The 57,671-nt window shown below is 70.6% G+C and carries 49 protein-coding genes (2 of these 49 only partly in view); 27 read left to right on the forward strand and 22 right to left on the reverse strand.

Annotation, left to right across the window (positions count from 1 at the left end):
• The 4 genes from rpsK to rplQ form a co-directional block, all read left to right on the forward strand.
• A protein-coding gene (gene rpsK, locus NR112_RS13085) for a 30S ribosomal protein S11 (protein WP_020143208.1) crosses the window boundary here: on the forward strand, positions 1-137 show its end. Its footprint begins 259 nt before the window's first position; the window shows 137 of its 396 coding nt (coding positions 260-396); the start codon falls outside the window, past its left edge; the stop codon is at positions 135-137.
• Positions 138-168: 31 nt separating this feature from the next.
• Positions 169-777, forward strand: a complete 609-nt coding sequence (gene rpsD, locus NR112_RS13090) for a 30S ribosomal protein S4 (RefSeq protein ID WP_020143207.1) — start codon at positions 169-171, stop codon at positions 775-777.
• A 164-nt stretch (positions 778-941) separates the two neighbouring features.
• Positions 942-1,973: a DNA-directed RNA polymerase subunit alpha gene (locus tag NR112_RS13095; RefSeq protein ID WP_020143206.1), complete on the forward strand. Its 1,032-nt coding sequence runs from the start codon at positions 942-944 to the stop codon at positions 1,971-1,973.
• 72 nt (positions 1,974-2,045) lie between these two features.
• Complete coding sequence (rplQ, locus tag NR112_RS13100; protein WP_256794737.1) at positions 2,046-2,744, forward strand: 50S ribosomal protein L17; 699 nt, start codon at positions 2,046-2,048, stop codon at positions 2,742-2,744.
• An 81-nt stretch (positions 2,745-2,825) separates the two neighbouring features.
• Here the strand turns inward: rplQ and NR112_RS13105 are convergent, their stop codons facing one another.
• Positions 2,826-3,371: a hypothetical protein gene (locus tag NR112_RS13105; RefSeq protein ID WP_256794738.1), complete on the reverse strand. Its 546-nt coding sequence runs from the start codon at positions 3,369-3,371 to the stop codon at positions 2,826-2,828.
• 129 nt (positions 3,372-3,500) lie between these two features.
• Between NR112_RS13105 and truA the strand changes: the two genes are divergently transcribed.
• From truA to NR112_RS13135, 6 genes are all read left to right on the forward strand, one after another.
• The gene (gene truA / locus NR112_RS13110; protein ID WP_256794739.1) at positions 3,501-4,358 is read left to right on the forward strand and encodes a tRNA pseudouridine(38-40) synthase TruA; all 858 of its coding nucleotides are present in this window, start codon (positions 3,501-3,503) and stop codon (positions 4,356-4,358) included.
• A gap of 62 nt (positions 4,359-4,420) precedes the next feature.
• A complete protein-coding gene (locus NR112_RS13115; RefSeq protein ID WP_256794740.1) occupies positions 4,421-5,029 on the forward strand; it encodes a hypothetical protein in 609 nt (202 codons plus the stop codon).
• 4 nt (positions 5,030-5,033) lie between these two features.
• Positions 5,034-5,672, forward strand: coding sequence for a hypothetical protein (locus NR112_RS13120; protein WP_256794741.1), 639 nt, complete (start codon positions 5,034-5,036; stop codon positions 5,670-5,672).
• Between the two features lie 65 nt (positions 5,673-5,737).
• Positions 5,738-7,420 (forward strand): ABC-F family ATP-binding cassette domain-containing protein, encoded by a 1,683-nt coding sequence (locus tag NR112_RS13125; protein ID WP_256794742.1) that lies wholly within the window; start codon positions 5,738-5,740, stop codon positions 7,418-7,420.
• A gap of 77 nt (positions 7,421-7,497) precedes the next feature.
• A complete protein-coding gene (locus NR112_RS13130; protein ID WP_256794743.1) occupies positions 7,498-8,547 on the forward strand; it encodes a nitronate monooxygenase in 1,050 nt (349 codons plus the stop codon).
• Between the two features lie 110 nt (positions 8,548-8,657).
• On the forward strand, positions 8,658-9,188 hold the full coding sequence (locus tag NR112_RS13135) for a YbaK/EbsC family protein (protein ID WP_256794744.1): 531 nt from the start codon (positions 8,658-8,660) through the stop codon (positions 9,186-9,188).
• An 8-nt stretch (positions 9,189-9,196) separates the two neighbouring features.
• On the opposite strand, the gene NR112_RS13140 is transcribed toward NR112_RS13135, so the two are convergent.
• Positions 9,197-9,478 (reverse strand): WhiB family transcriptional regulator, encoded by a 282-nt coding sequence (locus NR112_RS13140; RefSeq protein WP_020143197.1) that lies wholly within the window; start codon positions 9,476-9,478, stop codon positions 9,197-9,199.
• Between the two features lie 184 nt (positions 9,479-9,662).
• Between NR112_RS13140 and NR112_RS13145 the strand changes: the two genes are divergently transcribed.
• Both NR112_RS13145 and pulA read left to right on the forward strand, forming a co-directional pair.
• On the forward strand, positions 9,663-10,751 hold the full coding sequence (locus NR112_RS13145) for a MerR family transcriptional regulator (protein WP_256794745.1): 1,089 nt from the start codon (positions 9,663-9,665) through the stop codon (positions 10,749-10,751).
• A gap of 159 nt (positions 10,752-10,910) precedes the next feature.
• Entirely contained in the window at positions 10,911-16,703 is a 5,793-nt protein-coding gene (gene pulA / locus NR112_RS13150; RefSeq protein ID WP_256794746.1) for a pullulanase-type alpha-1,6-glucosidase, read from the forward strand.
• A 106-nt stretch (positions 16,704-16,809) separates the two neighbouring features.
• Here the strand turns inward: pulA and NR112_RS13155 are convergent, their stop codons facing one another.
• Entirely contained in the window at positions 16,810-20,088 is a 3,279-nt protein-coding gene (locus tag NR112_RS13155; protein WP_256794747.1) for a LamG-like jellyroll fold domain-containing protein, read from the reverse strand.
• A 258-nt stretch (positions 20,089-20,346) separates the two neighbouring features.
• Between NR112_RS13155 and NR112_RS13160 the strand changes: the two genes are divergently transcribed.
• Positions 20,347-21,288, forward strand: coding sequence for an aldo/keto reductase (locus NR112_RS13160; RefSeq protein WP_256794788.1), 942 nt, complete (start codon positions 20,347-20,349; stop codon positions 21,286-21,288).
• Positions 21,289-21,349: 61 nt separating this feature from the next.
• On the opposite strand, the gene NR112_RS13165 is transcribed toward NR112_RS13160, so the two are convergent.
• Both NR112_RS13165 and NR112_RS13170 read right to left on the reverse strand, forming a co-directional pair.
• Entirely contained in the window at positions 21,350-22,663 is a 1,314-nt protein-coding gene (locus tag NR112_RS13165; RefSeq protein WP_256794748.1) for an MFS transporter, read from the reverse strand.
• Positions 22,664-22,668: 5 nt separating this feature from the next.
• Positions 22,669-23,301, reverse strand: a complete 633-nt coding sequence (locus tag NR112_RS13170) for a helix-turn-helix domain-containing protein (protein ID WP_256794749.1) — start codon at positions 23,299-23,301, stop codon at positions 22,669-22,671.
• A gap of 264 nt (positions 23,302-23,565) precedes the next feature.
• Here NR112_RS13170 and rplM point away from each other — a divergent pair, with 264 nt between their 5' ends.
• The 3 genes from rplM (at position 23,566) to NR112_RS13185 (ending at position 27,146) form a co-directional block, all read left to right on the forward strand.
• Positions 23,566-24,009: a 50S ribosomal protein L13 gene (gene rplM, locus NR112_RS13175; protein ID WP_020143191.1), complete on the forward strand. Its 444-nt coding sequence runs from the start codon at positions 23,566-23,568 to the stop codon at positions 24,007-24,009.
• A gap of 34 nt (positions 24,010-24,043) precedes the next feature.
• Positions 24,044-24,547 (forward strand): 30S ribosomal protein S9, encoded by a 504-nt coding sequence (rpsI, locus tag NR112_RS13180; protein WP_256794750.1) that lies wholly within the window; start codon positions 24,044-24,046, stop codon positions 24,545-24,547.
• Between the two features lie 214 nt (positions 24,548-24,761).
• Positions 24,762-27,146: a hypothetical protein gene (locus NR112_RS13185; RefSeq protein WP_256794751.1), complete on the forward strand. Its 2,385-nt coding sequence runs from the start codon at positions 24,762-24,764 to the stop codon at positions 27,144-27,146.
• A gap of 78 nt (positions 27,147-27,224) precedes the next feature.
• On the opposite strand, the gene NR112_RS13190 is transcribed toward NR112_RS13185, so the two are convergent.
• On the reverse strand, positions 27,225-28,397 hold the full coding sequence (locus NR112_RS13190) for a hypothetical protein (RefSeq protein ID WP_256794752.1): 1,173 nt from the start codon (positions 28,395-28,397) through the stop codon (positions 27,225-27,227).
• 258 nt (positions 28,398-28,655) lie between these two features.
• On the opposite strand from NR112_RS13190, the gene glmM reads away from it, so the two are divergent.
• The 3 genes from glmM (at position 28,656) to NR112_RS13205 (ending at position 33,342) form a co-directional block, all read left to right on the forward strand.
• Positions 28,656-30,002, forward strand: a complete 1,347-nt coding sequence (gene glmM / locus NR112_RS13195; RefSeq protein ID WP_256794753.1) for a phosphoglucosamine mutase — start codon at positions 28,656-28,658, stop codon at positions 30,000-30,002.
• A 79-nt stretch (positions 30,003-30,081) separates the two neighbouring features.
• Entirely contained in the window at positions 30,082-32,133 is a 2,052-nt protein-coding gene (locus NR112_RS13200; protein WP_256794754.1) for a M3 family metallopeptidase, read from the forward strand.
• A gap of 39 nt (positions 32,134-32,172) precedes the next feature.
• Positions 32,173-33,342 (forward strand): low temperature requirement protein A, encoded by a 1,170-nt coding sequence (locus NR112_RS13205; protein ID WP_256794755.1) that lies wholly within the window; start codon positions 32,173-32,175, stop codon positions 33,340-33,342.
• A gap of 19 nt (positions 33,343-33,361) precedes the next feature.
• On the opposite strand, the gene NR112_RS13210 is transcribed toward NR112_RS13205, so the two are convergent.
• From NR112_RS13210 to glpX, 8 genes are all read right to left on the reverse strand, one after another.
• Positions 33,362-33,877: a carbonic anhydrase gene (locus tag NR112_RS13210; RefSeq protein WP_256794756.1), complete on the reverse strand. Its 516-nt coding sequence runs from the start codon at positions 33,875-33,877 to the stop codon at positions 33,362-33,364.
• Positions 33,878-33,891: 14 nt separating this feature from the next.
• A complete protein-coding gene (locus NR112_RS13215; protein ID WP_256794757.1) occupies positions 33,892-35,604 on the reverse strand; it encodes a fumarate hydratase in 1,713 nt (570 codons plus the stop codon).
• 143 nt (positions 35,605-35,747) lie between these two features.
• Complete coding sequence (locus NR112_RS13220; RefSeq protein ID WP_256794758.1) at positions 35,748-36,611, reverse strand: carbohydrate ABC transporter permease; 864 nt, start codon at positions 36,609-36,611, stop codon at positions 35,748-35,750.
• A complete protein-coding gene (locus NR112_RS13225; RefSeq protein WP_256794759.1) occupies positions 36,608-37,765 on the reverse strand; it encodes a carbohydrate ABC transporter permease in 1,158 nt (385 codons plus the stop codon). The genes NR112_RS13220 and NR112_RS13225 overlap by 4 nt, the downstream gene beginning before the upstream one ends.
• Positions 37,762-39,123, reverse strand: a complete 1,362-nt coding sequence (locus NR112_RS13230; protein WP_256794760.1) for an ABC transporter substrate-binding protein — start codon at positions 39,121-39,123, stop codon at positions 37,762-37,764. Before NR112_RS13230 ends, NR112_RS13225 begins: the two co-directional genes overlap by 4 nt.
• A 241-nt stretch (positions 39,124-39,364) precedes the next feature.
• Positions 39,365-41,092 (reverse strand): substrate-binding and VWA domain-containing protein, encoded by a 1,728-nt coding sequence (locus NR112_RS13235; RefSeq protein WP_256794761.1) that lies wholly within the window; start codon positions 41,090-41,092, stop codon positions 39,365-39,367.
• A 127-nt stretch (positions 41,093-41,219) separates the two neighbouring features.
• Positions 41,220-42,167, reverse strand: a complete 948-nt coding sequence (locus NR112_RS13240) for a carbohydrate kinase (RefSeq protein ID WP_256794762.1) — start codon at positions 42,165-42,167, stop codon at positions 41,220-41,222.
• Positions 42,168-42,178: 11 nt separating this feature from the next.
• Positions 42,179-43,171 carry a class II fructose-bisphosphatase gene (gene glpX / locus NR112_RS13245; RefSeq protein ID WP_256794763.1) on the reverse strand — a complete coding sequence of 331 codons (993 nt, stop codon included), beginning with the start codon at positions 43,169-43,171 and terminating at the stop codon, positions 42,179-42,181.
• 96 nt (positions 43,172-43,267) lie between these two features.
• On the opposite strand from glpX, the gene NR112_RS13250 reads away from it, so the two are divergent.
• Positions 43,268-43,945, forward strand: a complete 678-nt coding sequence (locus NR112_RS13250) for a DUF4245 domain-containing protein (protein WP_256794764.1) — start codon at positions 43,268-43,270, stop codon at positions 43,943-43,945.
• Positions 43,946-44,008: 63 nt separating this feature from the next.
• Here the strand turns inward: NR112_RS13250 and NR112_RS13255 are convergent, their stop codons facing one another.
• Positions 44,009-44,299, reverse strand: coding sequence for an exodeoxyribonuclease VII small subunit (locus NR112_RS13255; protein WP_256794765.1), 291 nt, complete (start codon positions 44,297-44,299; stop codon positions 44,009-44,011).
• Positions 44,300-44,309: 10 nt separating this feature from the next.
• A complete protein-coding gene (xseA, locus tag NR112_RS13260) occupies positions 44,310-45,698 on the reverse strand; it encodes an exodeoxyribonuclease VII large subunit (RefSeq protein WP_256794789.1) in 1,389 nt (462 codons plus the stop codon).
• Positions 45,699-45,910: 212 nt separating this feature from the next.
• On the opposite strand from xseA, the gene NR112_RS13265 reads away from it, so the two are divergent.
• Entirely contained in the window at positions 45,911-46,945 is a 1,035-nt protein-coding gene (locus NR112_RS13265; RefSeq protein WP_256794766.1) for a 4-hydroxy-3-methylbut-2-enyl diphosphate reductase, read from the forward strand.
• 31 nt (positions 46,946-46,976) lie between these two features.
• Here NR112_RS13265 and NR112_RS13270 read toward each other — a convergent pair whose 3' ends face one another.
• Positions 46,977-48,683 (reverse strand): substrate-binding domain-containing protein, encoded by a 1,707-nt coding sequence (locus tag NR112_RS13270; protein ID WP_256794767.1) that lies wholly within the window; start codon positions 48,681-48,683, stop codon positions 46,977-46,979.
• A gap of 182 nt (positions 48,684-48,865) precedes the next feature.
• Complete coding sequence (locus NR112_RS13275) at positions 48,866-50,125, reverse strand: DNA recombination protein RmuC (RefSeq protein WP_256794768.1); 1,260 nt, start codon at positions 50,123-50,125, stop codon at positions 48,866-48,868.
• Positions 50,126-50,266: 141 nt separating this feature from the next.
• On the opposite strand from NR112_RS13275, the gene NR112_RS13280 reads away from it, so the two are divergent.
• The 3 genes from NR112_RS13280 (at position 50,267) to ychF (ending at position 52,804) form a co-directional block, all read left to right on the forward strand.
• Positions 50,267-51,115: a thioesterase family protein gene (locus NR112_RS13280; RefSeq protein WP_256794769.1), complete on the forward strand. Its 849-nt coding sequence runs from the start codon at positions 50,267-50,269 to the stop codon at positions 51,113-51,115.
• Complete coding sequence (locus tag NR112_RS13285; protein WP_256794770.1) at positions 51,112-51,651, forward strand: histidine phosphatase family protein; 540 nt, start codon at positions 51,112-51,114, stop codon at positions 51,649-51,651. The genes NR112_RS13280 and NR112_RS13285 overlap by 4 nt, the downstream gene beginning before the upstream one ends.
• 67 nt (positions 51,652-51,718) lie before the next feature.
• Positions 51,719-52,804, forward strand: coding sequence for a redox-regulated ATPase YchF (ychF, locus tag NR112_RS13290; RefSeq protein WP_256794771.1), 1,086 nt, complete (start codon positions 51,719-51,721; stop codon positions 52,802-52,804).
• A gap of 20 nt (positions 52,805-52,824) precedes the next feature.
• On the opposite strand, the gene NR112_RS13295 is transcribed toward ychF, so the two are convergent.
• Positions 52,825-53,943, reverse strand: coding sequence for a site-specific integrase (locus NR112_RS13295; protein ID WP_256794772.1), 1,119 nt, complete (start codon positions 53,941-53,943; stop codon positions 52,825-52,827).
• 231 nt (positions 53,944-54,174) lie between these two features.
• On the opposite strand from NR112_RS13295, the gene NR112_RS13300 reads away from it, so the two are divergent.
• From NR112_RS13300 to NR112_RS13310, 3 genes are all read left to right on the forward strand, one after another.
• A complete protein-coding gene (locus tag NR112_RS13300; protein ID WP_256794773.1) occupies positions 54,175-54,483 on the forward strand; it encodes an AlpA family transcriptional regulator in 309 nt (102 codons plus the stop codon).
• A 682-nt stretch (positions 54,484-55,165) separates the two neighbouring features.
• Positions 55,166-55,423 carry a type II toxin-antitoxin system Phd/YefM family antitoxin gene (locus NR112_RS13305; protein WP_256794774.1) on the forward strand — a complete coding sequence of 86 codons (258 nt, stop codon included), beginning with the start codon at positions 55,166-55,168 and terminating at the stop codon, positions 55,421-55,423.
• Position 55,424: 1 nt separating this feature from the next.
• On the forward strand, positions 55,425-55,682 hold the full coding sequence (locus NR112_RS13310; RefSeq protein WP_256794775.1) for a Txe/YoeB family addiction module toxin: 258 nt from the start codon (positions 55,425-55,427) through the stop codon (positions 55,680-55,682).
• 247 nt (positions 55,683-55,929) lie between these two features.
• On the opposite strand, the gene NR112_RS13315 is transcribed toward NR112_RS13310, so the two are convergent.
• The 3 genes from NR112_RS13315 to NR112_RS23200 form a co-directional block, all read right to left on the reverse strand.
• Complete coding sequence (locus NR112_RS13315) at positions 55,930-56,622, reverse strand: hypothetical protein (RefSeq protein ID WP_256794776.1); 693 nt, start codon at positions 56,620-56,622, stop codon at positions 55,930-55,932.
• A gap of 46 nt (positions 56,623-56,668) precedes the next feature.
• Positions 56,669-56,908: a hypothetical protein gene (locus NR112_RS13320; RefSeq protein WP_256794777.1), complete on the reverse strand. Its 240-nt coding sequence runs from the start codon at positions 56,906-56,908 to the stop codon at positions 56,669-56,671.
• 473 nt (positions 56,909-57,381) lie between these two features.
• Positions 57,382-57,671 carry the 3' portion of an RNA polymerase sigma factor gene (locus tag NR112_RS23200; RefSeq protein WP_374512368.1) on the reverse strand. 232 nt of this gene lie beyond the right edge of the window, so only the last 290 of its 522 coding nucleotides appear in the window; its start codon lies off the right edge, out of view; its stop codon occupies positions 57,382-57,384.

Raw genomic sequence — 57,671 nt, forward strand, 5'->3', positions numbered from 1 at the left:
TCGTCAAGGGCCCGGGTTCGGGCCGCGAGACGGCGATCCGCTCGCTCACCGCCACCGGCCTCGAGGTCGGCGCGATCAGCGACGTCACGCCCACGCCGCACAACGGTGTCCGCCCGCCCAAGCGCCGTCGCGTCTGATCCGGCCTGAGCGAGAGAGAGAACTAGAAACATGGCTCGTTACACCGGCCCGATCACCAAGAAGTCCCGCCGCCTCAAGATGGACCTCGTCGGCGGCGACAAGAACTTCGAGCTCCGTCCCTTCCCGCCCGGCCAGCACGGCCGTCGCCGGATCCAGGAGAAGGAGTACCTCACCCAGCTCCAGGAGAAGCAGCGCGCCCGCTTCCAGTACGGCGTCATGGAGAAGCAGTTCGTCCGCTACTACAAGGAAGCGGCGAAGCGCCCCGGCAAGACCGGCGAGAACCTTCTCCAGATCCTCGAGTCGCGTCTGGACAACGTGGTCTACCGCGCGGGCCTGGCCCGCACGCGTCGCCACGCCCGCCAGCTCGTGACGCACGGTCACTTCGAGGTCAACGGCGTGCGCGTCGACGTCCCGAGCTACCGCGTCGAGCAGTACGACATCATCACGGTCCGCAAGCAGTCGGTCGAGACCTTCCCGTTCGAGCTGGCTCGCCAGACGTTCGGCGAGCGTCCCGTCCCGGCCTGGATGCAGGTCGTCGACGGCTCGCTGCAGATCCTCATCCACCAGCTCCCGGTGCGCGCGCAGATCGACTCGCAGCTCACCGAGCAGCTGATCGTCGAGCTCTACTCGAAGAACTGACACCAGCCCCACGTCCGTATGCCGCTGGGCCCGCCCAGCGGCATACGGAGGGGGTCCTGCCTGGGGTCGCGCTCGCAGACAGAGCCGAGCCGGCCCGCCCGGATCACGACCGGGCAGTTTCACGAGGCGTCATATGGCGGTCGCCCGTGGGAAGGAAATGAACAGTGCTCATCGCACAGCGTCCCGTGCTCTCCGAAGAGGTCGTGGTCGAGAACCGCAGCCGCTTCACCATCGAGCCGCTCGAGCCCGGCTTCGGCTACACGCTCGGCAACTCCCTCCGTCGCACCCTGCTCTCGAGCATCCCGGGCGCGGCGGTCACCTCCATCCGCATCGACGGCGTGCTCCACGAGTTCACGACCGTTCCGGGCGTGAAGGAGGACGTCACCGAGATGATCCTCAACATCAAGGGCCTCGTCGTCTCCTCGGAGCACGACGAGCCGGTCGTCATGTACCTGCGCAAGCAGGGCCCGGGTGCGGTCACCGCTGCCGACATCACGCCTCCGGCTGGTGTCGAGGTGCACAACCCCGACCTGCACATCGCGACGCTCAACGACAAGGGCAAGCTCGAGATGGAGCTGACCGTGGAGCGTGGCCGTGGCTACGTCTCGGCGCAGCAGAACAAGTCCGGTGACCAGGAGATCGGCCGCATCCCGGTCGACTCGATCTACAGCCCGGTGCTCACCGTGACCTACAAGGTCGAGGCGACCCGTGTCGAGCAGCGCACCGACTTCGACAAGCTCATCGTCGACGTCGAGACGAAGAACTCGATGACCCCGCGTGACGCCATGGCCTCGGCCGGCAAGACGCTGGTCGAGCTGTTCGGTCTGGCTCGCGAGCTCAACGTCGAGGCCGAGGGCATCGACATGGGCCCGTCGCCGACGGACGCCGCGCTCGCCGCTGACCTCGCCCTGCCGATCGAGGACCTCGACCTCACCGTTCGTTCCTACAACTGCCTCAAGCGCGAGGGCATCCACACCGTGGGTGAGCTCGTGGGCCGCAGCGAGGCCGACCTGCTCGACATCCGCAACTTCGGTGCGAAGTCGATCGACGAGGTCAAGGCCAAGCTCGTCGGCATGGGTCTGGCCCTCAAGGACAGCCCGCCCGGGTTCGACCCGTCTGCCCTCGTCGACGGCTACGGCGAGGACGACTACAGCGACGACGACGACCAGTCGTTCGTCGAGGACGAGCGTCTCTGACCAACCGCTTCTTGACCGAGCCCTCGGCGAACTGCTCGAGAACGGCCTGGTCGGACTTCTAGGAGAAACGAAATGCCCACCCCCACCAAGGGTCCCCGCGTCGGTGGCGGCCCCGCCCACGAGCGGCTGATCCTGGCCAACCTCGCGACGTCGCTCTTCGAGCACGACAAGATCACGACGACCGCGGCCAAGGCCAAGCGTCTGCGCCCGCTCGCCGAGCGTCTCATCACGTTCGCCAAGCGCGGCGACCTGCACGCCCGTCGCCGCGTCCTCACGGTCGTGCGTGACAAGGGTGTCGTCCACCGCCTGTTCGCCGAGATCGCCCCTGACATGGCGGCCCGCGACGGTGGCTACACCCGCATCACGAAGATCGCCGCCCGCAAGGGCGACAACGCCCCCATGGTCGTCATCGAGCTCGTCCGCGAGCCGCTGTCGGCCAAGAAGGCGACGGTCAAGGAGGCCGAGTCCGCCACGAAGCGCGCTGCGAAGCAGAGCGAGTCGAAGCAGGCCGCTGCCGAGACGAAGGCCGCTGAGGACGCCGAGAAGGCCGAGGCCACCGAGGCTGCTGTCGAGCTGCCGAAGGGCGCCGTCGCCGCGAACGAGGACGGCTCGTCGCCCGAGAACGGCTACACCGTCAAGGGCAACGCCGACTCCGGCAAGTACCACGAGCCCGACGGCCAGTGGTACGACCAGACGATCGCCGAGTTCTGGTTCACGTCGGCCGAGGACGCCGAGGCCGCCGGCTTCACGAAGGCTGGCTCCGGCTCCTGAGCCACCCGCGCCACCGAGAGTGACCTCGAGCTCCGGCGCGACGAGTCGGGCCCCGTACCACTGGTGCGGGGCCCTTCCCGTTCACCACCGGTGGGCGACGTCGACGACGAGACGGCGGCCACCGTCGGCGTCCGCCAGGACGAAGGCGCGCATCGGCAGCCGCGCCTGCACGCCGAGCCCGTAGTCGGTGTACCCCTCGAAGCTGCCGATGCCCTTGAGCTGCCGGAAGGTGTTCCAGCCCGAGAAGGTCGTCGTGGTCCGGCCGAGAACCGACGGCGCATCGATGGTGACCTGGATCCTCGCGCCACCGGTCACGGCGACGGGAAGGCCGCTGCCCGGCGCGGTGACGGCGCTGACGTAGCGGACGGTGTAGCCGAGGCTGCCCCGGCCCCGGGCGAGGTCGATGACCAGTCGGTCGTAGCAGGCGTGCCGACCGGCCCGGACCCCCGTGACGGCGCCGCTCCAGAGCTGGGCGGGGCTCGTCGCCTTCGCCCCGGATCCCCACGTGACGCCGCAGGACGGCGCGGTCGACGCCGTGGCCGGTGTGAGGGTGCCGGCGGACGCGACCGGCGCGGTGAGTGCGGCCGCGCACGCGGCGACGAGGAGGCGGCGGGTGACGGTGTGCATGGAGGTTCCCCCTTCTGGCGGGTCCGGACCGGGTCGTCCGGTGTCCCACTCATAGGACGTGCACGACCCGTCCCTGGTTGACGGGCGCGCGTCACGGACGCCCCTCGGATCCCGTTAGGCTCGGGCGCCATGAGCGAGTCGAGCGGGTCCACGCTGCGCGTGCGCCTCGACCTGGCCTACGACGGGACGGCCTTCTCGGGGTGGGCCGCCCAGCCGGCGCTGCGCACGGTCCAGGGTGAGCTGACCGCCGCCCTGTCCACGGTGCTGCGCAGCCCGGAGCCCGTCCGGGTCACCGTGGCCGGCCGCACCGATGCCGGCGTCCACGCGCGCGGTCAGGTCGCCCACGTGGACCTCGACGCCCGGGCGTGGGCCGGCCTGCCGGGGCGCTCCGACCGGGAGCCGGGGGCGGCCCTCGTCAGTCGACTCGGTGGCCTGCTGGGCCCGGACGTCGTCGTGCGCCGTGCGGCGGTGGCCCCCGTCGGCTTCGACGCACGCTTCTCGGCCGTCGAACGCCGCTACCTCTACCGCCTTGCCGACCTCGACGCAGACCGCGACCCGCTCCGGCGCCACGACACGGTCTGGTGGCGCCGGCCCCTCGACGTCGCGGCCATGGACGACGCGTCGCGCTCGCTCGTCGGACTGCGCGACTTCGCGGCGTTCTGCAAGCAGCGGGAGGGTGCGACGACCGTGCGCACCCTGCTCGACTTCTCATGGGTCCGTCTCCCCGACGGCGTGCTCGCCGCCACGGTGCGAGCCGACGCCTTCTGCCACTCGATGGTGCGGTCGCTCGTCGGTGCCGTCGTGCCCGTCGGCGAGGGCCGTCGGCCTGCGGACTGGCCGCGGGCGCTCCGGGACCGGGCCGAGCGCACCGCAGGGATCCACGTCATGCCGCCGCACGGCCTCAGCCTCGAGGAGGTCGTCTACCCGGACGACGACGACCTCGCCGCGCGGGCCGCGGCCACGCGGGCGCGCCGTTCTCCCGCCTGAGCGGTGTCTCAGGCCCGAGACCGGATCGGCGGCCACCGGGCACCTGTGGTTGGATCGTCCGCATGAAGGCCCGCCCGACCCGTGTCGTCTCGGTGGGCGTCCTCACCTGCGCCCTGGTGCTCACGGGCTGCTCCAAGGACACCACCGCGTCGCCGTCGGAGCGCAGCCCCGCCTCGACGTCGGGTACGCCGTCCACGACGACGGGCTCGGTCACGACGTCAGCGGGCGACGAGCTCCGGGGCCGCTCGGGTGCCTTCACCGTCGTGCCTCCGGAGGGGTGGACCGAGGCGACCGACAAGGCCACCGGCGTGGCCGACATCGACCTCGTGCTCCTCTCGTCCAAGAAGGTCGGTGCCTTCGCCAACAACCTCGTGGTCACCTCGACCGCCGGCGACCAGTCGGTCCTCGACGACGAGCTGGCCAAGGGGCGTCAGCAGCTCGGAGCCGCGGGACGCACCGTGTCGTCGGCCCCCGACAGGAGCGTGTCGGGCTCCACGGCCGTCGGCTTCACGACGACCTTCGAGCAGCAGGGCATCAAGGTACTCGCCCGCTCCTACGGCGTCGCGCGCGCAGGCCGCATCTACCTGCTCACTCTCAGCTCCTCCCAGGCCGATGCGACGCACGCGATGGCCGAGTTCGACGAGCTCCTCTCGACCTGGGCGTGGACGTAGCCCCATGGCGTCTCGAGTGAGGAGGTCGGCGGCACTCCTCCCGGCGATCGCCCTGGTCGTGGCCCCGGGCGTCGCCGGGTGCTCCGCCGACCCCGCCCCGGTGGCGCCGACCCCGACCGACGTCGGCGTCGTCCACCTGCCGACGTCCGCGGCGCCGACGATCGACAGCGGTGGCCACCGCATCGAACCGCTCCCGGCCGCGGTCGGCCCCGTGGCGATGACCGAGGACCGTGTCCGCGGCGTCGACTACAGCTACCTCCAGCCCGTCGGGTGGAGCCGGGCCGAGCGCGACCTCGACCCGTCCCCGGACACCCTCGTGCAGCCCGACGACGACGGCGTGCCGGCGTTCATCGCGGTCGAGCGCCCGATCAAGGTCGGCTCGCACTCGCTGGCCGAGGTCGTCGACGGGATCCGTCGGGGCTTCGAAGCCAAGGGCCTGACTCCGATGGCTGCGCCCGAGCGCGAGATCGCCGGCTACCGGGCGATGGGCATCGTCGTGGACCAGTCGGAGCAGGTGCGCCACCTCTACTACGTCGTCGCCTACACCGAGCAGGCCTTCGCGATCCGGCTCACCTACGACCCTGCCCACCCGGAGGCGCTCGACGTCTACCGCGCCGTGCTCGACTCCTGGGCGTGGGGGTGACACGTGCGCGACCGGATGCTTAACCGCGTGACGCGGCCCCACGGCATACGTCAGGCTTGACCCTCGTGGGCCATGTCGACGTCAACTCCGTCTCGTTCAGCCTGCCTGACGGCAGGCCGCTGCTCAACGACGTCTCCGTGCGGGTCGGGGAGGGGGCCAAGGTCGCGCTCATCGGCCCCAACGGGACCGGGAAGACGACGCTGACGCGGATCATCGCGGGCGACATCGCGGCCCATGAGGGCGCGGTCACGCGCTCGGGCGGCCTGGGGGTCATGCGCCAGTTCATCGGTAAGGTCCGCGACGACACGACGGTGCGCGACCTGCTCGTCTCGGTGGCACCCGAGCGCATCCGCGCCGCCGCCGAGGAGATCGACCGCAGCGAGCTGCTCATGATGGAGCGCGACTCCGAGGACGACCAGATGGCCTATGCCCACGCGCTCGTCGAGTGGGGCGAGGCCGGTGGCTACGAGCAGGAGACGCTCTGGGACCAGTGCACCGTCGCGGCCCTCGGCATCCCCTACGAGCAGGCGCAGTGGCGCACGGTCACGACGCTCTCCGGCGGTGAGCAGAAGCGGCTCGTGCTCGAGGCGCTCCTGCGCGGGCCCGAGGAGGTGCTGCTCCTCGACGAGCCGGACAACTACCTCGACGTGCCGACGAAGCGCTGGCTCGAGGAGGCCCTCGTCGCCTCGCCGAAGACGGTGCTCTTCATCAGCCACGACCGCGAGCTGCTCGACCGGGTCGCCACCCGCGTCGCGACTCTCGAGCCCGGTGCCGCGGGAGCCACGCTCTGGGTGCACCCCGGCCGCTTCGCGACGTATGCCCAGGCCCGCACCGACCGCAACGACCGCCTCGAGGAGCTCCGCCGCCGCTGGGACGAGGAGCACGTCAAGCTCAAGACCCTCGTGCAGACGCTCAAGGTCAAGGCCAAGTTCAACGACGGCATGGCGTCGCGCTACCAGGCCGCGCAGACCCGCCTCGCGAAGTTCGAGCAGGCCGGCCCGCCCGAGGAGACGCCGATGACGCAGTCGGTCAAGATGCGCCTCACCGGAGGCCGCACGGCCAAGCGGGCCATCGTCGCGACGGGGCTCGAGCTGACCGGTCTGATGAAGCCCTTCGACCTCGAGGTCTGGTACGGCGAGCGCGTCGCGATCCTCGGCAGCAACGGCTCGGGCAAGTCCCACTTCCTGCGGCTGCTCGCGTGCGGCGGCACCGATCCCGAGCGCGAGCACCAGCCCGTCGGCGACGTGCGACCGGTGCCCGTCGAACATTCCGGCGTCGTGCGGCTGGGGTCGCGCGTGCGTCCGGGATGGTTCGCCCAGACGCACGAGCACCCCTCGCTCATGGGGCGCACGCTGCTCGAGATCCTGCACCGGGGCGACGAGCACCGCGAGGGTCGCCCGCGCGAGCAGGCCGCCCGGGCGCTCGACCGCTACGAGCTGGCGCGCTCCGGCGAGCAGAAGTTCGAGTCGCTGTCAGGCGGGCAGCAGGCCCGGTTCCAGATCCTGCTGCTCGAGCTCTCGGGAGCGACGATGCTGCTGCTGGACGAGCCGACCGACAACCTCGACCTCCAGTCGGCCGAGGCGCTCGAGGAGGGGCTCGACCGCTTCGAGGGCACGGTCGTGGCCGTCACCCACGACCGGTGGTTCGCGCGCGGCTTCGACCGCTTCCTCGTCTTCGGTGCCGACGGCCGCGTCTACGAGTCGACCGAGCCGGTGTGGGACGAGGGGCGGGTCGTCCGGCCGCGGTGACCACGCCCACTCCCACACTCGCGGCGCCGGCCGCACGGCCCGGTGCCCCGGGCGGGCGGGCGGAGTAGCGTCGGGGCATGCTGCTGCGAACGCTCGAGACCGGTGTCGTCGGCGCCCCGATGGCGGGAGGTCCGACCACTCCCGAGCTCGTCGCCGCGGTCGGCGAGGCCGGTGGTCTGGGCTTCCTCGCCGCGGGCTACCTCACGGCACCTCAGCTCGCGTCGGCGATCGCCGAGGTGTGGGACGCGAGCTCGCGCCCCTTCGGCGTCAACCTCTTCGTGCCAGCCCAGGCGAACGCGTATGCCGTCGGGCGGGGCGAGCTGACCGGCGTCGAGCGCGCGGACGCGGTGGCCGCCTACCGCGAGTCGCTCGGCGACGACGCGCGGTCCGTCGGCGTGGAGCCCGGTGAGCCGAGACCCGGCGACGACGACGACTGGGAACGCAAGCTCGACCTCGTCGTGCGGGAGCGAGTTCCCTTGGTGTCCTTCACGTTCGGGCTGCCGAGCACGGCGGTGCTCGGTGAGCTGCGCCGCGCCGGCATCGAGACCGTCGCCACGGTCACCGACGTCGACGAGGTGGCAGCGGCCCTCAGTGCGGGCGTCGACGGGCTCTGTCTCCAAGGGCCGGAAGGCGGCGGACACCGTGGCACCCTCGACCCGGCCAAGGAGCCGTCGACCTCCGACCTGCTCGACCTCGTCGCCGTCGTGCGGTCGCAGACGGACGTGCCGATCGTCGCTGCGGGCGGGATCTCGACCCGGGAGCGAGCCGCGCAGGTGCGTGCCGCCGGGGCGGACGCCGTCCAGGTCGGGACCGCCCTGCTGCTCACCCCCGAGGCCGGGACCGGCCTCGCCTACCGCCGCGCGCTCGCCGACCCCTCGTACGAGCGCACCGCCGTGACCCGGGCCTACTCGGGTCGCCTCGCGCGCGGTCTCGAGACCGAGTTCCTGCGCCGGCACGACAGCCACGCCCCGGCCGCCTACCCCGAGGTGCACCACCTCACGGTGCCGTTGCGGCGAGCGTCAGCACGTGCGGAGCGCTCGGATCTGCTTGCGCTGTGGGCCGGTTCGGGCTGGAGGTCGGCACGGCCGGTGCCCGCTGCCACGGTGGTCGCCGAGCTCTCACACTGACACGTCGTCGGCGGCGGTGACCGCGACCTTCCGGACGGCGCTGGCGGCCGGCGGGCAGACGGCATACGGACCCCGGGGCGTCGGGCGAGCGGGCGGCATACGCTCGGGCCATGCCCAGCGCCGAAGGAAACCTGACGTGGGTGGCTGCCTCCGAGCGCCCCGACCTCCTCGCCCCGACCGTCGCGGCGGCGCTCGATCACGTGCCCGGGGTCCGGGTCGCGCCGATCGACGCGACGCTCGCCGACACCGCGGCCTTCTGCGAGGCCTACGACGTCGCGCCCGAGGCGTCGGCCAACTGCGTCGTCGTGGAGGCACGCCGCGGTGAGGAGACGACCCTCGCGGCCGTCATGGTGCTCGCGACCGACCGGGCCGACATCAACCGCGTCGTGCGCAAGCACCTCGGCGCCCGCAAGATCTCCTTCGCCGACCAGGCGAAGGCCCAGGAGCTGACCGGGATGCAGCAGGGTGGCATCACGCCCGTCGGGCTGCCGGCGGGCTGGCCGGTGCTCGTCGACGAAGCCGTCGTCGCGGCGGGCCCGGTCGTCATCGGCGCGGGCGTTCGCGGCGCCAAGCTGCTGCTCGACGGGGCCTCGCTCGCGGAGTTGCCGATGGCGCAGGTCATCGCTCTCGCCGTGCGCTGACGGCTCGGTCAGCCGGCGACGTCCCAGAGCATCTGGGCGCGCTCGGTCGGTGTCGTGCCGCCCCAGATGCCGAAGGTCTCGGGAACCCGGAGCGCGTGGTCGAGGCACCGCTCACGGACGGGGCAGGAGGCGCACACCATGCGGGCGGCCTCGGTCTGCTCGCGGCGCTCGCGCTGGTCGAGCTCCTGGTCGTCGGCGAAGAACTGCTCGACGGCCTTGGTGCGGCACCGACCCTGCTCCTGCCACTCGTACGAGGAGTAGGTGGGGCGCGGAAGGCGAGTGATCGTCATGGCTTCCTCCGTCGGTCCGGTCGAGCGATCTGATGCAGAACCTACGCAGAACTTATGCATTGCACAAGAGGTCTGCATAAGTTTATGATCCGGGTAGCCCGATCGGCGCCGGAGCGGTCCATGACGGGAATCTCGGACCGCTCCGCCCGACGCGGGCGACCAACCTGAAACGGTGAGGATCGCCATGAACCCGCAGCCAGCAGCCTCGAGGGAGCCTGGCCAGACGGAGCCCGACGACCCCGAGCCGGGGGAGCGGGCGCCCGAGCTGGGCTGGCCCGTCGGAGTCGTGTCGGAGCGACTCGCCATCGCTGCGCCGACCCTGCGGTCGTGGGACCGCCGCCACGGCGTCGGACCGAGCCTGAGGACCCGGGGCAACCACCGCCGCTACACCGAGCTCGACATCCGGCGCGTGCTGCTGATGTCCCGCCTGACCGCCCAGGGGGTGCCCGCGCAGAGTGCCGCCGACTCGGTGCTCGCGATGGACTCGGGGGCGATCGCGGAACGTCTCGACGGGGGCCACGGGTCCGCGGCCTCGGGGGAGGGAGGCGGGCTCGGGCGCGTGCCCGCTGGACCCGGTCTGAGCGGTGCCCCCCCTGCCGCTGGTGCGCCCGCGAGCGAGGTGGAGGGCGCCGAGCAGGATGCGACCGACCTCGTCGAGGCCATCGTGGGCGCGGCCCGGTCTCTCGACCCCCGCACGATGGCACTGCTCTACCGTCAGGTCCTGCGACGCCGCGACGTCGGCCGGGCCTGGGTCGAGGTCTTCGTGCCGGCACTGCGCCGCGTCGGTGACCTCTGGGAGGAGGGGCGGCTCGGGGTGCAGGCCGAGCACCTGACGAGCGAGCTCCTCCAGTCCGAGCTGCGCGCGGTGGTGCGGGCCAACCGGCTCCGGGTCGCAGGTGTGCCCGTCGTGCTCGCCAGCGCCGACGACGAGCAGCACCACCTCCCGCTGCTCGCGCTCGAGGCGGAGCTCGCGCGCCACGGGGTGGCGAGCCTCTTCCTCGGCCCGCGCGTGCCGTCCGACGCCCTCGTGTCAGCGCTGCGCGAGTCGCAGCCACGTGCGGCCTTCCTCTGGGCCTCGCTCGCGCGCCCGCAGGCCGAGCCGTTCTGGCGCGACCTCGAGGTCATCGGCTGGCCCCTCGAGGTCGTCATCGGCGGCCCCGGCTGGCCCGACGGGATCGAGGCGCCCGAGGGGCCGGTCACCGTGACGCGGGTCGCCGACTTCGGCGCGGCCGTGGCCGCCCTCGTGCGCCGCCCGGGTGCATCGATGGGCTGAGCGGCTGTCGTTCCGCGCAAGAAGCCGCAACATCCTGAGCCTGAGTGCAAGATTTTGCAGTCCAGGTCTGGCGTGGTGTCCGACTCGGGCGCTAGGTTCTCCCCGGTGGTCAAGCGTCCAGACACGGGCGTGAGCGACCCAGCCCACAAAGGAGTGCGCATGCGCCGTCGCCCGGCCCTGTCCGTCGCCAGCATCTCGGCCCTCGTCCTGGCCGGACTCGCCGTCCCGTTGGCCGGGGCACCGACCGCCCTGGCCGACGCCCCGCGCACCGCGACGGTCGTCGGGTCGTTGCAGGACGAGCTCGGCTGCAGCGCCGACTGGCAGCCCGACTGCACCGCGACCGACCTCGCGCTCGAGCCGGGCACGACGACGTATGCCGCCGAGTTCCGTCTGCCGAAGGGCAGCTACGAGCTCAAGGTGGCCATCAACCACTCGTGGGACGAGAGCTACGGCCAGGGCGGCGGCAACGTGCCGCTCGTCCTCGCCGGCCCGGCCACGCTCCGCTTCACCTACGACGACACGACGCACGCCATCGGCATCGCCCCCACCGACCTGCCCGGAGCCGCCACGAAGGCCGACACGACGCTCGCCGCGTCGTCGCTGCGCTCGCTCGCGACGAAGGAGCGCTTCTACTTCGTCATGGCCGACCGCTTCGCCAACGGCGACACGGCCAACGACCAGGGCGGCCTCACGGGTGGACCGCTCACGACCGGCTTCGACCCGACGAACGAGGGCTTCTACCACGGTGGTGACCTCAAGGGTCTGACCGGCAAGCTCGACTACATCAAGGGCCTCGGCACGACCGCGATCTGGCTCACGCCCTCCTTCAAGAACCGTCCCGTCCAGGGCAGCGGCTCCGACGCGAGCGCCGGCTACCACGGCTACTGGATCACCGACTTCACCCGGATCGACCCCCACCTGGGCTCGAACGCCGACATGAAGGCGCTCATCTCTGCCGCCCACGCGAAGGGGATGAAGGTCTACTTCGACATCATCACCAACCACACGGCCGACGTCATCTCCTACGAGGGTGGCACGTACACGTACGTCAACAAGGAGACGAGTCCCTACAAGGACGCTCGCGGCAAGGCCTTCGACGACGCTGCCGTCGCCGGCAAACCGGCCTGCGCCGGCGACACCGTGCCGGACTGCTTCCCGACGATGTCGGCCGGCACGTCCTTCCCGTACGTGCCGAAGGTCGCCGACGCCGACAAGGACGTCAAGGTCCCGGCCTGGCTCAACGACACGACGCTGTACCACAACCGTGGTGACTCGACGTATGCCGGCGAGTCCTCGACGTACGGTGACTTCTCCGGTCTCGACGACCTCTTCACCGAGAACCCCAAGGTCGTCACGGGCATGGAGGACATCTACAAGTCCTGGGTCGACTTCGGCGTCGACGGCTTCCGCATCGACACCGTCAAGCACGTCAACATGCAGTTCTGGCAGGCGTTCTCGCCGGCGATCCTGAGCCATGCCAAGGCGATCGGCAACGACGACTTCTTCATGTTCGGTGAGGTCTACGACGGCAACCCCGCCTACACGAGCCAGTTCACGACGAAGGGTGCGCTGCCGGCGACCCTCGACTTCGGCTTCCAGGGCGCGGCGCTCGGCTTCGCCCAGGGCAAGGCGACCACCGGCATCCGCGACCTCTTCGCGGGCGACGACTACTACACCGACACCGACTCCAACGCCTACGAGCTGCCGACGTTCCTCGGCAACCACGACATGGGTCGCGTCGGTGCGATGCTGCTCGCCGGCGGCGCCACGGGCGACGACCTGCTGGCCCGGGATCGGCTCGCGACGTCCCTGATGTTCCTGACCCGCGGCAACCCGGTCGTCTACTACGGCGACGAGCAGGGCTTCACCGGTCCGACGAGCGACTTCGGCGACAAGCGTGCGCGCCAGGACATGTTCGCCAGCCGCACGCCGATCTACCAGGACGACGTCGTCGTCGGGAGCAAGGACCTCGCGGGCACCGGCTCGCACTACGACACGTCCGCGCCGCTCTACCGGGAGATCAAGGCGCTCTCCGGCCTTCGCGCGGCCAACCCGGCCCTCGCGGACGGGGCGCAGGTGCACCGCTACGCCTCGGACGCCGCCGGGATCTACGCGATCAGCCGCATCGACAAGGCGGCCAAGCGCGAGTACGTCGTCGTCGCCAACAACGCCACGACCGCGAAGACCGCGACCTTCTCGACCTACTCCGCCGGCTCGAAGCTCGTGCCGATCCTCGGCGCCACCGCGGACCTGCGCGCCGCGGCCGACGGCCGCGTCACGGTGACCGTCCCGCCGCTGTCGGTGGCCGTCTACCGGGCGAACTCGACCATGGCGCAGCCGAAGTCGGCTCCCGCCATCTACCCGACGTCGCCCAGCGCCGGCGGAGTCGTGGGTGGTCGTGCCGAGATTGGCGCGGCCCTGCCCGGCAACACGTTCGCGGAGGTCTCGTTCCTGCAGCGCCCGGTGGGCACGTCCGCCTGGACGCCGTTGGGCACGGACGACAACGCGCCCTACCGCGTGTTCCACGACGTGTCCGGGCTCGCCAAGGGCACGCTCGTCGAGTACCGCATCGTGGCCAAGGACGTCGCCGGCCACGTCTCCGCCACCTCCACCTACGGTGTGGTGGGCGAGCCCGAGACGTCCGGCGGCGGTGGCGGCGGTGGCGTCGGCCCCGTCACCCAGCCCGACCACGTCAGCGTCCCCGGCAACCACAACTCCGAGATGGGCTGCCCCGGCGACTGGCAACCGGACTGCGCTCAGGCGCAGCTCGCCCTGGACGCCAAGGACGACATCTGGAAGGGCACCTTCGACTCCATCCCGGTCGGCGACTACGAGTACAAGGCCGCGATCAACAAGTCGTGGGACGAGAACTACGGCGCCGGAGCGGTCAAGGGCGGCGGCAACATCCCCTACACGGCCGCCGGCAAGCCCATCACCTTCTACTACGACCACCGCACCCACTGGGCCACGAACGACGCAACGGGCCCGATGATCACGGCCCCGGGCAGCTTCCAGAGCGAGCTCGGCTGCCCCGGAGACTGGGCGCCCGACTGCATGCGGTCGTGGCTGCAGGACCCCGACGGTGACGGCACGTACGTCTTCACCACCGACCAGATCCCCGCGGGCTCCTACGAGTTCAAGATCGCCGTGGGTCTGTCCTGGTCCGAGGCCTACCCGGCCAGCAACGTCGCCTTCTCGGTCCCGGCCGACGGTGTGCTCACCACCATCACCTACAAGGCCTCGACCCACGAGGTCACGGTCAAGACGTCCAAGGCGGGCGCTGCCCCCGACCTGACGAAGTCGAAGGCCTACGTCGTGGGTCCTGACCTCGTCGCCTGGCCGGCGTCGGCGCTGCCGGCCGGCACCGACCCCGCGACCCTCGACTGGCGCCTGCACTGGTCGGCCGACGGCGGTCTCGCCGTCGACGCAGAGGCTGTCACCGGCGGTTCCGTGGCGAGCCTGACGCGCGACCCGGCCGGGCTTCCCGCCTCGCTCCTGGCCGCCCACCCGGAGCTCAAGGGGGCCGTGGCCCTGCGTCTCGACAAGGCGACCGCCAAGCTGATGCCCGAGATCCTCAAGGGCCAGGTCGCCGTCGCGATGTACGCCTCCACGGGCCAGCTGCTCGACGCGACGGGCGCGCAGACGGCCATCGCCCTCGATGCGATCTACGCCGACCGGGCGGCCGCTCGCACCTACGGTGTGGGCTTCGCCCGCAGCCGGGCGACGTTCAGCCTGTGGGCCCCCACGGCACAGCAGGTCACCCTGCTCACCTGGCCGGCCCGCTCGGCGGACCGTCCGGTCGACACGGCCCGACGCACGCCGATGACGCGCTCGTCCGACGGAGCGTGGACCACGAGCCTCAGCACCTCGACGGCGCTCAACGCCCGTTACCTCTACGAGGTCACGGTGTGGGCTCCGACGACGGGCAAGGTCGAGACCAACGTCGTCACCGACCCGAGCTCGGTGGCGCTGACGCTGAACTCCACGCGGTCGGTCGCCGTCGACCTGACGAGCTCGGCGTTCATGCCCTCGGTGTGGAGCCGCACGCCGTCGCCGAAGCTCGCCCAGGACGTCGACTCGACGATCTACGAGCTGCACATCCGCGACTACTCCATGTCGGACGCGAAGGTCCCGGCGGCCCTGCGTGGCAGCTACCTGGCCTTCGCCGCGGACGGTGACGGCAGGGCGCACCTCAAGGCGCTCGCGAAGGCCGGTCTCAACACCGTGCACCTGCTGCCGAGCTTCGACATCGCCTCGATCGAGGAGGACAAGGCCAAGCAGCAGACGCCGCAGTGCAACCTCGCCTCCTACGCGCCCGACAGCGAGGAGCAGCAGAAGTGCGTCGGGGCGGTCGCGCCCAAGGATGCCTTCAACTGGGGCTACGACCCGTACCACTACAGCGTGCCCGAGGGCTCGTACGCGTCGAGCACCAGTGCGGCCGATGGCGGGGCCCGCGTGGCCGAGTTCCGCACGATGGTCGGGGCCCTGCACCAGGACGGCCTCCGCGTCGTGCTCGACCAGGTCTTCAACCACACGGCCCAGTCGGGCCAGGGCGACAAGTCCGTGCTCGACAAGGTCGTGCCGGGCTACTACCACCGCCTCAACGCGAGCGGTGCCGTCGAGACGTCGACGTGCTGCCAGAACGTCGCCACCGAGCACGCCATGGGCCAGAAGCTCATGGTCGACTCGGTGGTGTCCTGGGCCCGTAACTACCGGGTCGACGGGTTCCGCTTCGACCTCATGGGCCACCACAGCAAATCCAACATGCTCGCGGTCCGCTCGGCCCTCGATGCCCTGACGCTCTCGAAGGACGGCGTCGACGGGAGGTCGATCTACCTCTACGGCGAGGGCTGGAACTTCGGCGAGGTCGCCGACAACAAGCTCTTCGTCCAGGCGACGCAGGGCCAGCTGGGTGGCACGGGCATCGGCACCTTCTCCGACCGCCTGCGCGACGGGGTGCGTGGAGGAGGACCGTTCGACGAGGACCCGCGTCGACAGGGCTTCGGCTCCGGCGAGGCGACCGACCCGAACGGTGCCGCGATCAACGCCGACGCGGCCACCCGCCTCGGCAGCGACACCGACCTCGTCCAGCTCGGGCTGGCCGGCAACCTCAAGACGTTCACGTTCCGCAGCCAGAAGACGGGGACGGTCGTCAACGGCACGCAGGTCGACTACAACGGGTCGCCGGCGGGCTACGCCGACCAGCCGGACGAGGTCGTCAGCTACGTCGACGCCCACGACAACGAGACGCTCTTCGACTCGCTGACGTACAAGCTGCCGGTCGCGACGTCGATGCAGGACCGGGTTCGGATGAACACCCTGTCGCTGGCGACGACCGCCCTCGCTCAGACGCCGTCGTTCTGGCACGCCGGCGCCGACCTGCTCCGCAGCAAGTCGCTCAACCGCGACTCGTACGACAGCGGTGACTGGTTCAACCGGCTCGACTGGACCGGGGCCGACAACGGCTTCGGCCACGGTCTGCCGCCGCAGGAGCAGAACTCCGCCAAGTGGCCGTTCATGAAGCCGCTGCTCGCCGACCCGGCGCTCAAGCCGTCCGCCGCCGACGTGCGCAGCGCCGACGCGATGGCGCAGGACCTGCTGCGACTTCGCTTCAGCACCAAGCTGTTCCGTCTTGGCAACGCAGCCGCCATCAACGCCAAGGTGACCTTCCCGGTCTCTGGCACGGCCGAGGCGAAGCAGGGTGTCATCGTCATGCGGATCGACGACACGAAGGGAGTCGACGTCGATCCGGCCCTGCGCGGCGCCGTCGTCGTCTTCAACGCGACCCCCGACGCCGTATCGCAGAAGGTGCCCGGTCTCACCGGCTCGGTGTCCCTGAGCCCGGTCCAGGCCAACGGCGCCGACCGTGTCGTCAAGAGCGCGGCATACGACCCGGCGACGAGCTCGTTCTCCGTGCCGCCTCGCACCGTGGCGGTCTTCGTCCAGCCGTGACCGAAGCCGAGGCGTCCTGGAGCGGTCAGCGGGGGTCGGGCCCCGCTGACCGACGGACGTGGGCGCGTCCGGTCCCCGCGTTCAAGGTCGGGGGCAGCCCACGTGCTCAGGGAGCGGTGGCCCCGAACGACGGAACCGACACGGTGATCGGCGTGATCGTCGCCGACCCGGAGAGGAAGGCGTAGAGCCCGACCGTGCCAGGCGCCTGGAGGGCGGCCGTCGTGTCGCTCGCGACGAGGAGCCAGGCGCCGGGCTCGGGACTCCCCGTCCGCCACAGCTTGCCCTCGAGGGTCGTCGTTCCCGTCCCGGAGAGCCGAAGCCGGAGCTCGAGCGAGTCGCCGGCGGCGACGACCAGACCGGGCGCGACCGTCGATGCCAGCACCGTCTCGGCGCCGCCCACCGTGCGGACCAGGTACACGGTCGTGTCGGAGGGCCCGAGCCGGACCTTGAGGCGGTAGTCGTTGGTGCCGCTGCGGCGACCGACGAGCGAGGCGTAGAGGCCACCGCCGGTGCCGGGGTTGTTGACGGCCAAGGTGGTTCGCAGGTCGACGTCGGTCGCGGAGACCGCCGAGAGGTACGCGGACGGTCCGGACCCTGCGGCGACCCGCATCGTCCCGGCGGCGCCGTCGACGGCGAAGTTGGAGGCCGCCGTCGTCGTCGTCCACGACCCGCCCGCGTCGGCCGCGCCCCACGCGGCCGTGACGGTGCGCGAGAAGGCGTCCGCTGCGATGACCCCCGCGGCGGCGACCGAGACCGTGCGGGTCGTGCTCGCGGTGGCGCCCTGGTTGTCCGTCACGGTGAGCCCGACGACGTACGTCCCGCTCGCGGCATACGTGTGGTTGGCGGTCACGCCGGTCGCGCTCGTCCCGTCACCGAAGGTCCACGCATACGAGCTGATCGATCCGTCGGGGTCGCTCGACCCGGAGCCGTTGACCGAGGCCGTGAGTCCGCTCGTCGACGTCGTGAAGGAGGCGCTGGGAGGCTGGTTGCCCACGCCGCCGTTGCGCAAGGCGTACTGGGCCTGAACCTGGGCCGGGCTGAGCGCCACGTCGTAGACCGCGATCTCGTCGACCCAGCCGACGAAGTTGCGCGTGCTCGGCTGGTTGGTCCAACCGTCGAGAACGTCGCCGCCGAGACGCCAGTAGCCGAGGTACGCCTCTCCCGCCGTCGTGTCGGCGCGAGATCCGACCAGCGCGCCGTCGACGTAGAGCCGCATCCCGGCCGAGCTCATGCTCGCCGTGACCATGTGCCACTGGTTGTTGTTGTACGCCGCGGGACTGATGACGGTGCGCAGGCTGTTGTTCTGCGCCCGCACCCCGAAGACGATGCGTCCCGCGTTGTCCATGTAGAGGTGGCGGTCGCGGTGGGCGGAGTCCCCGTTCTGCAGGTCACCGAACCCGAGCAGTCGGCCGCCGCGAGTCGTGTTCGACCGCACCCACGTCTGGATGCTGAAGGTGTCCGGGGCCGTTTCCGAGCCGAGCGCGTAGACGCGACTGAAGTCGTTGTCCGTGAGCTGGGCCGCGCTGTCGCCGTTGACCGCTCCGCCCTGGTTCCAGGTGATGCCGGTGTCACCCCGGCCGTCGGTCACGCCGACCCGCGTCGAGGCCGCCCTGCCCGCCGCCCGGTCGTTGACCTGGAGGCCGGATGTCTCGTTCATCGGCCAGTAGATGCGTGCGCCGTTCGCCCGCACCGCGTCGGCGTAGGCCGTGGACGCGGAGAAGGACGTCGGCATCGTCACCGACGCCGAGGCGCCGAACACGGTGTTGCCGTCGGAGTCGTTCGCGACGAGCTGGTAGGAGTACGTCGCTCCCGGGGTCAGGCCGGTGTCCACGAAGCCGAGCGCCGGTCGGCTCCACCAGGTGGAACCGACGGTCGTCGTGTGGACCGGGGAGCCCTGCGCGCCGTTGCGAATGACCCTGTAGGTCAGGTTGTAGCTGTCCCTGTCGTATCCGGCCGTCCAGCTGACCCGCAGCGTCGAGGTCGAGGTCGGCACGAGCCGCGGGGTGAACGTCCCGCCGGTGAATCGCGGTCCTTCCCTGGCCGGGGCGATGGGGCGTCGCGCGAAGCGGACCAGGCCCTGCTGGCCGACGCCGTTGACGGTCGGGAACTCCCCGCCGTAGACGACGTAGTCCTCGTTGCCGGAGACGCTCCAGCCCGCCTGGTACTGACCCGTGTAGCTGCCGATCGTCATGTCCGGCAGCCAGCTGACGAGCGCGGCGCCGGGTGCCACGCCGTGCCAGTTCGGGTAGCCGAGCGAGTCGTTGAGGATCTCGCCGGTCACCGTGTCCGACCAGGCCATGGAGTGCTGGAACCTCCACTGCGGGTACTGCGGGAAGCCGCCGCCCATGGCGCCGCAGTAGTGCGGGTGGCCGGCTGTGTAGACGACCCCCGCGGACAGGAAGGTCGAGTAGATGTCACCGTGGCACGCGGTCACCCAGGCCGGGTTGGAGTTGTCGAGGGGGATCTTGAAGGAGCCCTCCAGGTTGGCGCCGTTGCCGAACGACCACGCGCTGCCGTAGACGAAGGAACCTCGCACGGTGAGGCTGCTGATGCCGGTGTCGGGTCCGGCGTTGTTCACCGGCGGGTCCCACGAGCTGTCGAGTGCGCCCGACGTGCCGTCGATCTTGGCGAGGCCGTAGGCCGACAGCCCCCCGACGTGTGTGAATGAGCCGCCCGCGTAGACCCGCGAGCCGTCGGGCGTGGCGGCGAGGGCCCACACGGCGAGGTCGGCGTTGGGGTTCCACGGCAGGAGCGCCCCGTCCGAGGCGCGGAAGGCGGCGAGGTTGTTGCGCAGGGTCGAGCCCCCGGCGACGCCCTGGAAACCTCCGCCCACGTAGACCGTGCTGTTCGTGGCCACGACGGCCCTGGCACGTGCCGTCGGTCCGAGCGGCGCGAAGGAGGTCAGCAGTGCTCCGGTCGTCGTGCTGTACGCGGCGAGGTGGGCGCGGGGGAGGCCGTTGGCCGTCGTGAAGTCGCCGACGACGTAGATGCGCGAGCCGTCGGGAGAGGCTGCGACGCCCATGACCTGCCCGTTGAGGCTCGGTGCGAAGCTGGTCACGAGGTTGCCCGTCGTGATGTCGTAGGCGAGCAGGTTGGCTCGGGGGGTGAGGTTCGTCCCGGGCGTGGCACCGGCCGGGCGCGCGTTGGCTAAGGAGCCGCCCGCATACACCGTGGTGCCGACGACGGCCTGGGACCACACGACTCCGTCGATCTGCACGGTGGGCAACCGGTCCGCCGTGACACCCGTGGCGGGGGCCGGGAGCACCGGCGCGGGGGCCGCGGTGGCATCGACGGCCGTCGCGACGAGCAGCGCTGCGGCGACGGCGAGCGAGACGAGGGCCGGGACGACCCGACCGAGACGACGATGTCGCGGGGATGAGCCCATGAGTGGCCTCCGTCCTGCCGGACGCGGACCAAGCCAACGGGCTAGGTCACGTCGACGACGGCCAACGGCTGCCACGCCGGTCGGCCGAACGGATCGAGCACGCGCCCCCCATTCCCCATCACGGACGAGTCCCCGGTCCGATCTCCTCAGACTAGACGCGATCGACGCGGGTGTCTGCGGGTTGGTCCGCTCGGTGAACCGGGCGCGACCGCGAGGCCGGGGGCGCGGGCATGCGGCTACGGTGATCGGGTGACCGACATGACCTACCGCCAGCTCGGCGACAGCGGGCTCACCGTCTCGACCGTCGGCATCGGCTGCAACAACTTCGGCCGACGCCTCGACCAGGACGGCACGAACGCCGTGGTGCGCCAGGCCCTCGACAGCGGCATCACTCTCTTCGACACCGCCGACATCTACGGCCAAGGGGCCAGCGAGGAGATGCTCGGCCTCGCGCTGGGATCTGAGCGCGAGAACGTCGTGGTGGCAACGAAGTTCGGCATGGACATGCAGGGCGCCAACGGCCCCGACTGGGGGGTGCGTGGGTCGCGCCGCTACGTCCGCAGGGCCGTCGAAGCGAGCCTGCGGCGGCTCGGTACCGACTGGATCGACCTCTACCAGCTGCACCGACCCGACCCGCAGACCCCGATCGACGAGACGCTGGCGGCGCTCGACGAGCTGGTCCGCGAGGGCAAGGTGCGCTACCTCGGCAGTAGCAACTTCACCGGCTGGCAGGTCGTCGACGCCGACTGGACGGCGCGGGCCGCAGGCACCTCACGGTTCGTCTCGGCGCAGAACGAGTACTCGCTGCTCGAGCGTGACGTCGAGGACGAGCTCGTGCCCGCGTGCGAGCACGTCGGCGTCGGGCTGCTCCCGTTCTTCCCGCTCGCCTCCGGCCTGCTCACCGGAAAGTACCGTCGCGGCGAGCCGGCTCCTGAGGGCACCCGGCTCGCCGGGATGGCCGACCGACTCGAGGGCGCCGACTGGGACACGATCGAGGCCCTCGAGGCGTATGCCGCCCAGCGCGGTCTGCGCCCCATCGACGTCGCGATCGGCGGCCTCGCGGCGCAGCCCGCGGTCGCCTCCGTGATCGCGGGGGCGACGCGCCCCGAGCAGGTCGTCGACAACGTCCGGGCCGGCCTGTGGGAGCCGACCGCCGAGGACCTGGCCGAGCTCGACCAGATCACCGCCCCGACCGCCTGAGCCCAGCCACGCGTCACGTCGAGTGAGTGCCCCGTCCCCTCGAGTGGGACGGGCCGGCGGCTCAGTCGACGGCGGGGTGGAGCGTGGGCTCGGTCGTGACCCCCACGTCGGCACGTGCCCTCTCGGCGCGCAGGGCGTGCCGGTAGAACCATGCGCCGAGGACGCTCACGCCTCCCGCGGTCACCATGGCCAGCTGCGTCGAGGTGCGCTCGGCCAGCAGGCCCAGGAGCGGGGCCGCGATGCCGAAGGCCGCTGAGGCGACCATGGAGTTCATCGAGAGGACCGTGGCGCGGTTGCGGGCCTGGGCCTCGCGGTGGAGCAGCGCGGAGTGGGCCGGGCCGGCCGCACCGTGCAGCAGGTACGTGACGCCATAGGCGGCGACGAGCGCCGCAGGCCCCGCCACGAGTCCCATGACGACCGCGCCGAGGCCGTTGAGCATGCGTGCGGCGATCGCGGTCCAGGTGACGCCGATGCGGCGGCTCGACCATCCCGAGAGGGCCGCGCCGAGGGCGAAGACGGCCCACCCGGCGGCGGCCACCGGGCCCATGATCGCGCCGGCGCGCTCCTCGCCGCCCACGAGCTCGGCCAGGCGGATCGGCTGGAACGTCTCGAAGACGATCATCGCCACCGACCAGAACACCTCGACGCAGACGATGCCGCGCAGCGCGCGGTTGCTCCGCAGCAGCCCGAGGCCGTCGCGCACGACGGTGGGAGCCTCCTTCGCGGAGGCGAGGGCGCGCCGGGCACCCGAGGCGTCGAGGTGCTCGGCGCCGCGCGGCTCGCGCAGCAGGACGAGGACGGCGACGAGGTGCACGACGTTGAGCGCGACGAAGACGGCCACGGGGAGGACGAGTGCCGACGCACCCGTGAACGGGTGCCACCAGACGAGGCCGCCGGAGACGAGGGCGCCGGAGGCGATCGCTCCGCCGAGCACGGTGCCCTGGGCCGCGAGGGCCCCGTCGACGTCGGCGCCGGGTGTCGTGGCGTGCACCGTGTCGACGAACCACGCCTCGAGGGGCCCGGAGTCGAGGGCGCGGAAGATGCCGGTGAGCACGGCGGCCGCGAAGAAGGCCCAGAAGGAGTGCGCCACGAGCAGGATGCTGCTCGCGACGACGTTGACGACGGCCGAGACGACGAAGACCGGCCGGCGACCGAAGGCGTCCGCGAAGCCGCTCGTGGGCAGCTCGAGCGCGAAGATCGTCAGCCCCGCGGCCGACGAGATCGTCATCGCCTGCGCCACGGTGAGGCCTCGCTCGAGCTGCCACAGCGTGAGCAGCCCGACGACGAGCCCGACCGGGAACCACCGGGTGAAGCTCAGGGCGAGGAAGACGCGGCGGGCCGCGGTGGGGGAGAGCAGGGTGTCGCGGGGGCTCATCGGGCTCATTCCTTCGTCGTCGGGGGTCGGTCGAGGTCGAGCGGGTAGGCGAAGGCGTAGACGGCGATGCGTCGCGCCTGGGGGTTGCCCTGTCCGACGCGGCGGTAGCGCTCGATGAGGTCCCACATCTCCTCCCGCATCGCCTCGAGGGACTCGGCGGTGACGAGCACCGCCGCGTCGCTCGAACCGCAGGCGTCCTGCCAGGCGGTGGGCCACGTCGTCGAGACGTCGAGCCACTTGTCGTACTGCTCGCTGAAGTGGCGGGCGTAGTCACGGGTCAGCCAGTTGAGGGCGGTCTCGGAGTCCTCGTCGCCCTCGAAGTCGCTCGGGTGCCACGAGTGGTACTCCGAGCTCGCGCGCCACAGCCGACGCTTTCCCTCGCCCTCCTCGGTGTCGTGGACGAGGCCGACCGACTCGAGCTTGCGCAGGTGGTAGCTCGTGGCGCCGGAGTTGGTGCCGAGGAGCGTGGCGAGGTCGGTCGCGGTCGCCGGGCCGCCACGGCGCAGGGCCCCGAGCAGGCGCGACCGGAGTGGGTGGGCGAGGACGCGCACGCTCTCGGGCGTCAGCCAGACGTTCTCGTCGTCCGATGGGCCGGACGCAGTCCGGGGGGAGGGGGTTGTGTGGTCCTGTGCAGCCATAGTGTGCACAATACCTGTGCACACTATGGCTGCACAAGATCTTTGCACGAGCGATTGTCAGGGGTATCGCTGCAGGTCAGGGTAGGTATTCGGCCCCGGTGCCCATGATTTGGGCACGAGAGTCCGACCCCGTAACATGGATGAAGTTGTGCACCGGGCCGTCAGGCGAACCCGTCCTCACCACGTCGTGGACGAGGCGGGCGACGCGGACCGAGCCCAGCGGCATTCACTGCTCCACCATTTCAGAAGCGAAGGCAGACTCCATTGCGCACGTACACCCCGAAGCCCGGCGAGGTCACTCGCACGTGGCACGTCATCGACGCGACCGACGTCGTGCTCGGCCGTCTCGCGAGCCAGGCCGCTGTCCTGCTCCGGGGCAAGCACAAGCCGCAGTTCGCACCGCACGTCGACACCGGTGACTTCGTCATCATCATCAACGCCGACAAGGTCGCCCTGACCGGCGCCAAGCTCGAGCAGAAGAAGGCCTACCGCCACTCGGGCTTCCCGGGCGGTCTGCGGTCGACCTCCTACACCGAGCTGCTCGCCAAGAGCCCCGAGAAGGCCGTCGAGAAGGCCATCCGCGGCATGCTCCCGAAGAACTCGCTGGCCCGCCAGCAGCTCTCCAAGCTCAAGGTCTACCGCGGTGCCGAGCACCCGCACGCGGCCCAGCAGCCCGTCCCCTTCGAGATCACCCAGGTTGCGCAGTAAGCCCCCGGCTGCTGCGTAGAAAGCGACAAGACACGTGACTGACATCGTGAACGAGGAAGTCCTCGACACCGACGAGCCCGAGCTGACCGAGTACACCTCGGAGTCCGACGGCTCCGTCGCCGGCGAGCCGAGGCGTGCCCGTGAGGTCTCGACCCCCGGCGCTGCCACCGGTCGCCGCAAGCAGGCCATCGCCCGCGTGCGCATCGTCCCCGGCACCGGCGAGTGGAAGATCAACGGGCGCACCCTCGACGCCTACTTCCCCAACAAGGTCCACCAGCAGATCGTCAAGGAGCCGCTGACGCTCCTCGAGCTGGACGGCTCCTACGACGTGCTCGTCCGCGTGCACGGCGGTGGCCCCTCCGGCCAGGCCGGCGCGGTGCGCCTCGGTGTCGCCCGCTCGCTGAACGGCATCGACGAGGAGCTCAACCGTCCCGCCCTCAAGAAGGCCGGCTTCCTCACCCGTGACCCCCGCGTCCCGGAGCGCAAGAAGGCCGGTCTCAAGAAGGCCCGCAAGGCCCCGCAGTACTCCAAGCGCTGATGCTTCGGCTGGCGCCGAGCATCACCGCTTGGCTCCAGTCGCGCTCAGTCGCCTGCAGTCGCAGGCCGCACGAGGGCCCCTGAGCACTGCTCGGGGGCCTTCGGCGTCCGCACCCTCCCTGACCCCCGCTGGCCCGGGGCGGCCCCGGGCCGTACCGAGCCTTCTCTGGGAGTGGTCGGACGAATCCTTCAGGCTCTCGTGGGAGGCTCGACGCATGCGGATCAGGGGCCTCAGTGGGATGGGCGAGCTCGCGAGCCTCGCGGCCGCAGGAGGAGCGCTCGCGCTGGCGTGGTCCCGCACGGGGTCCGACAGCGGTGTGATCCTGTGGTGGCTGGCTGTCGTCGGCGTCGGCGTCCTCCTTCCGGGGTGGGTCCTGGTCCGGTGCGCGCGCGGCGGTGCCATCGAGTCGACCGACCTCGCGTGGGCGGGCCCCACCGGGCTCGGACTCGCGCTGGCCATCTGGCTCGTGGCGCACGTGGTGGGGCAGCCGATGCCGACGCTCGTCGTCGGGCCGTTGGTGGTCGCGGTCCTGCTGCTCGTCCCGAGGACGCGACGTCGGATCCTGGGCGCCATGGCCGGGGTGAGTGAGCCCTGGTCCGTCGTCTCGATGGTCGTGATCGTGCTCGCCACCGTGCGCTGGATGTGGGTGGCCGGGCTCCATGACGTCGCGCCACGTCCGACAGCCACCTACCAGTCCTACTACCAGGACCTGCTCTACCAGACTGCCCTCACCGGTGAGCTGCGTCGCAGCCTGATCCCGGGGTATCCGATGGTCAGCGGCGAGTCCCTCGGCTATCACTGGTTCTACCACGCGGTGGCGGCCCAGCTCAGCGGGACGGGTCTGGACGACCTCGACGTGGTGACGCGGCTGCTGCCGGCGACGCTCGTCGTGTTCCTCGTGCTGCTCGGCGCCGCCGTCGGTCGCCAGGTGACCGGGCACTGGAGCGGTGGCGTCGGTGCGGCAGCCGGCGTCGCCCTGGTGCGGCCGGCGGCGGCCGACACCTGGGGCTCGAACGCCATCGTGCCGGTCCCCGGCTACTGGCAGGTGAGCCCGACGGCCGACCTCGGATGGGTCTTCGGTCTCGCGCTCGTGGGATGCCTCCTCGCGGTCCTGCGTCGCTCTTCGCGTGACTCGCTGGCCCCCGCAGCTCTCCTGCCGCTCTTCGCCGTGGGGGCGGCGGGCGCGAAGTCGGCGCAGCTGCCCGTCATCCTCTGCGGCGTGGGTCTTGCCGGCCTGGTCGTCCTGGGACGCCAGTGGCGCCGCAGCCGCCGCGGAGACGGAGACCTCAGGGGGCTCAAGCCGGTTGCCATCAGGTATGCCGCCTGCCTCGGCATCGTGGCAGCAACCGCCGCCTTCGCCGTCCTCGTCATCTACCCCGGCTCCTACGGGCTCCGCCTCGATGTCGCCGCCTGGCCCGCGGCGCAGGCCTCCATGCTCTACCGCACGTCGGACGTCGGCCCTGCCTCGCAGGCGCTGGCGTACGTCGTGGGCATCGTCCGCCGTTGGGGACCGACCCTGTTGCCGGCCCTGGGCCTAGTCGTCCTCGTTCGGCGTCGCCCGGGCGATCCCGCCGGATGGATGGGCATCGGGACGGTCGTCGGCGGTGTCGGCGCGGCCATGCTGCTCACGCACCCGAGCGGTAGCCAGTACTACTTCCCGATCGCCGCCCTGCCCATCGCGTATGCGTTGTCGGGCGCCGGCATCGGGGCCCTCGTCCGGGCCGAGCTGACCACACGGGGTGCAGCCCCGACCGAGAGCCGCAGCCGCGAGAGCCTGCTGAGGCCGGCCGTCATCGGGGTCATGGTCCTTGGGGCCGCACTCTGCGCGGTCGCCGTGCGTCGTCTCGTCCCCTCCGGGGGGCGTCGGCCCGACATCTCTGCCACCGCGCAGCTGGACCGCGCGCACACGGCGCTGACCTGGGTCGCCCCCCCTCTCGAGATGCTCGCGGTGGTCACGGTGGTCGCGACCCTCGCGTGGCTCGTCCTGCGTCGAAGAGGGTTCGGGCGCGAACCAGGTGGCTGGCTGGCTCTCGTGGTGATCGCGGGATTCGCGGCCGGCTCCTTCGCGGTGTGGACCGCCCTCGATCCGGTCGGGCTTCCTGGGCCTGCAGGGAGTGTGGTGGCAACGACGGCCCGGACCAGCCGTCCCGCTGTCACTCCGGCACTCTTCGAGGCAGGGCAGTACCTACGGCGCCATGCCGACCCGGCCGACGTCGTGGCCACGAACCGCATCTGGAACGGGCGGGCCACCGCCAGCGGCCTCCGGGACAACCGCGACTTCGCGGTGTCGGCGCTCTCCGGCCTGCGCAGCGACGTCGGGGGCTACGGGTATGCGCCGCGGATGCTCGAAGACGCGACCCCGGGCGTGCCGTACGTCGTGGCACCCTTCTGGGACCCGCCGCGGCTCGACGCGGAGCTGGCGCTGATCGAGCGTCCCACGGCCGAGGGGCTCGCGAGCGCGTACCGCACGCAGGGCGTGCGTTGGATCGTGGCAGACGAGCGCTCGGGCCCCGTCTCGGGCGAGCTGAGCCGCCTCACGGACGTCGTGAGCCACGAAGACGGCGTCTGGTTGGCTCGGCTGCGGCCACCCAGCTCGTGATCCGAGCGGCACTGCGTGGGCGCACACGTGCCTCGTCGTCCCTGATGGCGTATGCCGTGGGGCGTGGTGCCGTGAGGGTCAGCCCACCGTCGCGTGGCTGAGGTCGCACCGGTTCGTGTCGTTGGACCACGTCGCCTGCATCGCGAAGCTGCCGGACGTCGTCGAGACGTTGCCCGCCCCGCCCGCGCTGCCCCGTGCGATCCACGCGCACTCGTCGGCGTTCTCCTGGCCGGAGTAGGTGCGCGACGTCGTGTTCGTCCATCCGCCGGCCGGGTTCTGGTCGGTGATCGTCTCGGCGTACTCGTGGCCCTCGACCATGGAGTAGCCGTCGTCGGTGCCCGCGGCGCCGGCGTTGACGAAGTTCTGCCCGCAGCTCGTGCCCATGTCCATGACGTAGGGCATGTTCGTGAAGGCGATGTCGCCGTACGGGCTGCTCGACCCGACGTAGGGGTCACCGTTGTAGTCGTGCCAGGCGCAGAACTGCCCGGACGACGTGTTGAAGCCGTCCGGGTGCGTGCCGGTCGGGGAGAGGACGACGTACTGCGCGTCGCGGTTGCTGGCGGCGGTGGTGTTGCCGAAGTGCGCTGCCGCGCGGACGGCTTCGTCGCCGAGCTGCTTGGCCGTGGCGTTCGCCGGCGCCGCGACCGAGGGGTCGAACCACACGCCGGCGAGCGCCCCACCGGTCGGGTAGCGCACGTGTGCGGCGCCCGACGGGCAGGAGGTCGCGCCCCTGGCCACGAGTGGCCCGTCGCAGTACTGCGTCATGACGCCCGACCACGCCTCGCCGCCCGTCCCCAGGCCCTTGAAGAGCCTCTGGACGATCGGTGCCCCCGCCTTGGGGTCGCCGGTGAAGGTGAGGTTGCCGCCTGAGTCGGTGCCCTGGCTGCCCCACTGGCTGCCGTAGAACACGAGGTAGACCTTCTCGGCGCCCCCGCTCGTCACCCCGGTCCCGTCGGCGCCGCCGCCGTAGGAGAGCGTCTTGGACTGGGTGGGCCGTGCGCCCTTGGTCTGGGCCTCCCACCGGTGCATCTGGGTGTTGAGCTCGCGGGTCGGGACCGCGCCGTGGCGGTACGGGTGGCCGTAGGCCGGAGAGTACGGGTTGGTCACCCCGGCGGCGGACGCCCCTGCGGCAGGCGTGGACGGGGCCGTCCGCGGTGCCGCGGCGGACGCGCCGAACGCCGTCGCCACGCTGAGGAGGGTGGCGGCCGTTGCGGTGGCTGCGGCCACACGCCGTGAACGTCGAGTGCTCATCGAGTGCCTCTCTGGGAAGGACCCGGGAAGGCCCGCGGGTATCGGGCCCCGGGATGCGCACATCGTCTCGATGCGCGTCTGGGAAGTGGATGGGAGCCGCCTGCCAGTTCCCTGCCACTTTCCGACGCGATGGGAGTGGGTATGTCCGTTGTGACCGGCTCTGGCCCGGCCGGACGGCCGTATGCCGTCGGGGCGGTATCGTCGTGCGAGCAGATCACCCGGCCCAGTGGGTCGGCCCCCTCGGGAAGGCACACAAGCGTGGCTCGACTCTTCGGCACGGACGGCGTCCGTGGTGTGGCGAACAAGGACATCACCGCCGAGCTCGCGCTCGACCTCTCCGTCGCTGCGGCGCACGTCCTCGGCGAGGTGGGTGCCTTCAACAGCCACCGCCCTGTCGCCGTCGTCGGCCGCGACCCCCGGGCGTCCGGCGAGTTCCTCGCCGCGGCCACGGTGGCCGGCCTCGCCTCGGCGGGCATCGACGTGCGCGATGCGGGCGTGCTGCCCACACCGGCCATCGCCTATCTCGTGGGCGAGCAGGACGCCGACCTCGGTGCCATGCTCTCGGCGTCGCACAACCCGATGCCCGACAACGGCATCAAGTTCTTCGCCCGGGGCGGGCACAAGCTCGCCGACGACCTCGAGGACCGCATCGAGGCGCGGCTGCGCGACGAGTGGCAGCGTCCCACGGGTGGCGACGTCGGCCGGATCACGCCCCTGCTCGACGGCGCGGACCGCTACGTCGCGCACCTGTTGTCGGTGCTGCCGCACCGGCTCGAGGGCCTGCACGTCGTGATCGACGCCGCGCACGGGGCCGCATCGGAGGTCGCCCCGCGTGCCTTCCGTGAGGCCGGGGCGCAGGTGACCGTCATCGGCGGCGAGCCCGACGGGCTCAACATCAACGACGGCTACGGCTCCACCCATCTCGAGCACCTCAAGGAGACCGTCGTCTCGGTCGGCGCCGACTTCGGCATCGCCCTCGACGGCGACGCCGACCGCTGTCTCGCCGTCGACGCCGCCGGGCACGAGGTGGACGGCGACCAGATCATGGCGATCCTCGCGCTCGCCATGAAGGAGCAGGGCGTGCTGCGCGGCGACACGCTCGTCGCGACCGTCATGTCCAACCTCGGCATGATCCAGGCTCTCGGCGGCGCCGGCATCAAGGTGCTGCAGACGGCTGTCGGCGACCGCTACGTCCTCGAGGGGATGAAGTCCGGCGGCTACACGCTCGGCGGCGAGCAGTCCGGCCACGTCGTCATGCTCGACCACGGCACGACGGGCGACGGCACCCTGACCGGGCTCATGCTCGGCTCGCGGGTCGCCGCGACCGGTCGGGCGCTCGCCGACCTCGCCGGCATCATGACCCACTTCCCGCAGGTGCTCGTCAACGTCAAGGACGTCGACAAGTCGGCCCTCGAGGCCAACGCGGCCGTCGCCGATGCCGTGCGTGCGGCCGAGGGAGAGCTCGGGGAGAGCGGTCGGGTCCTGCTGCGCAAGTCCGGCACCGAGCCGGTCGTCCGCGTCATGGTCGAGGCAGCCGACGGCGACCAGGCCCGCACCCTCGCCGACCGCCTCGTCGGGGTCGTCAGGGCCGAGCTGTCGCTCTGAACCGGCCGGACGGCAGACGGCCTCCGGTCCGGTCGAAACGGGGTCGAGGGCGGGGCCACTCCTGCGTAGGGTTCGGTCCATGCCCGACGAGACCCTGGTCGCCAACCCGCTGCTCGCCCCGAGCCCGCTGCCCCACGGGCTGCCGCACTTCGCCCTGATCCGCGACGAGCACTACCGCGAGGCCTTCGACCGCGGCATGGCCGAGCACCTCGCCGAGGTCGACTCGATCGCGGGCGACCCGGCGCCGCCGACGTTCGAGAACACCCTCGTCGCCCTGGAGCGCGTGGGGCAGACCCTGAGCCGGACGAGCCTCGCCTTCTTCGGGACGTCGAGCTCCCTCGCCACCGACGCCGTGCAGGCGATCGAGGAGGAGTACGCGCCGCGTCTCACGGCGCACGCCGACGCGGTCCGGCTCGACCCGCGCCTCTACGCCCGGATCCGGGCCGTCCACGACGACGAGGCGGCGATGGCCGCGCTCGACCCGGAGTCGCGACGGCTCGTCGAGCGGCATCTCACCGAGATGACCGTCGCCGGGGCCGGGCTCGACGAAAGCGCGAAGGACCGCCTTCGCGAGCTCAACGGCCGTCTGGCCGGCCTCGGCACCCAGTTCGAGAAGCGCCTGCTCGCCGACTCCAACGATCTCGCCGTCCTCGTCGACGACGTGGCAGCGCTCGACGGGCTGACCGCGGGCGAGATCTCGGCCGCCGCGGCGGCTGCGGCCGAGCACGGGCACGACGGCGCCTGGCTGCTCACGCTCGTCCTGCCGACGGGGCATCCCCACCTCGCCTCGCTCACCGACCGCGACCTGCGCCGTCGGCTCCACGAGGCGCAGAGCTCCCGCGGCAACCGGGACAACGCCAACGACACCAAGGCGCTCGTCCTCGAGACCGTCCGGCTCCGGGCCGAGCGGGCCCGGCTGCTCGGCTACGACACGCATGCCGCCGCGGCGCTCGCCGACTCCACGGCGCGCACCCCCGAACGCGTCATGGACCTGCTGGGACGCCTCGCCCCGGCCGCGGCCCGCAACATCGAGGCCGAGCGGGCCCTCCTCGAGGAGGAGGCAGGCCACCCCGTGGAGGCGCACGACTGGGCGTTCTGGGCCGAACGGGTCCGCGCGTCGAGGTACGCCGTCGACCTCGCGGCGATGCGACCCTACTTCGAGGCCGAGCGGGTGCTCCGCGACGGGATCTTCCACGCGGCCGGGCTGCTGTACGGCCTGACCTTCCACGAGCGCGACGACCTCGAGGGCTACCACCCCGACGTCCGCGTCTTCGAGGTGCACGACGCCGACGGGACGCCCTTCGGGCTCTACCTGCTCGATCTCCACACCCGCGACACGAAGAAGGGCGGGGCGTGGATGAACAGCCTCGTCCACCAGAACACCCTGCTGGGCCGGACGAGCGCCGTCGTGTGCAACAACCTCAACGTCCCCAACCCCGGTCCGGGTGAGCCGACGCTGCTCACCTACGACGAGACCCGCACCCTCTTCCACGAGTTCGGGCACGCGATCCACGGCCTGCTCGCGCGGGTCACCTACCCACACTTCGCCGGGACCCGGGTCTTCCGCGACTTCGTGGAGTACCCGAGCCAGGTCAACGAGATGTGGATGCTGTGGCCCGAGGTCCTCAGGAGCTACGCCGTCCACCACGAGACGGGGGAGCCGATGCCGCAGGAGCTCGTCGACCGCCTCGTCGCGGCCCAGTCGTTCGGTGAGGGCTTCGCGACGGGCGAGTACCTCGCGGCAGCGCTGCTCGACCAGGCGTGGCACGCCATCGACGTCGAGGAGGCCGCGCACGTGACGGACGTCGGGGCCTTCGAGCAGTCCGCCCTGGCCGCGGTCGGGCTCGCGAACCCGCTCGTGCCGCCACGCTACCGGTCGACGTACTTCGCACACACCTTCTCCTACGCGTACGACGCGCAGTACTACGCCTACATCTGGAGCGAGGTGCTCGACGCCGACACGGTGGCGTGGTTCCGCGAGAACGGCGGCCTGACCCGCGCCAACGGTGATCGCTACCGCCGCCACGTCGTCGGGATCGGCGGCGCCGCCGACCCGCTCGAGTCCTACCGCGAGTTCCGCGGCGCCGACGCCGACATCCGGCACCTGCTCGAGCGGCGCGGCCTCGGCTGACGAGGACACCGCCCGGCGCGCGGCTGGCAGACTCGGTCCGTGAGCCACGTCAACGTCGTGCCCCTCTCACGGCGCATGCAGCCCCGTGACCCCCACGAGCCGCATCGCGTCGCGACCCCGCTCGAGCTGCTCTTCGACCTCGTCTTCGTCGTCGCGATCGCGAGTGCCGCGGCGCAGTGGCACCACGGCCTCGCCGAGGGACACCTCGGTGACCTCGTCAACTTCGTCATGGTCTTCTTCGCCATCTGGTGGGCGTGGATGAACTACACGTGGTTCGCCTCGTCGTACGACTGCGACGACGTGACCTACCGCCTGCTGACCTTCGCGATCATGGCGGGCTCGCTCATGCTCGCCGCCGGCATCCCCGAGCTCTTCAGCACGGAGCAGTCGGGACTCGTCGTCGGCGGCTACGCCGTGATGCGCTTCGCGATGGTGGCCATGTGGCTCCGCGCGGCGGCCGGCCACCCCGAGGGGCGGCGCACCGCGCTGACGTATGCGTCGGGCATCGCGATCGTGCAGGTGCTGTGGATCGCCCGGCTGCTCCTGCAGGGACAGACGGCGCTGCTCGTGTCGTTCTTCGCCCTCGTGGTCCTCGAGCTGCTCGTGCCCATCGTGGCCGAGCGGCACGGCAGCACGCCGTTCCACCCGCACCACATCGCCGAGCGCTACGCCCTGCTGACGATCATCGTGCTCGGCGAGGTCGTCCTCGCCTCGGTGCAGGCGGTCCAGGGGGCGCTTGCACAGGGTGCCGAGGCAGGGCTGCTCGCCATCGTCGCCGGCGGGCTGCTCATCGTCTTCTCGATGTGGTGGCTCTACTTCAAGCGCGAGCACGCGGGACTCTTCGAGGGAGGAATCCGGAATACGTTCGTCACCGGCTACGGCCACTACCTCGTCTTCGTCTCGGTGGCGGCGACCGGCGCGGCGCTCGCGGCCGCCGTCGACCTCGTCCAGGGCGAGGCACACACGACGGCACGCGTGGTGGGCCTGGCGCTCGCCGGGGCCGTGGCCGTCTACGTGTGGTGCCTGACGGCCATGCACGCGATGGCGGGGGCGCCGGTCGCCGAGACCCGGGTGGGCGTCGTCGTCGGGCTCGTCCTGCTGGCCGTCGCCGCCCTCGCCCCGCCGGTGGGTGTGACGGTGCTGACCACGGGGCTCGTGCTGGCCGCCGCCGTCGCGCACCACGTCTGGACCACCCGCGCGGTCGCCTGACCCACGACCGGGAACGGGTTCAGGCGACGGGCTGGAGCAGTCCGGAGTCGACGTCGTAGATGAAGCCGGCGACCTTGACGCCCTCGGCGATGAGCGGGTGCGTACGGACCCTGGCTAGGTCCTCGCGCAAGGCGTGCTCCTGGTCGGCGATGGCGTGGAACGTCATCCACGACGCGTCCTTGCCCGCGCTCGCACCGACACGGTCGCGCAGCTCGGCCTCGCTGTTCGACGCCATGGCGCACCGGGTGTGGGGCACGACGAGGATGCGGTCCACATTGAGCAGGTGGGTGGCGAGGACGAGGGCCTCGAGGGCCTCGGAGGCCACGCGCCCGCCCGGGTTGCGGAAGATCTTGGCGTCGCCCGGCTTGAGGCCGACGAGGCCGAGGGGGTCGATTCGGGAGTCCATGCACGTGACGATCGCGACGCCGGCCTGGGCGATGCCGTCGAACCCGGCCATCTCGAAACGGTCGGCATAGGCGCGGTTGGCGGCGAGGAGGTCGTCGAATCCCGCTCCGGCAGAGGCGTTCTCGGTCATGTCTGTCCTTTCGGTCACTGGAGTCCGGGTCGCTTGGAGATGGTGAAGGCCATCGGCTTGCTCACCTCGGCGAAGAAGTCGTTGCCCTTGTCGTCGACGATGATGAAGGCCGGGAAGTCCTCGACGTCGATCTTCCACACCGCCTCCATGCCGAGCTCTTCGTACTCGAGCACCTCGACGTGCTTGATGCAGTCCTGGGCCAGTCGGGCTGCCGGACCACCGATCGAGCCGAGGTAGAAGCCGCCGTGTGCATCGCACGCCTCGGTGACCTGCTTGCTGCGATTGCCCTTGGCCAGCATCACCTTGGACCCGCCGGCGGCCTGGAACTGGTCCACGTAGGAGTCCATCCGCCCGGCGGTCGTGGGCCCGAACGAGCCGGACGGCATGCCTTCCGGCGTCTTGGCCGGCCCGGCGTAGTAGACGGGGTGGTCCTTGAGGTACTGCGGCATCTCCTCGCCCGCGTCGAGCCGCTCCTTGATCTTGGCGTGCGCGATGTCGCGCGCCACGACGAGCGGGCCGGTGAGCGAGAGCCGGGTCTTGACCGGGTGCCTGGAGAGCTCGGCGAGGATGTCGTCCATCGGCTGCGTGAGGTCGACCTTGACGACGACGTTCTTGCTGATGGAGCTGACGCCCACCGCGTCGTCCTCGTGCTCGCCGAGGTCGACGGCGCCGGCGTCCGGCAGGAAGCGCGCGGGGTCGGTCTCGAGCTGCTCGATGAAGACGCCCTCGGCGGTGATCTTGCCGAGCACCTGCCGGTCGGCCGAGCACGAGACGGCGATGGCCACCGGGAGGCTCGCGCCGTGCCGGGGGAGGCGGACCACGCGCACGTCGTGGCAGAAGTACTTGCCGCCGAACTGGGCGCCGATGCCGAACTGGCGCGTCAGCTCGAGCACCTTCTCCTCGAGCTCGGTGTCGCGGAAGCCGTGGGCCGTCATCGAGCCGGACGTCGGCAGCGTGTCGAGGTACTTCGCCGACGCGTACTTGGCTGTCTTCAGGGCGAACTCGGCGCTCGTGCCGCCGATGACGATGGCCAGGTGGTAGGGCGGGCACGCCGCCGTGCCGAGGGAGCGGAGCTTCTCGTCGAGGAAGCGCATCATGGCGTCCTCGTTGAGGATCGCCTTCGTCTCCTGGTAGAGGTAGCTCTTGTTGGCCGAGCCGCCGCCCTTGGCCATGAAGAGGAACTTGTACTGTGCCTCGTGGCCGGGCAGCGTGTCGGCGTAGAGCTCGACCTGCGCCGGCAGGTTGGAGCCGGTGTTCTTCTCCTCCCAGGTCGTGAGCGGAGCCATCTGCGAGTAGCGCAGGTTGAGGCGGGTGTACGCGTCGTAGACGCCCTCGCTGATCGCCTGCTCGTCGGTGCCCGTTGTCAGCACGTGCTGGCCCCGCTTGCCCATGACGATCGCCGTGCCGGTGTCCTGGCACATCGGCAGCACGCCACCGGCCGCGATGTTGGCGTTCTTGAGCAGGTCGAGCGCGACGAACTTGTCGTTGTTGCTGGCCTCGTCGTCCTCGAGGATGGTGCGCAGCTGCTGGAGGTGCGCCGGGCGCAGGTAGTGCGCGATGTCGTGCATCGCCGTCTCGGTGAGCAGCCGCAGCGCCTCCGGGTCGACCTCGAGGAACGTGCGCCCCCCCGGCCCGTCGACGGCGCGCACGCCGTCGGTCGTCAGCAGCCGGTAGGGCGTCTCGTCGGCGCCGATGGGCAGCAGGTCCTCGTAGGCGAAGTCGGCCACGAAACGCTCCTTGCGGTACAGGTGGGCTCGAGCTGGTCGGGCGTATGCCGCCGAGCCCCACGGCATACGCCAGTCCCCTCCCACCCTAGTGAGGGCCGGGAGGGGACTGGCGAGCAGGTCGGTGCGGGTGCCGAGGCGCTGCCTCAGCCCTTGACCGCGCCGGACGTCATGCCGCGGATCATGTAGCGCTGCAGCGTGACGAAGACGATCATCGGGACGATGATCGTGATGAACGCGCCCGCGGTCAGGAGCTCCTGACCCTGCCCCTGCGAGCCCAGGAGCTGCTGGAGCTTGACGATGACGGTCGTGTTCTCGCTCTTGAGGAAGAGCTTGGCGATGAGCAGGTCGTTCCACACCCAGAGGAACTGGAGCGTGGCGAACGCCGCGATGGCCGGGATCGACATCGGCGCCACGAGCCTCCAGAACGTCTGGAAGTGGCTGCACCCGTCGATCTTGGCCGACTCGACGACGCTGCGCGGCAGCGTGCTCATGTAGTTGCGCAGGGTGTAGATGCACAGCGGCATGCCGAAGCCCGTGTGCAGCAGCCACACCGCGATGTACTGCCCGCTGATGCCGAGGCCGCGCGGGCCGAGGATGTTGAGCATCGGCTGGAAGGCCACCTGGATGGGGACCACCATGACCGCGATGATGAGCAGGAAGAAGAACTCCTTGAAGGGGAAGTCCATGAAGGTGAACGCGTACGCCGCGAACGCCGCGAACATGATCGGGATGACGGTGGCCGGGATCGCCACGATGATGCTGTTGACGAATCCCGAGCTGAGGTCCGCCCCGGTCCACGCCCCCGAGTAGTTGCTCGTCGTCCAGTCGGCGCCGAAGGGGTTGAACAGCGCCGTCCACCAGCCGGAGGTTGCCGCGTCGTCACGGGTGCGGAACGAGGTGACGAGCAGTCCCAGCGTCGGGATCGTCCAGAGGAGCGCCAGGATCGTCATGGTGACGATCGAGAAGGGGCTGCGGGGGCGCCCGTCCTTCATCAGGGATCGGCTCATCGACCTGCCTCCTCGTCGCGGAAGTGCTTGACCTGGTACCAGATGAGCGGAATCACCGCGATGAGCAGGACGACGACGATGGCCGTCGCCTGTCCGGCCTCGCTGGCCGCGAACAGCTTGTTGAAGAAGAGGTTCGCTATGACGTTGGTGCCGTAGGCGCCGTTCGTCGTGACGTAGACGATGTCGAAGACCTTGAGGACGGTGATGAAGACGGTGACGAACACCGTGATGATGGTGCCCTTGATCTGCGGGATGATCACCTGCCAGAAGATCTGGAACTCGCCGGCGCCATCGATGCGCGCCGCCTCGACGGTGTCCTCGGGAACACCCTTGATGGCCGAGGAGAGGAGGACCATGGCAAAGCCCGCCTGCAGCCAGATGAGGATGACCATGAGCAGGATCGAGTTGAGCTTGAGCGTGTCGATGGCGAGCCACGTCTGCGGGTCGCCGCCGAGACCGGTCCAGATCGCGTTGAGCAGACCGGTCTGGGGCTGGCCCGGGTTGTTGTACGCGTAGACGAGCAGCCAGATCGCGGAAGCGCCGACGGCCGAGATCGCCATCGGCAGGAAGACCATGCTCTTGGCGACCTTCTCGCCGGTGGCGGACAGCTTGTCGGCGAGCACCGCGACGATGACCCCGAACGCGACGACGAGCGCCGGCACGATGAGCAGCCACAGGATGTTGTTGACGATGGACTGCCAGAACTCGCTGCTACCGAAGATCGTCTTGTAGTTCTGCAGACCCACGTAGGCGGTGCTGTCGGCATTGGCGAACGAGTAGTTGATCGTCTGGAACGTCGGGTAGATGAGCATGAGCCCGACGAGCAGCAGCCCGGGGAGGATGAAGGCGTAGGGGATCACGCCCTCCGACAGCCGCCGTGGCAGGCCCTCGACGAACATGTTGAGGAAGTAGAAGAGCAGGGCTGCCCCACCCACTCCCGCGACGATCGCGAGGATGCCGATGACGAACTTGTTGCCGAACCACTCGGGGTAGTAGCCGAACGCGAGGAAGAGGTTGGCCAGACCCCAGATCACGGCGATCATGCCGACGATGCCGATGCCGATCTTGATCGGGTTGGTGCGCAGGTGCGCGTCGGGGTCGTCCTCCGTGCGCAGTCGCTGCCGCGGCGCTGCCGCGCTGGTGTCGGCAGTCATGACTTCGGCCAGGACGCTTCGATGTTGTCAGCGGTCTGCTGCGAGCTCTGCCCCGTCTCCCACTTGACCATCTCGGTCCAGAAGGTGCCTGAACCGACGGCCTTGGGCATGAGGTCGGAGCCGTCGAAACGGAGCACGGCAGACTTGTTGGCGATGTCGGCGATCTTCTTCGTCGTCTCGTTGGGGTAGTTGTTGAGGTCGAAGGTCTTGTGCGGTGACAGCCAGCCACCGGCCTTGGCCCACGGTGCACCGAACTTGTCGGAGGTGAGGAACGCCATCACCTTCTGGGCGTCCGGGTCGGTGCCGTTGAAGAGCGCCGCGAGGTCGCCGCCGCCGAGGATGGCCTGACCGTCGTAGCCGCCGGAGAACTTCGGGAAGACGTAGATGCCCACCTGGTTGTCGAGGTCGGCCTGGACGTTCTTCGGGTAGAACGTCGTGGCGAAGTTGCCCTGACGGTGCAGCATGCACTTCGGCGGGTTGGCGAAGGCCGGCGTCATCGCGTCGCCGAACTTGGTGTTGAGCACGCCCTTGGTGCCGCCGAGGACCATCTTCGGGTCCTTGTTGAACTTGGCGGCCTCGTCGAGGGCCTTGACGACGCGCGGGTCGTTGAAGGGGATGCGGTGGGAGGTCCACTGGTCGTAGACGTCGGGGCCCCACATGCGCAGCATGAGCTCCTCGACCCAGTCGGTGCCGACCCAGCCGGTGGCCTGGTCGGACCCCCAGCCGATGCACCACGGGGTGATGCCGTTCGCCGCGATCTTGTCGGCGACGTTGCTCTGCAGCTGCTGGATGGTTTGGGGCGCCGTGTCGTAGCCACCCTTCTCGTAGGCCGCCTTGGGGTACCAGACGATGCTCTTGACGGCGTTGCGCATCGGCGCGCCGTAGACCCGGCCCTTGTACCGTGCGGCGTCGAGGAAGCCGGGCAGCAGGGTGGACTGGAGCTTGTCGTAGTCGAGGTACGTGTCGACCGGCCAGACCTTCTTCTGGGCCGCGAACTCGAGCATGCCGCCCGGCTGCGGGAAGAGCCCGATGTCGGGCGAGTCTCCCGCCGCGACCTTCTGCTTGACGGTCGTCGTGAAGTCCTGGTCACCGGTGTACTGGATCTTGATGCCGCTGCTCTTCTCGAAGTCGGCGAGCGAGGCGTTGAAGTTCTTCTCCTCGTCGCCGCCGAAGGCGCCGAGGATCGTCACGACCTTGTCGCCGTCAGCCGTGCCGCTGTCGATGAAGCCGCCGGCGCCTCCTGCCCCGCCTGAGCCGCCGCCACCCCCGTTGGGGTTCTGCAGACAGCCGGTCAGCACCAACGCCGCCGCGGCGACCACCCCGCCTGCTTGCAGTGCGCGTCTGGGAAATCCGCTCATGGTCGCTCCTCGTCGTTGAGTTGTGCGTCGATCCCCACCGATCAACGTGACCATGGTCACGTGGAACACCTCATTCCTACCGCGTCGCCGCAGGCGGGTCTAGTGGGGTGACCTGCTCGTGACCTACCCGCGACGGGCCGTCTCTGGACGGCCGGGAAACGGCAACGGCCCCCGGCGGGCCGGGGGCCGTGCGTGTTTCTGATGTGAAAGGTGAGGCGTCGGCGCCGTCTGGACCGTCGGGTCAGACGCAGCGACCGTTCTTGCACTCGTGGTCAAAGAGCGCCCGGGCGAGGACGGTGGTCATGTCGGCCGGGGACGGCGCCGCGTAGAAGTCGGAGTAGGTCATCTTCGAGATCTGCGACAGCGCCTTGGGGTCGACGTCGGGACCGATGCCGATGGTCGTGATGGCGATCGGCTTGGACGGGTCGCTCGCGGCCCGGAGGTTGGCCTTGAGCTGCTCGAGCGAGATGCCCTTCGGGTCCTCGTTGCGGCCGTCGGTGAGGATGACGACGGCGTTGACCCGGTTGGGGTCGTACTGCTGCTTGACCTTCTGGTAGGCGGCCCAGATCGTGTCGTAGAGGCCGGTACCGCCTCCGACGTTCTTGGCGAGGGTGCTCGCGGCCGTCGCGACGACGGCCCGGTGGGAGTCGTCGTCGAGGCGACCGATGGGGGCGAGCTCGCGCCAGTCCTGGCCCTTGCCGCCCTTGTCGACGGAGAAGATCCAGAGCCCGAGCTTCGTCGTCTTGGGCAGGGCCGCCAGGGCGATGCCGGCCGCCTCCTGGGTGATGGCGACGCGGGTCGTGTCGGCGACCTTGTCGTTCATCGAGCCGGAGACGTCGAAGACGGACAGGATCGAGAAGTCGGTCGTCGCCGACTGCCAGACGTTGGTGGCCGCGGTGACGGTGTCGGCGTCGGGGCTCGGCCCGATCTCGACCTCGCCCACGCTGCCCGCCGGGGTCGGCATGGTGACGGGGACGGCCGTCGAGCGGATGCCGTACTGCGCGAAGATCTTGGCGGCGGTCGGCGTCATGAGGTAGGCGCGGAGCAGCTCCACGGCCTGGTCGCGGACCGGGTCGGTCGCGAGGTTGACGAGGGAGAACTCGAAGGCCGGGGTGCCCTCGCTCGGCGTGACCGACACCATCTTGTGGTCGGGGTAGAGACGGTTGTGGTCGATGAGGTCGGCCTCGGACACGGGGAAGGCCGCCGCGGTCGCGGGGTCGGCGTTGTACGCGCTGAAGAGGTCGTCGATCGAGGGGGCTGCATCCTTGGCGAGCTTGGGGATGACGACGCGTCCCTGCTCGTTGGACAGCTCCGGCAGGGCCGAGGCGAGCGTCAGCATGCCGGCCGTCGTCGAGCGGGGGTCGCTCATCCGGATCGGGCTGTCGGAGGCGACGAGCTCGAGCCACTTCGGCTGGTCCCCGAGCTTCTCGGCCTGGGCGGGGTCCATCGCGATGACGAGGGGGCTCTTGGCGAAGGCGCCCGCCGGCTTGGCGTTGAGCTTGGCGGCCTCGTTGACGCGCTCGACCCAGCGCGGGGAGTCGGGGATCCAGGCGTCGGGCCGGTCCGGCTGTCCCTGCCCCAGACCGATCATGGCCTCGATCGGTGCCTTGCCCTTGACGACGTAGTCGACGCACGGGGAGCCCGGGTCGGCCTGGTACTCCTTGGCGAGCGCGAGCACCGCGGGCTGGGCGGCCTCGGACGCCCAGACGGAGACCGGCGTGCGGTCGGGGCACGACTTGCCCGGTGTCGCCGTGAGAGCGGCGACGGGCGCCGCCTCGCGGCCCTGCCACCAGACGAAGCCGCCGATGCCCGCTCCGGCGAACAGCACGACGCCGAGCACGGCCGCGATGATGCGGTTGCGCCGAGCGGCGGCGATCCTGGCCTCGAAGGCCTTACGGTTGGCGCGGCTCTCGATGAGACTCTGCTCGTACGGGCCTACGGGGCGTTGTGGAGGGGTGGGGTTGGACACGAGGTTTCCTCACATGAGGACGCCCCGGCACCGGGGCGTCAGGGTGAACCACCGGCCAAAACTACCCGGCGAGTCGCGCAGAATGGTGCCCGACTGCTTGCCTTCTTGTCGAATACCCGAAGTGTCCTCAGGGCAGGTCGTTTCGGGTCGGAGCATGGGCTCCGGCCCGCTCGACGGTGAGTGCTCCCGTGCGCAGCGCACGCTCCACCGCGGGCACGACGTCGGCCAGGGAGGCCGCCCGTAGACGGGTCCTCGCGGCCGGTCCGCCGAGCAGGCCGGCGTCGATGAGGCCCGAGACGAGCCCCGCCATGAACGAGTCGCCGGCACCGACCGTGTCGACGACGGTGACGGTGGGCGCCGGGAGCGCCCGCTGCTCGCCGGTGCGGGTGACACGGACGACCGTGCCCTCGCCCCCGCGGGTCACGACGACGAGGGAGGGTCCGAGCTCGCCCCACGCGCGGACGACGTCGTCGACGGTCTCGCCGGGGCACAGCCACTCGATGTCCTCGTCGCTGACCTTGACGACGTCGGACAGCGCGATCGAGCTCTCGATGGTGTGCCTGGCCTGCTCGGCACGCCCCATGAGCGACGGCCGCGCGTTCGGGTCGTAGGACACGGTGGCGCCCAGCCCGCACGCCGCGGCGAGGATCTCGCGCACCTGGCCGCCGCCGGGCTCGAGGACGGCGGCGATGCTGCCCGTGTGGACGTGGCCGTATGCCGTGAGGCCGGGGACCGCGGCCACCTGCCACTCGAGGTCGAAGACGTACGTCGCGGCACCCGTGGCGTCGAGCGTCGCGTGCGCGACGGAGGTGAAGGGTGCGCCCTGCGAGCCCGCGGTCAGGGCGACGCCGCGCTCACGGCATACGTCCTCGATGCGGCGCCCGCGCTCGTCGGTCGCGATCCACGTCGCGAGGTCGACCGGGTGCTCGAGGGCCGCCAGGCCGAAGGCGACGTTGGCGGGGCTGCCGCCGACGTGCTCGGCCGTCTCGCCGGCGGCGGTCGTGACCGCGTCGACGAGGGCCTCGCCGACGACGAGGGTGCGCACGGGCGTCGAAGGGGGCGTCAGGTCCGACATCGTGGCCGTCCTCACTCCTCGATCATGTCGGTGGCGCCGAACCAGCCCGGGCGGTCGAAGCGGTGCTCGCTGTCGATCGTGCGGATGGTGCCGCTGCGCGAGCGCATGACGAGGGAGTTGGTGCGCGCCGACTTCGCGCCGTAGCGCACGCCACGGAGCAGCTCGCCGTCGGTGATGCCGGTCGCGACGAAGAAGCACTCACCGACGACGAGGTCGTCGGTGGACAGGACCCGCTCGAGGTCGTGACCGGCGTCGAGGGCCTTCTGGCGCTCCTCGTCGTCCTTGGGCCAGAGCCGGCCCTGGATGACGCCGCCGGTGCACTTGATGGCACAGGCGGCGATGATCCCCTCGGGGGTGCCGCCGATGCCGAGGAGCAGGTCGACACCGGTGCCCGGGCGAGCCGCCATGACGGCGCCGGCGACGTCGCCGTCGACGATGTAGCGGATGCGGGCGCCCGTGTCGCGGATCTGCTCGGCGAGGTGCTCGTGGCGCGGCCGGTCGAGCATGACGACCGTGACGTCGGCCGGCGTCTCCTTCTTCGCCTTGGCGATGCGCCGGATGTTCTCGGCGACGGGGAGCCGGATGTCGACGACCTCGGCCGCCTCGGGACCGGTCGCGAGCTTGTCCATGTAGAACACGGCCGAGGGGTCGTACATCGCGCCCCGGTTGGCGACGGCCATGACGGCGACGGCGTTGTTCATGCCCTTGGCCGTCAGCGTCGTGCCGTCGATCGGGTCGACGGCGACGTCGACCTCCGGGCCGGTGCCGTCACCGACCTGCTCGCCGTTGAAGAGCATGGGGGCGTTGTCCTTCTCGCCCTCGCCGATGACGACGACGCCGCGCATGCTGACGGTCGAGATCATGGCTCGCATCGCCTCGACGGCAGCACCGTCGGCCTTGTTCTTCTCGCCGCGGCCGACCCAGCGGCCTCCGGCCATGGCCGCTGCCTCGGTCACCCGGACCAGCTCGAGAGCGAGGTTGCGGTCCGGCTGGCTGTGCTTCATCAAAGGTCCTCCGTCGGCGCAGAACGAGTCGGCGCCAGCCTATCGGTGGCCACACCCGCGTTTGGACCGCGTCCGGGTGTCGGGGACCATGGGGGCATGAGCACCCCGTCGACGCCGTCGACACCCCCGGCAGAGACCACCCCCGCTCCGGCGACCGAGTCACCGGAGGCCGAGGGCTCCACGTCGTCCGCCGCTCCGACGAGCCGCTACTCGCTCGGGACCTTCCCCAACATGTTCCGCTCGATGTTCGTCATCGGGCTGTTCGTGCTCGCGCTCGTCGCGATCGTCCCCCGCATCACCCAGGTGCAGCGCCCGGCCGTCGATGCGGCCGGCAAGGCGAGCCAGGTCGCGGCGCAGACGTCCTGGCCGGTGCAGCTGCCGAAGGGCCTCGGCGACGGCTGGGTGCCGACCGTGGCGACGTACGCGCCGGGCACCGAGAAGGTCCAGACCTTCACGACGGTCTGGACGACCCCGAGCGGCAAGGACATCGCCCTGAAGCAGGCGGCGGGCGCGACCCAGGGGTGGGTCGCTCGCTCGGTCGACGACGGGGACGCCGCCGGCACCGTGACGGTCTCGGGGCGCACGTTCGAGAAGTTCGTCGCGAACGACGCGGGCCAGGTCGCCTACGTCGCCCGCGGTGACGGCGCTCGCGGGCTGACGCTCGTGGCGAGCGGCACCGCGCCGGAGGACGAGCTCAAGGCGTTCGTCGCGGCCCTCGCGCCCGTGACGCCCGCGCCCGGCGTCACGCCGGCGCCGTCGACCACGACCGGCTGACCCGACCCCGTCAGGACCCGTCGGTCAGGGGTGGCTATCAGGACTCGTCGGTCAAGGTCGTCGTCAGGACTCGTCGTCCTCGTCGAAGATCTCGTCGTCGGCGTGCAGCTCCCCGGCCGGTGCGGCGGGAGACGTCGGACGCGTAGCGCGCTCGATCTCGGCCTGGGCGCCGTCGAGCCACGTCGCGCAGTGCGCGGCCAGCGCCTCACCGCGACGCCAGAGGTGCATCGAGTCCTCGAGCGGCGCCTGCCCGGCCTCGAGCTTGGCGACGATCGCGATGAGCTCCTCGCGGGCGTCCTCGTAGCGCATCCCGGCGATGTCGGGGAAGCCGTCGGTGGTCGTCGCGTCAGCCATGGGCGCCACCCTACGGCGTGGCGGCGTCGCCGCCTCCGGGCGGCTCCGGCGGGGTGTCGGGCTCCTTGCCCGCGCGGGGCGCGCGAGACGAGGCCGCCTTCCTGGCAGGGGCGTTCGTCGGCTTCCGCGCCGCGGTCCTGCGCGTCGGGGCCTTCGGCGGGGCGTCCTCGGCGCCGGCGGTCACGGGGCGCACGCCGAAGTCGCCGCGAGCGACGCGGACCCGGAGCAGCTCGCCGACCCCGACGTCGTCCTGGTCCATGACGATCCGGCCGTCGCGGTGCTGCACGACGGCATACCCGCGCTCGAGGGTCGACTGAGGCGAGAGGGCCACGACCTGGCGACGGAGGTGTTCCGCCTGGTCGGCGGCGCGGTGCAGTCGCGCCTCGACGCGCGTGGTGGCCCGCGCCCGGAGGGCGGCGACCTCCTGGCGACGCACGCGGACGAGGGCGACCGGGTCGGCCATGACGGGACGCGAGACGAGGGAGCGCAGCCCGGACCGTTCGGCCTCGACGCGGCGCACGAGCGCGCGGCGCACTCGGTCGCATGCCGCCTCGACGAGGGCACGCTCGTGGGCGGCGTCGGGGACGACCTTCTTGCCGGCGTCGGTCGGTGTCGAGGCCCGCCAGTCGGCGACGAGGTCGAGGAGCGGCGTGTCGACGTCGTGCCCGATGGCGCTGATGACGGGAGTGCGGGCTAGGGCGACCGCACGGACCATCGCCTCGTTGGAGAAGGGAAGCAGTTCCTCGAGCGCACCCCCGCCACGAGCGATGACGATGACGTCGACGGACGGCAGGGCGTCGAGCTCGCGGAGCGCCTCGACGACCTCGGTGACGGCCGACGTGCCCTGCACGGCGACCTCACGGATCTCGAAGACGACGGCGGGCCAACGGCGCCGGGCGTTCTCGACGACGTCCTTCTCGGCCGCGGAGTTGCGTCCGGTGATGAGGCCGACCCGCTGTGGGAGGAAGGGGATCGGTCGCTTGCGTCCGACGTCGAAGACGCCCTCGGCAGCGAGCGTGCGCTTGAGGATCTCGACGCGGGCGAGGAGGTCGCCGATGCCGACAGGACGGATCTGGCGTGCCTCGAGCTGGAGGGTGCCGCGCTTGCTCCAGAACGTGGGCTTCGCCTGGAGCACCACCCGGGCGCCCTGGGCGAGCGGGATCGGCATGGCGTTGACGGCGTTCATCGGCACGGAGACGGACAGGGACATGTCGACGTCGGGGTCGCGCAGGGTGAGGAACGCCGTGCCGCCGCGCGGGTTGAACTGCACGACCTGGCCCTCGACCCACAGCTGGCTCATCCGGTCGACGTAGTCGGAGATCTTGAGGCTGAGCACCCGCACCGGCCACGGCTGCTCGGCCGTCGTGTCGGCGGCCTTGTCGGGCAGCGGGCTCGTCATGCTCACCGGGTCACCCTAAAGGTGTTGCCGGGTCCGTGTGGCGCACCTGGCGTCGGCGCGGTGGTCCCGAGCCTGACGAGACTGTGTTGGTGGCCGACCGGTGCGCGCTGGGCTCGGTCCGCTCGATGGACCGCGTAGAACTGGCTCCGTGGGGAGGGCCACCGGCTCGGCACGGATACGGCTGAGCAGCGCGGCCCCCGTACGATGGGGCCATGAGCGAGCCAGCCGACCAGACGTCCGCCAAGAAGGTCCTCCTCGCGGCGCCACGCGGCTACTGCGCCGGTGTCGACCGGGCGGTCGTGACCGTCGAGAAGGCCCTCGAGCTCTACGGTCCGCCGGTCTACGTGCGCAAGCAGATCGTGCACAACAAGCACGTCGTCACCACGCTCGAGAAGCGCGGCGCGATCTTCGTCGACGAGACCGACGAGGTGCCCGAGGGCGCCACCGTCATCTTCTCCGCCCACGGGGTGGCCCCTGTCGTGCACGAGGAGGCGCGGGTCCGCAGCCTCAAGACGATCGACGCGACCTGTCCCCTCGTGACGAAGGTGCACCGCGAGGCCGTCCGATTCGCCGACGACGACTTCGACATCCTCCTCATCGGGCACGAGGGACACGAGGAGGTCGTCGGCACCGCCGGCGAGGCCCCCGAGCACATCACGCTCGTCGACGGTCCCGACGACGTCGACAACGTCACCGTGCGCGACCCGGAGAAGGTCGTCTGGCTCTCCCAGACGACCCTGTCGGTCGACGAGACGATGCAGACGGTCGCCCGCCTCAAGGAGAAGTTCCCGGCGCTGCAGAGCCCGCCGTCCGACGACATCTGTTACGCCACCCAGAACCGCCAGCTCGCCGTCAAGCAGATGGCCAAGGACACCGACCTCATGATCGTCGTCGGGTCGCGCAACTCGTCCAACTCGGTGCGCCTGGTCGAGGTCGCGATCGAGCACGGCGCCCGGGACGGGCATCTGGTCGACTTCGCCGACGAGATCGACGAGGCGTGGCTCGACGGTGTCTCGACCGTGGGCGTCACCTCGGGTGCCAGCGTTCCGGAGGTGCTCGTGCGCGACGTGCTGACGTGGCTCGCGGAGCGTGGCTACGGCGAGGTCGAGGCGGTCATCGCCGCCGAGGAGTCGCTGCTCTTCTCGCTGCCCAACGAGCTGCGCCGCGACCTCAAGGCCGCCAAGGGTGAGGACGCCGGCACGGTGCGCCACGACGCTGCCTTCGAGGACTACGGCTCGCTCCACTGACGCGGGGACGCCCTCGCGACCCCGCAGCCGGTCAGCCTCCGAGCGCCGTGGTCAGGGCCGGCTGGAGGTCCTCGACCGTCCCCGTCGAGACGTACTGGCCACCTATGATCGCCACGACCTGGCGCATCGCGGCCTCGTCTACGCGACCACCGATACCGAGCACGACGACGCGGACCGGCCGCGCCGGGTCCTTCGCAGCGACGAGACGCTTCTTCAGCAGCTCGAGGGTCAGGCCGTAGTCGTCCTCGTTGGGCCCGTCGGCGACGACGATGAGGGTGTTGGCGTAGCCGGGCCGCCACGCGGACCGGGCGCGGTCGTAGGCGGCGGCGATGGTGTCGTAGAGCCCACTCCCGCCCCCGACGTAGGTGTCGAGGCGGGCGACGGCGTCGTCCAGCGCGCCGAGGCTCTTGCTCACGCCGAGCCTGCCGTAGTCGGTGAGCTGTCGGTAGTCGTCGGCGCGGCTGCCGACGTGGAGCGAGTAGATCCACAGCGACGCGATCGTGGTCGGGGAGATGGCGGCCACCGCGCGTGCCGTCGACTTCTGGACGATCGCCAGACGCGTGCCGTTGTCGGTGCGCTCGAGCATCGAACCGGAGACGTCGACGGCGAGCAGGGCCTGGGTCTTCCTCGCCGCGGCGTTCCACAGCCCGGCAGCCTTGGTGAGCGAGGCACCCTCCGCCTCGCCGGCCACGCGGATCTCGCCGTACAGCGGCGACGGGTCCTTGGGGTCACCATCGGCTGTGCGAAATCCGCTGTCCTGCAAGACCTTCCGGGTGTCCGCGGACCTGAGGTAGTGCTCCAGCGCGGTGACGGGGCCGGTCATGGCCGGATCTTTCGTCAGCGACACGAGGGAGTACTCCAGGGCCGGGGCTCCCTCGGACGGCGCCACGGCCGCCAGCGCCTGGTCGGGGTGGGCGGCGTTCCACGCGACGAGCTGAGCCTGCGAGACCAGGGCGCCGACGCTGCGGTCGGCTGTCGCGATGCCGGCGAGAGACACGCCACCGGCGCCGGTGGGCGCGGACGTCGCCGCGAGCGTGCGCAGCCTGGCGTCCGGGAGCGACGTCGACGCGACGCCCAGAGCGATCCGCGCGATCGCCGACCGGTTCGGGTCGGGGATGCGCATCGGCACCGGACCGCCGAGCAGGTCGGCCCAGCGCAGTCGGCTTCCGAGGCCGGACGCGGTCTCGTCCCTCATCGCCACGAGAACGGCGCTCGAGGCGAAGGGCTCGCCGGGGGTGACCGTGGAACCGGAGACGGCGTTCGCGCGGCCGACCCAGACGGAGGAGTCGGGGATCCACGCGTCCGGGCGCCCCGCACCGCCGAGCGAACCCGCGACCGAGAAGGGCTCGTCGGAGTCGATCGTGTAGGCCGCGCACGGGCCGTCCGAACGTCCGGCGAGGGACTCGGCGGCGGCGGCCACCGCCGGCGCGATGGCCGGGGCCACGGAGACGCGGACCTTGACCGGGTCGGCGCACGCCGCCGGCTGGGCAGCAGTGGTGGGCAGGGCGGTCAGGACCTCACGGGGACCGACGTAGCGGAAAGCGCCGTAGGCGACGCCGGCGACCAGCGCGAGGGTCGCGACGGCCGCGATGGCGCGCGAGCGCCGGCGACGGCGGGCATGCTCGCGATCGGCCGCCTCGAGACGCTCGCGCGACTCGCGCAGGCTCTGCTCGTACGGACCGATGCGCCGCGTCGGCGCGCTGGAGTCCTCCGGACCCGGGCCCCCCGCCCTGGTCACGATCTACCCAATCCCACGCGCGTATTGTCCGCGGCGTCGTCGCAGGTGTCCACTTCCCGGACAAATGGAACATCAGCGTCGAGCGACCGATCTGTCTGCCGCACAGGAGGGCCCACGACTGCACACCGATGAGCCCACGACGGTGCTCCCGCCGTCGAACCGGCCGCGCCGGGCCGTCCGGCTCAGGCGGACTGCTCGCTGGGGTCGGCGTCGGACCCCTGACGGGAGTCGACGCCGCCGGAGTCCGTGCCCTTCTGGACCACCGCGCCGTCGCGTCCGACGGTCCGGCCCAGGAACGCGTCGTCCCGGGCCGTGCGCCCGAGGTCGTCGGTCAGCTCCGCCGCGCTGAGCGAGCGCGGTGCGACCTCGAGCGGCTCGAGGGCCGGCGGCGCCTCAGCGGTCAGGTGCAGCTCGTGCATGCGTCGCGCCGTGACGAGCACGCGCGACTCGAGGGTGCCGACGAACCGGTTGTACTGCTCGACGGAGCGCGACAGGGACTGGCCCATCGTCGTCACGTGCCCGCCGAGGGTCGTCAGACGCGCGTAGAGGTCCTGACCGATGACGAGCAGCTCGCGGGCGTTCTGCTCGAGGGCGTCCTGCTGCCAGATCGCCCCGATGGTGCGCAGCACGGCGAAGAGCGTGCCCGGAGAGGCGAGGACGACCTTGCGCGACAGGGCGTGCTCGTAGAGGCCGGGGTCGTCGGAGAGGGCGGTCGCGAGGATCGCCTCGCCGGGGACGAAGCAGATGACGACCTCGGGGGAGCGGGTGAAGGCCGTCCAGTACGCCTTGGCGGCCAGACCCTCGACGTGCCGCCGCAGAGAGGTCGCGTGGGCGGCGAGCAGCTCGGCACGCTCGACCTCGGACACGGTGTCGCCGTGGGCCTGGAGGAAGTGCGCCATCGGCGCCTTGGAGTCGACGACGACGTGACGGGAGCCGGGGAGGTTGATGACGGCGTCCGGTCGCACCGTCGCGCCGTGCCGGCTGACGCGCGTCACCTGCTCGTCGAAGTCGCAGCGGGCGATGAGGCCCGCCAGCTCGAGCACGCGCCTCAGCTGGACCTCGCCCCACGCGCCGCGGACGGTGGAGGCGTTGAGGGCGCTCGCGAGCGTCGCCGTCTCGGAGCGGAGCGACTCCGTGGACCGGCTCACCTCGGTGAGTCGCTCGCCCAGCTGGCCGAACTGGAGGGACCGGTCGCGCTCGAGCGCCCCGACCTGGCGCTCGACCCGGCCGATGGTGTCGCGCAGCGGAGCGAGCAGGCTCGCGGTCGTGTCGTCGACGTCGCGGGCGGCCTCGAGGTCGGCCACCCGCTCTCGGAGCACGTCGCGCTCGGCCTCGGCGCCGGCCGACCGGGCGAGCAGGGCGGAGCGCGCCGAGAGCCAGGCCAGCAGGCCCCCGAGGAGTGCCCCGATGACGAGCCCGACGAGCAGAGCGGTGAGGTCCATGCGAGCACCGTCCCAGACGGCGCCGACACCCTGGGGACGCGACACCCGTTCACGTCGCAGACGGCTGTGGCGGGCACGACGTGGCGGACGGCATACGCCCGGGGTGGGCGGGCCGTCGGGGACGTCTGTTACACCTTGTCCGTGAGCGAGTACGACGACGCGACCCGGCTCGAGACCGGCGACGACCCCACGCAGCGGCACGGCATCTTCCACGAGGAGTGGATGATCGGCAACGCCGTCAACGGCGGGCTCGTCATGGCGACCGCCCTCCGTGCCCTCGGCGGGCACCTCGCCGCCGACCCGACCGAGACGACCGAGCACGTCGACCCCGTCGTGCTCTCCGCCTACTTCATGACGGCCTCGCAGCCCGGACCGTTCACCATCACCACGGAGGTGATGCGGTGCGGCCGGAAGCTCTCGACCGGGCAGATGACGATCCACCAGACCGGCGACGACGGCCGGCCCGTCGAGCGGATGCGCGCCATCGGCTCGTTCGGCAACCTCACCGACCTCGACGTGCAGCGCCAGGCGAGCCCGCCCGAGATGCCGCCGCCGGAGGAGTGCGTCTCGGCCGAGCAGGCACCACCCGACTTCCTCGCCAACGCGAAGTTCCTCGAGCGCCTCGACCTGCGCCTCGACCCGAGCACGGCCGGGTGGGCGCTCGGCAAGCCCTCGATGCGCGGGGCCATGCGCGGCTGGCTGCGGCTGCGCGACGGCCGCGAGCCCGACACGACGATGCTCATGATGGCGCTCGACGCCCTCCCGCCCGTCGCCTTCGACCTCGGGCTCTTCGGCTGGACGCCGACGCTCGAGTTCACCGGCCACGTGCGTCGTCGGCCCGCGCCCGGCTGGCTGCAGGTGACGCTCGGCAGCGACACCCTCGGCGGCGGGATGATGGAGGAGGACGCCATGATCTGGGACGCCGCGGGCAACCTCGTCGCACAGTCCCGCCAGCTGTGCGGCGTCCGGCTGCCACGGGCCGCCGGGTGAGTGTCGAGCTCGTCTACGAGACCCACTCGATCACCGACGACAACGAGGCCGGGGTCGCGACCGGCTGGCTCCCCGGTCGGCTCTCCGAGGAGGGTCGTCGCCTCGCCGCCGAGCTCGGGCGACGGCGACCCGCGACCGGGTTCGCCGCGGTCTACACCTCGGACCTGGCCCGTGCGGTCCAGACGGCCGAGCTCGCCTACGGCGGCACCGACGTGCCCCGGCACGCCGACGTCCGGCTGCGCGAGTGCGACTACGGCGAGCTGAACGGCGGACCCGTCGCCGACCTCGAACGCGTGCGGCTCGATCACGTCGACGTGCCCTTCCCGGGCGGTGGGCAGAGCTACCGCGACGTCGTCGACGCGACGACGGACCTGCTGCGCGACCTGCGGCGCGACCACGAGGGCGAGCGGGTGCTCCTCATCGCCCACTCCGCCAACCGCTGGGCGCTCCAGCACCTGCTCGACGGGGTGCCGCTCGAGCAGCTCGTCACCGCGCCCTTCGCGTGGCAGCCCGGCTGGGACTGGACGCTGGCGTGAGCGGGGGAGGGCGGCATACGCCCTCGTGGTCGGCGCGGGCTGCGATCGCCACTAAACTCTTGTCCTCGTGGCACTCACCATCGGAATCGTCGGTCTCCCCAACGTCGGCAAGTCGACGCTCTTCAACGCGCTGACCAAGAACAACGTGCTCGCCGCGAACTACCCGTTCGCGACGATCGAGCCCAACGTCGGCGTCGTCCCGCTGCCGGACTCGCGCCTCGGCGCGCTCGCCGAGATCTTCGGCTCGGAGAAGATCCTCCCGGCCACGGTGAGCTTCGTCGACATCGCCGGCATCGTCCGCGGCGCCTCCGAGGGGGAGGGGCTCGGCAACAAGTTCCTCGCCAACATCCGCGAGGCCGACGCGATCTGCCAGGTCGTCCGCGCGTTCGAGGACGGCGACGTCGTCCACGTCGACGGCAAGGTCAGCCCTGCCAGCGACATCGAGACGATCCACACCGAGCTGATCCTTGCCGACCTCCAGACGCTCGAGAAGGCCGTGCCCCGCCTCGAGAAGGAGGCCCGGGTCAACAAGGACAAGAAGGCTGCCGTCGACCTCGCGGTTGCCGCGCAGAAGGTCCTCGAGGAGGGCCACACGCTGTATGCCGCCGGGCCGGCTGCCGGGGTGGACCTGGCCGAGGCCAAGCAGCTCGGTCTGCTGACGACCAAGCCCTTCATCTACGTCTTCAACCTCGACGAGGACCAGCTCGCCGACGCGGAGCTCCAGGCGTCGCTGCGTGAGCTCGCGGCGCCGGCCGACGGGGTCTTCCTCAACGCCAAGCTCGAGATGGACCTCATGGAGATGGAGCCTGACGAGGCGCTCGAGCTGCTCCAGAGCTTCGGGGCCGAGGAGTCCGGCATGGACCAGCTCGCCCGCACCGGCTTCCACACGCTCGGACTGCAGACCTACCTGACGGCCGGCCCCAAGGAGTCGCGCGCGTGGACGATCGGCAAGGGATGGACTGCGCCGATGGCCGCCGGGGTCATCCACACCGACTTCCAGCGCGGGTTCATCAAGGCCGAGGTCGTCTCGTTCGACGACCTCGTCGCGGCGGGGAACATGAACGCCGCCAAGGCCGCCGGGAAGGTGCGCATCGAGGGCAAGGACTACGTCATGGTCGACGGCGACGTCGTGGAGTTCCGCTTCAACGTGTAAAGCCGCAGGTCAGAGCCTGTTTAGGTGTCATCTGCCCTCACGGTGCCCTCACCAGAACCGAGCACCTCTGCCACGAGTCGGGCCGACGCGTCGCGGACGCGGTCCTCGGCTGACGGCCACAGGTGGGCATACGTGGTCAGCGTGGTGGTGGACTTGGCGTGGCCGAGGGCCCGCTGGACGGCCACGACGTCGCAGCCGGACGCGATGAGACCGGACGCGAAGAAGTGGCGCAGGTCGTGCAGCCGGACCCCCTCGACCCCGGCTCTGGACAGCGTCGTGCGCCACCGGTAGCCGACCGTGTTCTGGTGCGGCGGGATGCCCTCCACGCTGGCGAAGAGCCACCCGTCGAAGAGGCCCAGCTCGACGTGCTGGGCGAGCATCTCGATGAGTGCGTCGGGGACGTGGACGGTGCGCTCGGAGTTGTACTTCGGCAGCCGGATGTCGAGCTCGCCGCCCTCGAGGCGCTGGACCTGCCGGCGGACGTGGACCTGGCGGCGCAGGAAGTCGATGTCGCCGACCTGGAGCGCGGCGGCCTCACCGAGGCGTAGCCCGGCGAAGGCGCACAAGGCCACGAACGCCCGGAAGCGCAGGTCGCAGGCCTCGAGGATGCGCCGGAGGACCTGCGGCGCCGGGATCGTCATCGCGGCTTCGCGCTTGCGCAGACGGGGCAGGCGGACCTGGGCCGTGGGGTCGGTTGCGATCATCCCGTCCCGCACGGCAGCTCGGAACACCGAGCGCACGTTGACGAAGCGGGTCTTGATGGTGCCCGGCGCCAGGGCCCGCGGTCGGGCGGCGGTCGGCATCGTCATGGACTTCACCCATGCCTCGACGTGGCTGGGCCGGACTCGACGCAGATCGATGTCGGCGAAGGTGGTTGACCGGGCTGCGAGCGTCATCGCCTTCCGGGTCCCGTCGGTCCATACCTGGTCGCGCTGCCACGCCTCGAAGTAGCGGAAGAAGGACACCTTCCCGGCCTGCGGGTCGACCCACCGTCCGCGGTCGAGGGCATCGAGCTGCTGACGCCTCCACCGCACGGCGTCGGCCTGCCGGGGGAACGACCGCTCGTGCTGCCGGCCCGTTTCCGGGTTGCGGTAGCGGGCGCGCCAGGACCCGCCGCGGCGGCTGATCCCCTCAGGCATCGTCGTCCCGGATCTGGGGTGCGGGCGAAACCATGCCGTTCCTCTCCGAGACTCGCCACGGTAGCCGCCTCCGCTGACCACGGTCGAGCGCGGCTCGTGGCTGTCTTCGGTTGTTCCGCAGTGCTGGTCGGTGGCGAGGGTCTCGGGGCCACGGCTGATCGCCCGGTGCGGATGGGACGGCATTGGTCGGTGACCACCCGAACCCGTCATCGTCACGAGGAGTTGACCGTCATGAGGCAGAACTCGAAGGGGCAGGAGCAGCTCGGCCTGTGGGACACGCGCCGTGAGCAACAGCTCGCGCCTGAGCGCCCAACCGACAAGGCGCCTGCGCTGCCAGCGCATCGGCCCAGCAGGCCGGTGGAGTACCAGGAGCTGTGGACCATCGAGGACGTGTCGGCCTACCTCGGAGTGCCCAAGCAGACGATCTACTCGTGGCGGACCACGGGCTACGGCCCGAAGGGGATCCGGATCGGTAAGCATCTGCGGTGGCGGGCCGCGACCGTGATCACCTGGACCCTCGGTCTGGAAGAGACGCAGTGACGTCGGGCAGTCGCGGAGCGCTGGCATGTCCTCGATGCGGTCTGCCGATCGTGGAGCAGCGGCCGCGCCGGCCGGGCCGACCCCGGCGCTGGTGCTCGCGGGAGTGCCGGCGGGCTGCGTCGGAGGAGCGCCGCGCTGCGGAGAGCGGAGCCATCGGCGTCCGCTTCATCGAGCCGGACGTCCCGATCGAGGACCACGTCCGGGCCGTCCTCGCATCCCCGGCGGCGTGCAGGCGGGTGCTCCGAGAGCTGGGGGAGCGGGCCGCCCGCGGCGAGCTCCTCGACGGTCGGTGGACCAGCGTTTTGAGCGACCTTGAGCACCTGCGAAAGCCGCAGAACCAGACGCCCGGTGGGCCGCGATGGGGCCGGTGACGTGATTTCGTCCGCCGAAACCCGACCGACAATGCATGAGGTGTGTGTGACATCGGCTTTGGCCTTTCGGCGGGGGTACGGCGTCGGCTGAGCGGTCGAGGACGGGTGGTGTGTTCAGGGGCAGGGCGCCGACACCTGGCGGGGACCGTCGATACTGGTGTCAGCGCGGACTGGCGACGCGGCAGAGGGAAACGTCGCCTCCGCGACGTGGTCGGACGTCGTCCGACGAAGACCGTATGAGTGCATCGTCGGGTCCACCCGGTTGCCTCGAACCCCAAGCGGACGTACAATTTCCTGTACAGGAGGCTGCCATGAAGACAATGAGCTATACCGAGTCCCGTGCCCACTACGCCGAGGTGCTCGACGCCGTCGCCAACGACCGCGAAGAGGTCGTCATCACCCGTGCCGGGCACGAGCCGGTTGTGATCGTCTCTCTCGACGACTACGAGTCATTGCGGGAGACCGCCTACCTGATGCGCTCGCCAGCCAACGCCCGACGCCTGCTCGACGCGATGGAGCGCCTCGAGGCCGGCCGAGGCCAGGCCCAAGATCTCATCGAGACCGAGTGACGTGCTGCTCGTCTGGGACGAAAATGCTTGGGAGGACTACCTGTGGTGGCAGGCGCAGGACCGCAAGGTGCTCAAGCGCATCAATGCCCTGCTGGTCGAAATCCAGCGCAACGGCAACGAAGGAATTGGCAAGCCCGAGGCGCTGAAGCACGACTTCGCCGGCTACTGGTCCCGACGAATCACCGACGAGCATCGCCTCGTCTACAAGATCACCAGCGATGAAGTCCGCATCGCTGCCTGCCGGTACCACTACGGATAGCCGCTCGATCTGCGGCACGTCCGTGCGCTCACAGGGAGACATCCTCCGTCCCCGTGAAGACAAGTCTGGCATTGCTGGCGTTCGTCGAGGTAGCCGATAGGTCGCCGGCGATGGACTCCTCGAACCGGATCACGGTCGCAGTGGATTCAGCCCGCAGGGTGGTCGCCTCCCCGAGCCGGGGTTGTCGCCGCCGTTCGTGTAGCGGAGCGATTGGGGGTCGCACCAGCAGACGGCGGCGCGCGAAAGGCTAACCGCCGCCGTAAACGAAGTTCGTTGCAATGTCGCCAGCGTCGGACGAAAAGAAGTCGACGGCATGAAAGGTGGTTCCTGAGAAGTAGCTCCAACTACCATACCGGTACTGGAGAGTTCGGAGCGGCGCTTGACCATGGGCTGCAAGGCCATGCATTCGAGTGCACTTATAGTCGACTTCACCGTTGAATGCAGGAGCGTTCAGTGAGTGACCATATTCACTTTGCCCAATGATATCTCCCTGAAACCACACGTTGAATCTATTGGAACCGTCTAGTGGATTTGTGATCATGAACGAATAGACGGTATCCCAACTGAGGACCGCACCGGCATGGAGGGTTTCGCCAGTCGGAGTGTTCTCGCCCCAAAAGACTCTAGGCTGCGTCGTCGTAGGGAGGTTGCTGGCGCGTCCCAAGTACCAACCCGCTTGAACGAAGGCGCCACCACCGGACTGGTTGAACATGTAAGTATCGGCCGCGATCGGCCGGTCTGCGTCGTAGTTGTAAACATCGGTCGGGTTTGGAGTCCGGATGGTTGATGCCACCCCAGTTGCGACCGAGATGTTGAGCGCCCTCGTCCCTGCTCGATACAGGGCGAACGTGCATAGAAAGGCAGCGGCTGTATCGGCCGTCGCGCCCGCCGATCCAACCGCGAACAAGACTGCAATCAAGGACCTAACCTTCATGTGCATGGCGCATCCTCCCATCGCGGCTGGCCGGCCGGCAGGCAACGACTCATCATTTGATGACTACCGAGCCCAAGACTCCCCAACTCGATCCCGGACCCTCGGGCGAATCGACCGGGTTCTTGACGCCGCACACCGACGGAAACGGCCAGGTCGCATATCCGACAATGTCGTAAGTCCCGGCAGCAACACCAATTGGGATGGCCACTTCCGGCGAGACGCTCCGCTGGTCTGGCGCCAGCTTCAGTTCGGATGACTGTGCCACGGCCTTGCTTCGTTCGCGATCGTCCATGTTCAAACCATGGGGTAGGACAAAGAGTTGGAAGCTGAGCAGAGGTCGATCCGAAGGTGAAGGCGAAATCTGCGACGGCAGCAACAACGATTGACCCGGGACCGCGACCACTGGCGTGGTAAGAACTCCATCGATATTGTGAGGACCCTCGAGAAGGGGCAACCCCGGAGGGCACCCCGGAGCCATATGAGCCACGCGCGGGGCTTCAATGGCTTGTGTGCTGGTCGCGCCCACGCCGGACGCATCGTTTCGCGGATTTGAGTCACGGTTTAGGCCATAGGAGACGCCCACAAGGGCAGCGACGGCAGCGATGCTGGCCGCCGCCAGCGCTAGGCGGCGCGACGATCGGTACGGGCGCTTGCGCGCGGCGCCACCGGCACCCTGGGAAGCATTGAGGACGTCTTCAAGGGGAGGCGGTTGGACGTTATTTGCAAACGCACGCATGACTGATCGTGCCCTGTCCTCGGTGGAAGTCATAGTCGTTTACCTTTCGTTCCAGCCCGAAGCACTTTCATTGCTCGGTGCAGCGTGGATTTCACGGTTCCAGGGCGGCATCCCATCACCTCGGCGATCTCAGCCTCCGTGAAATTTTCCAAGTAGCGAAGAGTTATTGCTATTCGCTGCCGATCGTTAAGGCCTGTCAAAAGCTCGAGGAAAGCTCGCTCGTCCGGAGCCTCGCTTTCCGCCGCCAGAGGTTGGCGCCGAACAATGCCCTCACGCCGCCGTTGCGTGCGCAGGTAGGAGAGACAGTTGTTTACGACGG

This window comes from Terrabacter sp. Ter38 (assembly GCF_024519435.1).
In the GTDB taxonomy this organism is placed as follows: Bacteria; Actinomycetota; Actinomycetes; order Actinomycetales; family Dermatophilaceae; genus Terrabacter.

What these genes read in the sequence shown, in the direction of transcription:
- rpsD (WP_020143207.1), top strand. Translation starts at nt 169, where the DNA reads ATGGCTCGTTACACCGGCCCGATCACCAAGAAGTCCCGCCGCCTCAAG.
- rplQ (WP_256794737.1), top strand. Translation starts at nt 2,046, where the DNA reads ATGCCCACCCCCACCAAGGGTCCCCGCGTCGGTGGCGGCCCCGCCCAC.
- NR112_RS13105 (WP_256794738.1), bottom strand. Translation starts at nt 3,371, where the DNA reads ATGCACACCGTCACCCGCCGCCTCCTCGTCGCCGCGTGCGCGGCCGCA.
- truA (WP_256794739.1), top strand. Translation starts at nt 3,501, where the DNA reads ATGAGCGAGTCGAGCGGGTCCACGCTGCGCGTGCGCCTCGACCTGGCC.
- NR112_RS13115 (WP_256794740.1), top strand. Translation starts at nt 4,421, where the DNA reads ATGAAGGCCCGCCCGACCCGTGTCGTCTCGGTGGGCGTCCTCACCTGC.
- NR112_RS13120 (WP_256794741.1), top strand. Translation starts at nt 5,034, where the DNA reads ATGGCGTCTCGAGTGAGGAGGTCGGCGGCACTCCTCCCGGCGATCGCC.
- NR112_RS13130 (WP_256794743.1), top strand. Translation starts at nt 7,498, where the DNA reads ATGCTGCTGCGAACGCTCGAGACCGGTGTCGTCGGCGCCCCGATGGCG.
- NR112_RS13135 (WP_256794744.1), top strand. Translation starts at nt 8,658, where the DNA reads ATGCCCAGCGCCGAAGGAAACCTGACGTGGGTGGCTGCCTCCGAGCGC.
- NR112_RS13140 (WP_020143197.1), bottom strand. Translation starts at nt 9,478, where the DNA reads ATGACGATCACTCGCCTTCCGCGCCCCACCTACTCCTCGTACGAGTGG.
- NR112_RS13145 (WP_256794745.1), top strand. Translation starts at nt 9,663, where the DNA reads ATGAACCCGCAGCCAGCAGCCTCGAGGGAGCCTGGCCAGACGGAGCCC.
- pulA (WP_256794746.1), top strand. Translation starts at nt 10,911, where the DNA reads ATGCGCCGTCGCCCGGCCCTGTCCGTCGCCAGCATCTCGGCCCTCGTC.
- NR112_RS13155 (WP_256794747.1), bottom strand. Translation starts at nt 20,088, where the DNA reads ATGGGCTCATCCCCGCGACATCGTCGTCTCGGTCGGGTCGTCCCGGCC.
- NR112_RS13160 (WP_256794788.1), top strand. Translation starts at nt 20,347, where the DNA reads ATGACCTACCGCCAGCTCGGCGACAGCGGGCTCACCGTCTCGACCGTC.
- NR112_RS13165 (WP_256794748.1), bottom strand. Translation starts at nt 22,663, where the DNA reads ATGAGCCCCCGCGACACCCTGCTCTCCCCCACCGCGGCCCGCCGCGTC.
- NR112_RS13170 (WP_256794749.1), bottom strand. Translation starts at nt 23,301, where the DNA reads ATGGCTGCACAGGACCACACAACCCCCTCCCCCCGGACTGCGTCCGGC.
- NR112_RS13185 (WP_256794751.1), top strand. Translation starts at nt 24,762, where the DNA reads ATGCGGATCAGGGGCCTCAGTGGGATGGGCGAGCTCGCGAGCCTCGCG.
- NR112_RS13190 (WP_256794752.1), bottom strand. Translation starts at nt 28,397, where the DNA reads ATGAGCACTCGACGTTCACGGCGTGTGGCCGCAGCCACCGCAACGGCC.
- NR112_RS13200 (WP_256794754.1), top strand. Translation starts at nt 30,082, where the DNA reads ATGCCCGACGAGACCCTGGTCGCCAACCCGCTGCTCGCCCCGAGCCCG.
- NR112_RS13210 (WP_256794756.1), bottom strand. Translation starts at nt 33,877, where the DNA reads ATGACCGAGAACGCCTCTGCCGGAGCGGGATTCGACGACCTCCTCGCC.
- NR112_RS13220 (WP_256794758.1), bottom strand. Translation starts at nt 36,611, where the DNA reads ATGAGCCGATCCCTGATGAAGGACGGGCGCCCCCGCAGCCCCTTCTCG.
- NR112_RS13225 (WP_256794759.1), bottom strand. Translation starts at nt 37,765, where the DNA reads ATGACTGCCGACACCAGCGCGGCAGCGCCGCGGCAGCGACTGCGCACG.
- NR112_RS13230 (WP_256794760.1), bottom strand. Translation starts at nt 39,123, where the DNA reads ATGAGCGGATTTCCCAGACGCGCACTGCAAGCAGGCGGGGTGGTCGCC.
- NR112_RS13240 (WP_256794762.1), bottom strand. Translation starts at nt 42,167, where the DNA reads ATGTCGGACCTGACGCCCCCTTCGACGCCCGTGCGCACCCTCGTCGTC.
- glpX (WP_256794763.1), bottom strand. Translation starts at nt 43,171, where the DNA reads ATGAAGCACAGCCAGCCGGACCGCAACCTCGCTCTCGAGCTGGTCCGG.
- NR112_RS13250 (WP_256794764.1), top strand. Translation starts at nt 43,268, where the DNA reads ATGAGCACCCCGTCGACGCCGTCGACACCCCCGGCAGAGACCACCCCC.
- NR112_RS13255 (WP_256794765.1), bottom strand. Translation starts at nt 44,299, where the DNA reads ATGGCTGACGCGACGACCACCGACGGCTTCCCCGACATCGCCGGGATG.
- xseA (WP_256794789.1), bottom strand. Translation starts at nt 45,698, where the DNA reads ATGACGAGCCCGCTGCCCGACAAGGCCGCCGACACGACGGCCGAGCAG.
- NR112_RS13265 (WP_256794766.1), top strand. Translation starts at nt 45,911, where the DNA reads ATGAGCGAGCCAGCCGACCAGACGTCCGCCAAGAAGGTCCTCCTCGCG.
- NR112_RS13275 (WP_256794768.1), bottom strand. Translation starts at nt 50,125, where the DNA reads ATGGACCTCACCGCTCTGCTCGTCGGGCTCGTCATCGGGGCACTCCTC.
- NR112_RS13295 (WP_256794772.1), bottom strand. Translation starts at nt 53,943, where the DNA reads ATGCCTGAGGGGATCAGCCGCCGCGGCGGGTCCTGGCGCGCCCGCTAC.
- NR112_RS13300 (WP_256794773.1), top strand. Translation starts at nt 54,175, where the DNA reads ATGAGGCAGAACTCGAAGGGGCAGGAGCAGCTCGGCCTGTGGGACACG.
- NR112_RS13305 (WP_256794774.1), top strand. Translation starts at nt 55,166, where the DNA reads ATGAAGACAATGAGCTATACCGAGTCCCGTGCCCACTACGCCGAGGTG.
- NR112_RS13315 (WP_256794776.1), bottom strand. Translation starts at nt 56,622, where the DNA reads ATGCACATGAAGGTTAGGTCCTTGATTGCAGTCTTGTTCGCGGTTGGA.
- NR112_RS13320 (WP_256794777.1), bottom strand. Translation starts at nt 56,908, where the DNA reads ATGGACGATCGCGAACGAAGCAAGGCCGTGGCACAGTCATCCGAACTG.